Below are 57,671 nucleotides of genomic sequence, written 5' to 3'. Positions count from 1 at the left end.
TACAAATGGTGATTATTACAGGTATGTCTGGGGCTGGAAAAACAGTTGCCATTCAAAGCTTTGAGGACTTAGGTTATTTCTGTGTGGACAACTTGCCTCCAACTTTGTTACCGAAATTTTTGGAGCTAATGAAAGAGTCAGGCTCGAAAATGAACAAAGTGGCACTTGTTATGGACCTTCGAGGAAGAGAATTTTTTGATAGCTTGTTTGAATCACTTGATGATTTAGCAGAGAATGCATGGTTAACACCGCATATTTTATTTTTGGATGCAAAAGACTCAACACTTGTAACGCGATACAAGGAAACAAGACGTTCCCATCCATTGGCATCAAAGGGTCTTCCTTTAGAAGGTATCGGTCTTGAACGAGAGCTTCTGGAAGAGTTAAAAGGTAGAGCACAGCTTATCTATGATACATCAGAGCTGAAGCCCAGAGAACTGAGAGAAAAGATTCTAAAACAGTTCTCCACAAGTGTCGAGCAGACATTTACAGTAAATGTTACATCATTCGGATTTAAATACGGAATTCCTATTGATGCAGATCTTGTCTTTGATGTACGCTTTTTACCTAACCCGCATTACATTGATCATATGAGACCGAAAACTGGTTTGCAGGAAGAAGTTTCTTCCTATGTTCTAAAGTGGAATGAAACACAGAAGTTTTTAGAAAAGCTCCAGGATTTGCTTACGTTTATGCTGCCTTACTATAAACGTGAGGGGAAAAGTCAACTTGTTGTAGCGATTGGATGTACAGGAGGACAACATCGCTCAGTAACATTAGCTGAATACATTGCCGATTACTATAAAAATGATTATCACACTCAAGTTTCACATCGGGACATTGAGAAAAGAAAGCATCACTAAGTAATGGCTGAAACCTTACCAAAAGTAGTCATCATTGGCGGCGGTACAGGATTATCGGTATTATTAAGAGGATTAAAGAAATTTCCTGTTGATATTACTGCCATTGTAACGGTTGCCGATGATGGCGGGAGCTCTGGTAGGCTCCGAAATGAGTTAAATATCCCACCTCCTGGAGATATTCGCAATGTATTAGCGGCATTATCAGATGTTGAGCCCCTTGTTGAAGAGCTGTTTCAGCATCGTTTTAATAAAGGAAACAATTTAATTGGTCATTCCTTAGGAAACTTAATCCTGGCAGCAATGACCAACATTACCGGTGACTTTGTTCATGCAATCAGGGAAATGAGCACCGTGTTAAATGTGCGAGGAAAAGTCTTACCAGCCGCAAACACAAGTGTGATTTTAAATGCGGAAATGGAAGACGGAACCATTGTCTCCGGAGAATCAAAGATTCCATTTTCAGGAAAGAAGATCAAGCGGGTTTTTCTAAGCCCGAGTAGTATTGAGCCGCTTCCGGAAACGGTTGAGGTTATTCAAGACGCTGATTTAATTATCATCGGACCAGGCAGCTTGTACACGAGTATTTTACCGAATTTGCTTGTTCCTAAAATTGGGGAAGAGGTTCGCAAAGCCAAAGCAAAAAAAGTGTACATTTGCAATGTCATGACACAAGCAGGAGAAACATTGGATTTTTCCGCCAGCGATCATGTGAAAGCTTTATATGATCATATGCAGGAAGCATTTATTGATACAATACTTGTCAATAAAGAAGAAATTCCTGCAAACATTAAATCTCTTTATGAGGAAGAACTTGCAAAGCCCGTCCATTATGATATTGAAAAACTGAAATCATTGGGCCTTGAAGTGTTAACAGACAAAATTGTATGTTATGAAAACAATGTGATTAGACATGATACAAATAAGGTAGCGAAGCTATTATATGGAATTCTGCAACAAGAGATGACATGAGTTCCTGGTAAAGAATGGGGGTGCAGAATTGTCATTTGCATCTGAGACGAAAAAAGAATTAACCAACTTAGAACTAAAGCCATGCTGTTTGAAAGCAGAGCTATCAGCACTTATTCGAATGAATGGATCCCTTTCATTTTCTAATCGTATGCTTATTTTAGATATCCAAACTGAAAATGCAGCGATTGCGAGAAGAATTTATACTCTTCTAAAAAAACAATACGAAATCTCAGTAGAACTGCTTGTTCGGAAAAAGATGCGCTTAAAGAAAAACAATGTTTATATAGTGCGTCTTGTTCAACGGGCTAAGGAGATTTTAGAAGATCTCAATATACTTGATGAAGGGTTTACATTTTATAGAAGTATTTCTGAAAACCTGGTGAAGAAGAAGTGTTGCAAACGCTCTTATATAAGAGGTGCCTTTCTTGCCGGAGGATCTGTCAATAATCCGGAAACTTCATCCTATCATCTTGAAATTTTCTCACAATATAAGGAACATAATGATTCCCTCTGTGAGTTAATGAATACATTTGAATTAAACAGCAAAACGCTTGAACGTAAAAAAGGGTTTATCACCTACTTAAAGGAAGCCGAGAAGATCACAGAGTTTTTAAATATTATCGGCGCCCATCAGGCATTGCTTCGATTTGAGGATGTTCGAATTGTCCGGGATATGAGGAATTCTGTTAACCGTTTAGTTAACTGTGAAACAGCCAATCTAAACAAAACAATAGGAGCCGCCCTTAGACAAGTCGAAAATATCCGCTATATCGATGATAAAATCGGGTTAGATGCATTACCAGATAAATTGCGGGAAATCGCGAAACTTCGAGTTGAGTACCAAGATGTTACGTTAAAAGAGCTTGGAGAAATGGTATCAAGCGGTACAATTAGCAAATCAGGCATTAATCATCGTTTAAGAAAGCTAGACGAAATAGCTGAACAACTTAGATCAGGCCAGCCGTTATCTATAAAATAATAAAAAGAGAAGAGGAGATTTCAATGGTTGAAAAGCAAGTTGAAGTAAATCTAAAAACAGGTTTACAAGCGCGTCCAGCAGCGTTATTCGTTCAAGAGGCAAATCGTTTTGCATCAGATATATTTTTGGAGAAAGATGGAAAAAAGGTAAACGCAAAGAGCATCATGGGGTTAATGAGTTTAGCTGTTAGCTCCGGAGCAGAAATCAATCTCATTGCGGAAGGCAGCGATGAGCAGGAAGCTGTGGCAGCACTTGAGAAGTTTGTTCAACAGGAAAGTTAATGAAAAGACACACCGAAAGGTTTTTAGACGGTGTGTCTTTCTTTTTGACAGGTAAGAAAGTATAAAATTTTATACATAGTGTTAGTGTCCAGCCAGCGCCTAGCCCCGAAGCACAGGACGTGCAAGTGCAGTCGGTGCGACAGGACGTCGCGATTTTAGACTGCCTCTAGGGTCTAGCCAATTTAGAATTGAAGGCAAAGAACGTCTTCTATTCTAAATCTTCTTTTATGCTGATCGGGGCTGTTCAAGGCGCTTGCGCTTTTCTTAAAAATAAAAAAGCTAAAACCATTCGGCTTTAGCTTTTCCTTAACATTATTTCCCTAACGTATTACGATCCAATACTTTATCAATTAAACCGTACTCAAGCGCACGTTCAGCTGTCATAAAGTTATCACGCTCTGTATCGCGCTCGATCACATCTAATGATTGACCAGTACGATCAGATAGTATTTTGTTCAACTTATCACGAAGGAACAAGATACGTTTTGCAGCAATTTCGATTTCAGTTGCCTGACCTTGAGCACCACCAAGTGGTTGGTGAATCATAACTTCAGAGTTAGGAAGAGCATAACGTTTTCCTTTGTCTCCGGCTGCAAGTAAGAATGCACCCATTGAAGCTGCCATACCGATACAAATTGTAGAAACACTAGGTTTAATAAATTGCATCGTATCATAAATGGCCATACCAGCCGTAATAGATCCACCCGGACTGTTAATGTAGATCGAGATATCTTTTTCCGGATCTTCTGCTTCCAGGAAAAGCAGCTGAGAAACGATAGAGTTTGCCACATTATCGTCAATTGCACTACCAAGCATAATGATGCGGTCTTTTAAAAGACGGGAGTAGATGTCATAAGCACGCTCACCACGGTTTGTTTGTTCAATAACTGTAGGGATTAAATTCATTTTCGTATTCCTCCTTTAATATAAGAAAGATTTTTCGTCCTAAAGGAAAAGTTGGATACTATGTAATCCTTTAAGACTTAACACATAGACATAAAACAAAATGTAAAACTTTATGTATCTCCATCATACAACTAAGGTCAATAAAGGTCAAACGAAAAGACCAAAGCAGCACAATGAATTTTTTAATATGGATATCCATGTGTTCCTCTTACTATCCTATGTATGGTAATAGCATAACATGTAATCATGTTTCCCACATTTTTCTGATTTCAAACTACATGAAATGCATGCTTCGTGAACAAATAGAATGTTTATTAATTGGTTTGAAGCCTTTTCCAGTTAAATATCTGAAAAGACAGTTGAAATTAAGTGGAAGTTGCCGTATAATTTTTCGTACTGACATATTATTGTGCGCTCGTAGCTCAGTTGGATAGAGCGGTGGTTTCCGGTACCACGTCTGTCGGGGGTTCGAATCCCTTCGAGCGCGTTATAAAGAAAAACCTCTCAATTTTAATTGAGAGGTTTTTCTTGCGTACGAAGGTATACTAAGCTGCTTCATGACTGATACTGAAGCTGAGGAGGTGTACCTAATGCGCGAGAACCTATACATCCAAAACGCAAAAGCAGTTATTTTATCATCCTTAATAAATGGACATATACCGTCTGCAGAAGAGTGTCATCTCACAATAGAAGAGTTTGGGAGAATTTGCGAAGAACTATATAGTGAAGGGCACTTATTAAGGACAAACTTAGGAAATGTCCTTAATGCAGAAGTATCAAATAAGGGATTTAGCTATCTTCATACTATTACAGAAGCCTAAAAACCATACAATACGGTTTTTAGGCTTTCTATTTCCTTTCTAAAAAATAAAGTGACATCATGTCACTTTTTCTATTGACTTATGACACCGTGTCATTATATAATTTCTCTTGTGGTCGATTGTGACACAGTGTCACCTTGTTGGAGAGGAAGTATAAAAATGCCAAAACAAACATTTTTCCAAATATCAAAAGAAAAACAGGATACATTAATTCAAGCTGCTAAAGAGGAGTTTTCCAGAGTTCCGCTACATGAAGCATCTATCGCTAATATTATTAAAAGTGCTGGAATTCCCAGAGGTAGCTTTTATCAATATTTTGAGGATAAAGAAGATTTATTTTATTATCTAACAAACCAGTTGATTCAAAGAAATAATGAACGATTTATCACGATATTAAAGGACAAAAACGGAGATATATTTGAGGCATTCATTGAATTGTTTCAATTAGTGATTAAGAACCAAAGAAAGCAGGAGTATAAAAACTTTTTTAAAAATGTGTTTCTCAATATGAATTACAAGTTGGAAAACAAACTGGCAGATCATATGTACGAAAACAAGAAAAAGCAGTATCAAAACATCCTTTCTTTAATCAATCAGGACCAGTTGAATATTAGAAATGAAGAAGAACTGAAGCAGGTTGTTAAAATACTAAGATCAATCACTTCACAAAATTTTGTTCATGTGTTTGGTCAGGATTTAACGAATGAAGAAGCGTTAAGAACCTATATGACACAAATTGAGTTACTGAAAAGAGGACTTTATAAGAAAGAATACTAAAAGTATTACGATAGGAAAGAAGGTTTTATAATGGAAGAAACATTACAACAAAAGAAACCGCCATATTTAATGATAGCCATTTTATTTATTGGAGCATTTGTTTCATTTTTAAATAACTCACTTTTAAATGTGGCATTACCGTCTATGATGGTGGATTTGGGAATTAAGGATTATTCAACCATCCAATGGCTTGCAACTGGTTATATGCTTGTCAGTGGTGTATTAATTCCGGCGTCGGCCTTTTTACTTACAAGATTTTCCAACCGCAGTTTGTTTATCACATCGATGATCATCTTTACGTTAGGTACAGCATTAGCAGCATTTTCACCTAACTTCAGTTTATTACTTACAGGACGTATGATTCAAGCAGCAGGTTCTTCTGTAATGGGACCTTTATTAATGAATGTTATGCTTGTCAGCTTCCCGCGTGAAAAGCGTGGTGCAGCAATGGGTGTTTTTGGTTTAGTTATGATTACAGCTCCGGCAATTGGACCAACTTTATCAGGTTATATTGTTGAACACTATGACTGGCGTTTACTATTTGAAATGATATTACCATTAGCTATTATTACACTATTATTAGCGTTCTTTAAATTCCAAAATGTAATGGAACAAAACAAGGAAGCTAAGCTTGATTACTTCTCAGTTGTTTTATCTTCAATTGGTTTTGGGGGTCTATTATATGGTTTCAGTTCTGCAAGTTCAGATGGCTGGACAGATCCAATCGTTTTAACGACTCTGATCGCTGGTGTGATTGCTTTAGTTATATTCGTTGTTCGCCAACTGAAAATGGAGAAACCGTTATTGGATTTACGCGTTTATAAATATCCAATGTTTGCACTTGGCTCAGTTATTATGATTGTAAATGCAGTAGCCATGTTTTCCGGAATGATTTTAACACCTGCTTATGTGCAAAATGTTAGAGGAATTTCACCTCTTGATTCAGGATTGATGATGTTACCTGGTGCGATCATTATGGGATTAATGTCGCCAATTACAGGTAAGTTATTTGATAAATTTGGACCGCGTGTTCTTGCAGTATTGGGCTTATCGGTAACAGCGGTTTCCACGTACATGTTGGCAAATGTACAGCTTGACACTAGTTATGGACATATCATTTTCATTTACTCCCTTCGTATGTTTGGGATGTCAATGGTTATGATGCCAATTATGACAAATGGGTTAAATCAATTACCAACCGTATTAAACCCACATGGAACAGCTGTTAATAATACCGTTCAACAAGTGTCAGGTTCTATTGGTACGGCTATTCTTGTAACGATTATGAACTCTGTAACAACATCAGAAGCAGAAAACTTAATGTCCGGTGTAGATCCAACAACATTAACTGCATCTAGTCAGGCATTATTAATGCAGAAATCTTTATTAGCGGGAATTCAATATTCATTCTACGTTGCTTTAGGGATAAATATTGTGGCATTGGTACTTTCTATCTTTGTAAAACGTGTAGATACGAGCAAAGAAGCTGTTCAGAAATTAAATAATGAGGCTAAACCACAGATGAAGCCTAAGACGATATAATATGTAGAGCTGATTCCTTTAAGGGGATCGGCTCTTTTCTTTTTGAGGTATACGGGGTGGCGCAATGTGTCGGATTTTGTCTAATAGTAAATAAAATTTGAAAATCGAAAATATATATATCCAAAGTCGAAAATAAAATATGAAAATCGTAAATAAATTCCCGGAATCGAAAATAAAATAAGATTTGCCAGCAACAATGCGTATGTATTCCAGCACAATACATAAACTTGGTAAAAGAAAATACTTGTGTAATAGAATCATTGATTAGTAAAATAGTATCTGTAAGCGCTTTCTGTTGACGATCAGAACATTTTTCAACCTTATTGTGTAGACTATTATTGGGAGGAAACTAAAATGAAAATGGATTTAGTGCAACAACAGGGGTTAAAACTTAATATGACTCAAGAACTGCAACAAGCCATCTCACTTTTGCAATATTCCTCGGCAGATTTGCTTTCATATGTGCGAGAGCTTACGCTAGAAAATCCTCTAATTGAAGTAAAGGAGAGCAGGCAGTCACCTTTTCGACAGTCACGATCTTCCTCAAACAAACAATCCTTCATTGAAAATACCGTAAAAGAAAAAACAAATCTTCGTGATCATCTGCGCCATCAGTTGATTGATTTTTCATTATCAAAGCAAGACCGGGCTTGTCTTGAACTGCTTATTAATGCATTGGATTCAAACGGGTATATAAAAGACTCACTTGAAGACCTGGCACTTATCATGAATGTAGACGAAGAGGTAATTGAGAGTAAATTGTATTTTCTTCAAAGTTTAGAGCCGGCAGGAATCGGTGCCCGTTCTCTACAGGAGTGCATTTTATTGCAACTAAGACGACTGAAAACCAGGAATCAGCTGGCGGAAACAATTATCTCTGACCATTTTCGTTTATTTGCTGAAAAGTCTTGGAAGGAACTTTCCAAGATCTTAAAAATAAAAATAACTCAAATACAAGAAATTCATGAAATCATTAAACAGCTGGAACCTAGGCCTGGGTTAAAGTATGGAGTGGATGAGAGCACATATGTGACACCTGATATGATGATAAAAGAAGTAAATGGTACCTGGCATATCATATACAATGATAAAATCATACCGCAACTAATGGTTCATGATCCTTCTGTGGCGAGCGGCTCGTTTCCAATTGATAAAGAAGCGAAAAGCTATTACGCGAAGAATGCCATTCAAGGTAAATGGCTGATACGGGCAATTGAACAAAGAAAAGAAACAATGATCAATGTAATGAATGAAATTCTAAAAAGACAAAGTGACTTTTTTAATAAAGGGAAAAGTGCATTAAAGCCCTTAACATTAAAGGATATTGCAGATACGTTAGACATCCATGAATCAACTGTCAGTCGTACGGTGAAAGACAAGTTTGTGCAAACTCCACATGGACTAATGAATATGAAGTCTTTTTTCTCAACAAAGTTATCAGAAGATCAAGGAGATGTTTCTGCTTCTTCAGTGAAATTGAGGCTTAAGGAAGTGATCGTTTCAGAGAATAAGAAAAAGCCATTGTCAGATCAAAAAATAGCCAATACCCTTAAAACGTTGTATGATATTGATATTTCCAGAAGAACGGTAACAAAGTATCGTGAGCAATTGAATATTCCAACATCTTCAATAAGGAAAGAATATTAATAACGAAATGGAAGTGCTTATCAGCTGTGAAGAAAGTAATCTTTTATTCAAAAGAGAATTGTTCATTATGTGATAAAGGATTGGCCATTATTCATGAACTACAAGAAGAGTTTGATTTTGAATATAAAGTAGTCGATATTTATCAAGATGATGAGCTTTTGGAGAAGTTTCAAATTATGATTCCAGTCATTGAAATAGAAGAAGAAGTGGTCACATACGGAATTTTGGATAAAGATTCCATAAGAAAGCGATTACTTTAAAAAGTCAGTAAACATTTCTTGAATATGCCATTTTCCCCTGTTAAAATAAAAATATGGCAAGGGAGATTTTTTTTTGAGATGGTGGGACATAATACGTCACAGAGGGACCATTTTAGTCCATATCGACTCAGAGAGGGATAGCAAAAATGAAATCACTTATCACAGTACAAAAAAAATTATTGCCTGACCTGTTGCAGGTTATGCAAAAACGCTATCAAATCCTACAGTACATACGATTGATGCAGCCGATTGGACGCAGAAGTCTCTCAATTAGCCTGGGCATTAGTGAAAGAGTTCTAAGAAACGAAGTTCAGTTTCTGAAGGATCAAAATCTGATTGACATTCAAACTTCAGGTATGACCTTGACAGATGAGGGAACGTCTTTACTAATTCACCTCGAAGAAATGATGAAAGATGTTTTAGGATTGTCTTCTTTGGAAAATACATTAAAGGAGAAATTCAATTTAAACAGAGTCATCGTTGTCTCAGGTGATAGTGATCAATCTCCATGGGTTAAAAAAGAAATGGGAAGAGCATGTGTAACATGTATAAAGGAGCGTTTAACGGGCAATAATATCGTCGCTGTTACCGGTGGAACAACACTTGCAGCAGTTGCCGAAATGATGACACCCGACAGTAAAATTCGTGATACTTTATTCGTCCCGGCACGTGGAGGATTAGGGGAAACAGTTGAAAATCAAGCGAACACAATTTGCGCCAAAATGGCCGAGCGTGCAAGCGGAAATTATCGACTACTGTACGCACCTGATCAACAACTTAGTAAAGATGCCTACCAGGCCATTATTGAAGAACCGTCGATTAAAGAAACTTTAACAATCTTGAAATCAGCCAGTATGGTCGTTCATGGAATAGGGGACGCTAAAACAATGGCGGAACGTCGAAAAACTCCGGAGGAACATTTTCGGAAGATTATCGAAGGAAAGGCTGTTGCCGAAGCATTTGGCTACTATTTTGACCAGCAAGGTGAGATTGTACATAAGGTTCAGACGGTCGGTATTCAATTAGATGACATCGAGGAAATTCCATCTGTTATCGCTGTAGCAGGCGGAGCCTCAAAAGCAAAGGCGATTAAAGCCTATATGAAACAAACGCTGGATTCTGTTCTTATAACAGATGAAGCGGCAGCAAATGAGTTAATAAGGGATTAACACTCCCTGATTATAAAAAGTTCTTCTCTTTTAAGAGTAGAACCATTTCTTATGAAAGTGTCCAAGGTAAGCCCTCGGACAAATTAAAGGAGGAAATTAATCATGGCAGTAAAAATCGGTATTAATGGTTTTGGTCGTATTGGACGTAATGTATTCCGTGCAGCTTTAAAAAATCCTAACGTTGACGTAGTAGCAGTTAACGACTTAACAGATGCTAACATGTTAGCTCATCTTTTAAAATATGATTCTGTACACGGAAAATTAGATGCAGAAGTTTCTGTTGACGGTAACAACCTTGTTGTTGACGGAAAAACAATCGAAGTTTCAGCTGAGCGTGACCCAGCGAAATTATCTTGGGGTGCTCAAGGTGTTGAAATCGTTGTTGAATCTACTGGTTTCTTCACAAAACGTGCAGATGCTGCGAAACACTTAGAAGCAGGCGCTAAAAAAGTTATCATCTCTGCTCCAGCAAGCGACGAAGATATCACAATCGTTATGGGTGTTAACGAAGACAAATACGATGCTGCTAGCCACGATGTAATCTCTAACGCATCTTGTACAACTAACTGCTTAGCTCCATTTGCTAAAGTATTAAACGATAAATTCGGTATTAAACGTGGAATGATGACAACTGTTCACTCATACACAAATGACCAACAAATCTTAGACTTACCACATAAAGACTACCGTCGTGCTCGTGCGGCAGCTGAAAACATCATCCCAACTTCAACTGGTGCTGCGAAAGCTGTTTCTCTAGTATTACCTGAATTAAAAGGTAAATTAAATGGTGGTGCTATGCGTGTTCCAACTCCTAACGTTTCTTTAGTTGACTTAGTTGCTGAGTTAGAGAAAGAAGTAACTGTTGACGAAGTAAACGCAGCATTAAAAGAAGCTGCTGAAGGCGATCTTAAAGGTATCTTAGGATACAGCGAAGAGCCATTAGTATCTGGTGACTACAATGGTAACATCAACTCTTCTACAATTGATGCATTATCAACAATGGTAATGGAAGGCCAAATGGTAAAAGTAATCTCTTGGTATGACAACGAAAGTGGTTACTCTAACCGCGTAGTTGACCTTGCTGACTACCTAGCTTCTAAAGGTCTTTAATTCTTAAGAGTTATCGAACTATATAGCTACAAACCAATGGGGAAAGGGGATCATCCCCTTTCCCTGTTTTTGTTATCAGAAAGTATAAGATTTTATTGATGATAATATAAAACTAAGGCTTTCGCCATTGGGACTTGACGATAAGCCAAGTTTTGCTAATGGAATTGTGAAATCAATCGGCTATACCTGACCTCTCGCTTATAGCGGGGGATAGCAAGAGGTTTCAAATCGCATGATAAGTTGTACAATGAGCTAGTTTAAATAGGGAGGGCTTTTCATGAACAAAAAGTCAGTTAAAGACATTGATGTAAAAGGAAAAGTCGTCTTTTGTCGCGTTGATTTTAACGTACCGATGAAGGATGGACAAGTTACAGATGAAACACGTATTCGTGCAGCTTTACCAACAATTCAATACTTAAGTGAGCAGGGTGCAAAAGTTGTACTAGCTAGTCACTTAGGTCGTCCAAAAGGTGAAGTAGTTGAAGAGTTACGCTTAAATGCTGTAGCAGAAAAACTACAAGAGCTTTCTGGTAAAAATGTTGTAAAAACAGATGAAGCTTATGGCGATGCTGTAAAAGCTGAAATTGCAAAATTAGAAGAAGGCGGACTTCTTTTACTGGAAAACGTACGTTTCTATGCTGGTGAAGAGAAAAATGATCCAGAATTAGCAAAAGCATTTGCAGACCTTGCTGATGTTTATGTGAACGATGCGTTCGGAGCAGCTCACCGTGCACATGCTTCTACTGAAGGGATTGCAAAACATATCCCAGCAGTTGCTGGTTTCTTAATGGAAAAAGAGCTTGAAGTATTAGGTAAAGCACTTTCTAATCCAGATCGTCCATTCACTGCGATCATTGGTGGAGCAAAAGTTAAAGATAAAATCGGTGTAATCGATAACTTGCTTGATAAAGTTGACAACTTAATCATCGGTGGCGGATTAGCTTACACATTTATCAAAGCTTTAGGCCATGATGTTGGTAAGTCACTTTTAGAAGAAGACAAAATTGATTTAGCGAAATCATACCTTGAAACAGCAAAAGAAAAAGGTGTAAATTTCTACATGCCTGTAGATGTCGTTGTTGCGGATGACTTCTCGAACGATGCAAACACGCAAGTTGTATCAATCGACAGCATTCCAAGCGATTGGGAAGGCCTTGATGCAGGTCCAAAAACACGTGAAATCTACGCTGACGTTATCAAAAACTCTAAGCTTGTGATCTGGAACGGACCAATGGGTGTATTCGAATTAGATACATTCGCGGGTGGTACAAAAGCAGTTGCAGAAGCATTAGCTGAGGCAAATGATACATATTCCGTTATCGGAGGAGGAGATTCAGCTGCCGCTGTCGAAAAGTTCAATTTGGCTGACAAAATGAGCCACATTTCAACTGGCGGTGGAGCATCTCTTGAATTTATGGAAGGTAAAGAGCTTCCAGGTGTAGTTGCATTAAACGATAAATAAGAAAAGCGGAATCGACCGCTTAGCGACGTATGAACTGGAGGCCTCCGTATGAGATAAAGGAAACACGAAGAGCGTTAGCGATTCGATGTTGACTTATCGTAAGGAGGAGGGTGAAGTTCACTAGTCGCTGGTCGATGTAGCTAGACACGAGAACTAAGTACAGAGACGTGTCGTGAAAAGTAACAACTGCAAGTTAGTTGTGAAATCTTGATTTGAGGATGGTGTAGGAAAATGAGAAAACCAATTATCGCAGGTAACTGGAAAATGAACAAAGTCTCTTCTGAAGCTAGAAGCTTTGTTGAAGAAGTAAAAAGCCTGGTACCTAACGCAGAAAATGTGGACTCAGTAGTTTGTGCTCCAGCTCTATTTTTAGAAAGCCTTGTAGGTTTAACAGAAGGCAGTGACCTAAAAGTAGGTGCACAAAACATGCACTTTGAAGAAAACGGAGCGTTCACTGGCGAAGTTAGCCCGGTTGCACTTAAAGATTTAGGTGTTAGCTATTGTATCTTAGGACACTCTGAGCGCAGAGAAATGTTCGCTGAAACTGATGAAACAGTTAACAAAAAGACTTTAGCTGCATTCAAACATGGTTTAACACCAATCGTTTGCTGTGGTGAAACATTAGAAGAGCGTGAAGCAGGTAAAACAAATGATCTAGTGGGAGACCAAGTAAAGAAAGCTTTACAAGGATTAACAGAAGATCAAGTAAAAGAAACGGTTATTGCGTATGAGCCAATTTGGGCAATCGGAACTGGCAAATCTTCATCTGCAGAAGATGCAAATGAAGTATGTGCACACATCCGTCAAGTAGTTGCAGAGCAATTTTCTTCTGACGTTGCACAAGCAGTTCGCATTCAATACGGCGGCAGTGTAAAACCGGCTAACATCAAAGAATATATGGCACAGCCTGATATCGATGGTGCATTAGTTGGTGGAGCTAGCTTAGAAGCACAATCTTTCCTTCAACTTTTGGAGGGTAGCAGTAATGAGTAAAGCACCAGTTGCACTAATCATTCTTGACGGATTTGCATGCCGCCAGGAAACACAAGGGAATGCTGTTGCGCAAGCGAAAAAGCCGAATTTTGATCGCTATTGGAATCAGTACCCACACGCTCAACTGACAGCTTCCGGTGAAGCGGTTGGTCTACCTGAAGGGCAAATGGGGAACTCTGAGGTTGGTCACTTAAACATTGGTGCTGGACGCATAGTGTACCAAAGCTTAACTCGTGTAAATGTTGCGATCCGTGAAGGTGAATTTGAGAAAAATGAGACATTCACAGAAGCAATCAATCATGTAAAGAAAAATGGCACAAGCCTTCACCTATTCGGTCTTCTATCCGATGGGGGAGTTCATAGCCATATTCATCACTTATATGCACTTCTACAGCTTGCTGCTAAAGAAGGCGTTGAAAAAGTATACATCCATGGTTTCCTAGATGGTCGTGATGTTGGTCCGAAAACGGCAAAAGTTTACTTGGATGAACTTCAAGCAAAAATCAAAGAATACGGTGTCGGGGAAATTGCAACATTGTCTGGACGCTACTATTCAATGGACCGCGATAAGCGTTGGGATCGTGTGGAAAAGTCTTACCGTGCTATGGTGTACGGTGAAGGTCCTACTTACAGCACACCTGATGAGCTTGTTGAAGATTCTTATAACAATGGAATTTTTGATGAATTCGTCATTCCATCTGTTATGACAAAAGAAGACGGTTCACCTGTAGCTACTATTCAAGACAATGATGCGGTAATTTTCTATAATTTCCGCCCTGACCGTGCGATTCAAATTTCAAACACGTTTACAAATGAAGATTTCCGTTCATTTGATCGTGGAGAAAAACATCCTCAACACCTTCACTTTGTGTGCTTAACACACTTCAGTGAAACAGTTGACGGATATGTGGCATTCAAGCCAACAAACCTTGATAATACGATCGGTGAAGTATTATCACAAAACAACCTAACACAGCTTCGAATTGCGGAAACTGAAAAATATCCACACGTTACATTCTTTATGAGTGGTGGACGTGAAGCGGAATTCCCTGGCGAAGAAAGAATCTTAATTGATTCTCCAAAAGTAGCAACTTATGACTTAAAGCCTGAAATGAGTGCCTACGAAGTAACGGACGCGTTACTAGGCGAAATTGCAGCTGACAAATTTGATGCGATTCTTTTGAACTTTGCTAATCCTGATATGGTTGGGCACTCCGGAATGCTCGAACCAACAATTAAAGCAATCGAAACGGTTGACGAGTGCCTTGGGAAGATTGTTGATGCGATTATCGCTAAAGGCGGTAAAGCGATTATCACAGCTGACCATGGTAACTCAGACGAAGTTGTTACATTGCAAGGTGAGCCTATGACAGCTCACACGACAAATCCAGTACCAGTAATTGTTACTGAAAATGGAGTAACTCTTCGTGACGGTGGTATTTTAGGAGATCTGGCACCAACGATGCTTGATCTACTAAACGTTGAAAAACCGGTTGAAATGACTGGAACAACTTTAATTAAAAAGTAAGACCTCTAGCAAAGAAGGGAACCCCAAAGTCGGCCGCAGAGGGGAACCCGGAATGAAGTGATTGAACAAACTATAAATTTTTTATAAAAAGGAGATTAAACAATATGCCATACATTGTAGACGTATATGCTCGTGAAGTATTAGACTCTCGCGGTAACCCAACAGTAGAAGTAGAAGTACACACAGAATCAGGCGCTATGGGACGCGCATTAGTACCAAGTGGTGCTTCAACTGGTGAATATGAAGCAGTTGAGCTTCGTGACGGTGACAAAGAACGCTACCTAGGAAAAGGTGTTCTACAAGCTGTTAAAAACGTAAACGAATTAATCGCTCCAGAATTACTTGGTTTTGAAGTAACTGAGCAAATCGCAATTGACCAAGCTTTAATCGAGCTTGACGGTACTGATAACAAAGGTAAATTAGGTGCGAACGCAATCCTTGGTGTATCTATGGCTGCTGCTCGTGCTGCTGCAGATTACCTTCAAGTTCCTTTATACCAATACCTTGGCGGTTTCAGCGCGAAAACTCTTCCAGTACCAATGATGAACATCGTTAACGGTGGAGAGCACGCTGATAACAACGTAGACATTCAAGAATTCATGGTTATGCCTGTAGGTGCTGAAAACTTCCGTGAAGCACTACGTATGGGTGCTGAAATTTTCCACAGCCTAAAATCAGTTCTTTCTGGTAAAGGTCTTAACACAGCTGTAGGTGACGAAGGCGGATTCGCTCCAAACCTAGGTTCAAACGAAGAAGCTCTTCAAACTATCATCGAAGCAATCGAAAAAGCTGGTTACAAACCAGGTGAGCAAGTAATGCTTGCTATGGATGCTGCATCTTCTGAGTTCTACAACAAAGAAGACGGTAAATACCATCTTTCTGGTGAAGGTGTTGTTAAAACTTCTGCTGAAATGGTTGACTGGTACGAAGAAATGGCTTCTAAATACCCAATCATCTCGATCGAAGACGGTTTAGATGAAAACGACTGGGAAGGTCACAAACTATTAACTGAGCGCCTTGGTGGAAAAGTTCAACTTGTTGGTGACGATCTATTCGTTACAAACACGAAAAAGCTTGCTGAAGGTATCGAAAAAGGAATTGGTAACTCAATCCTTATCAAAGTTAACCAAATCGGTACACTTACTGAAACATTCGAAGCAATCGAAATGGCGAAACGCGCTGGTTACACAGCAGTTATCTCTCACCGTTCTGGTGAAACTGAAGATACAACAATTGCTGACATCGCAGTTGCAACTAACGCTGGTCAAATCAAAACAGGTGCTCCATCACGTACAGACCGTGTTGCGAAGTACAACCAACTTCTACGTATCGAAGATCAATTACAAGACGCTTCAAGATACGATGGAATCAAAACTTTCTACAACTTAAAGAAATAATAAGTTGAGTGTGGGAACTGCCGCGGGGTGCGGCAGTTCTTTTTTGTTTGTGGAGGGAGGGGCGAATTTTGGCAGGAATTGTCTAATCGGAGATAAAAGTCACAAAATCGTTGATAAATCATTAGAATCGAAGATATAGTTTCGTAATCGAAGATAGAATCTAAATAATCGAAGCTAAAAATAAATAAGTGAAGGATTTTAACAGTTCGTAGAGAAATATATAACAAAACCAAATATGGAGTTGAAAAAATGATACTGAAAGAGCGTGAAATCACCCGTATAATCCTCCAATTAGAAGGATTACTTTTCAGACTACCCCACCAGCATTCTAAATTATCTCTCATTACTGAAGAAGTAAACAAAAGACGAGCCGGATTTAAAGGTGAGAAAGCAATTGATTACTCACTAAGTTTTTTAGATGAAAAAGACTACTACATCTTCCACGATCTAAGACTCAAAACAAAAAAGCATTTCTTTCAATTAGATACATTGATTCTTACAAAAAAATAGCCATTATTCTTGAAGTCAAAAATTTCTCAGGAACAATCTATTTCGACCCGGAATTTAAACAACTAATACAATCTAAAGATGGTGTAGAAAAAGGATACACTTACCCAATTACACAATTAGAACGACAAGAAATACAGTTAAGAGAATGGCTTTTTATAAACAAACTAAATTTGCCTAACATCACTTCAATTGTTGTCATTAGTAATTCCTACACCATTATTCGTACCTCCTCTGAAGACAAAGATCTTCAAAAGAAAGTCATCCATAAAGAAGAACTTCCCACGCAGATTAATCAACTATTCCAAACATCAAAAAGTAAATGCCTTGAAGAGAGAGAACTTAAAAAGATCACTCGAAACTTGCTTAAACGGCATACTAAGGGAGAGACCTCTATTTTAAAACGATATCAAATCAAAGAAGAGGAAATCTTAAAAGGTGTAATTTGCAAGGAGTGCAGGTATCTTCCGTTAATAAGAGTGAAGGGTAATTGGTATTGTCCAAACTGTACAAAAAAAGACAAAAAAGCTCATATCCAAGCTTTGAATGATTATAAGTTACTGTTTAAAGCCACAATAACAAATTCAGAGTTAAGGGACTTTCTGGTATTAAACTCAGCACCAACAGCCAATAGATTATTACATTCGATGAACCTTCGATATACAGGGGACAATAAAAGTAGAGTGTATCATCTAGATGATACAGTGGATTTGTCTAATATGTCTAATCGTTGATAAAACTGAAAAATCGAAGATATATTTTGATAATCGAAGATAAAATCATAGAATCGAAGGTACTACTAAAATAATCGTAGATATATTCAGGAAATGACCTTTTGATGACCAAAAACGGCTAATTTGCTCAAACGCTTATTGTATCCCACCCCCACTTATGGTACATTTAAACTATCTATTTGTGCGCATTCTCAGGAGGTGTCAATTCATGCATACAGCATTAATTATTCTACTTGTTCTTGTATCGATTGCTTTGATTACAGTTGTGTTATTACAATCTGGTAAAAGCGCAGGATTATCAGGTGCGATCTCTGGTGGTGCCGAGCAGCTTTTTGGTAAGCAAAAGGCTCGTGGTTTGGATTTAGTTTTACACCGCGCAACGATTGTGTTATCCGTATTATTCTTTGTTTTGACAGTTTTAGTGGCGTATATCGTACAATAATGATAAAGAGTAAGGGTCTGTAGAAACAGGCTCTTTTTTTATTAGGTGTCAACCTGTGCGCAGTTTGTTTAAAATAGTATACATACAGGAAGTAATACTCACTGCCCCATTGGGTTAAACTAAATAAAAGTAGTAGAAGGAGTTACAAAGAAATGAAAAGAGTTTTACCGAAACCATTTACTTTTGAAGGTGGAGACAAAGCCGTGTTGTTATTACACGGATTCACAGGGAATACAGCAGATGTAAGGATGCTTGCGCGATTCTTAAGTGAGCGTGGGTACACTTGTCATGCTCCGCAATATAAAGGTCACGGAGTACCGCCGGAAGAGCTTGTCCACACGGGTCCAGAGGATTGGTGGAAGGATGTGGAAGCAGGGTATGAGCATCTGAAACAAATGGGATTTGAAGACATTGCAGTTGGCGGCTTGTCTCTGGGCGGTGTGTTCTCTCTTAAATTAGGTTATACAATGCCGGTAAAGGGTATTATCCCAATGTGTGCCCCAATGTATATTAAAAGTGAAGAAGTCATGTATCAAGGTGTACTTGAGTATGCTAGAAATTATAAGAAGTTTGAAGGGAAATCTCCTGAGGAAATTGAAGAAGAGATGAAGACTTTCGAAAAAACGCCAATGAATACTTTAAAAGCGTTGCAGGAGTTAATCTCAGATGTGCGAAATAATGTAGATATGATTTACTCGCCGACCTTTGTTGTACAGGCTAGACATGATCATATGATCAACACAGATAGTGCAAACATTATTTATAATGAAGTGGAAAATGATCATAAACAATTAAAATGGTACGAGGAATCCGGACATGTGATTACTCTTGATAAAGAGCGAGATCAGGTGCATGAGGATGTGTACCAATTTTTAGAAAGCCTTGATTGGTAAACTATAATAAGGAGGATGATCAAATGGAACAAGACATCCAAATACATATTGATAAATTGCTTTCTTTTATGAAAGAAGAAGCATATAAGCCATTAACGGTTCAGGAGCTTGAAGAAGCGTTTGGGATTGAAGATTCGACTGTGTTCAAAGACTTTGTAAAAGCATTGGTTGTGATGGAAGACGAAGGACTTGTTGTTCGTACGAGAAGCAATCGCTACGGCTTACCGGAAAAAATGAATCTCATAAAAGGGAAATTAATTGGTCATGCAAAAGGGTTTGCTTTTGTCGATCCGGAAGATACAAGTTTAGATGATATCTTTATCCCGCCTACTGAGTTAAAAACGGCGATGCATGGTGATATCGTTCTTATAAGAGTTAGCCCAAAAACAGGTGGAACAAGACAAGAAGGAACGATTATCCGCATTATTGAGCGCGGTGTAAAAGAGGTTGTTGGAACATATACAGAAAGCAAGAACTTCGGATTTGTTATACCGGATGATAAAAAAATTGCAAATGATATTTTCATTCCGAAACAGGCATCAAATGGAGCTGTTGAGGGACACAAGGTTGTTGTCAAACTCACAACATATCCTGAAGGACGCATGAGTGCTGAAGGAGAAATCATTGAGATTTTAGGTCATAAGAATGATCCTGGTGTTGATATTTTATCCATCATCCATAAGCACGGGCTTCCAGGTCCATTCCCGGTTGAAGCATTGGAGCAAGCAAATGACGTACCAGAAACGATAAAAGAAGAAGATCTTAAGGACCGTCGAGATCTTCGTAATGAAACAATCGTCACCATTGATGGAGCAGATGCGAAGGACTTGGATGATGCGGTAACCGTTAAAAAGCTCGAAAACGGTAACTATAAACTCGGAGTTCATATTGCTGATGTAAGTCATTATGTGACGGAACAATCACCAATTGATCGCGAAGCATCTGATCGTGGAACAAGTGTATATTTGGTTGACCGGGTGATTCCGATGATTCCTCACCGTCTTTCAAATGGAATTTGTTCCTTAAATCCGAAGGTGGATCGTCTTACATTATCATGTGAAATGGAAGTCGATGAAAATGGTACTGTTGTAAATCATGAAATTTTCCAAAGTGTCATTAAAACAACAGAGCGAATGACATACACAGATGTAAATAAAATATTGGAAGATCGTGATGAACAGCTTCTCAAAAAATACGAGTCATTAGTGCCGATGTTTGAACTGATGGGTGAGCTTGCACAAGTGCTGCGAACAAAACGGATGACGCGTGGTGCCATTGACTTTGATTTTAAAGAGGCAAAAGTACTTGTTGATAAAGAGGGAACTCCAACAGAAGTTGTTTTGCGTGAGCGTTCTGTAGCAGAGCGTTTAATTGAGGAATTCATGCTTTTAGCAAATGAAACAGTTGCTGAGCATTTTCACTGGATGAATGTCCCGTTCATTTATCGTATCCATGAAGATCCTAATGCTGAAAAATTACAGCGTTTCTTAGAGTTTATTACAAACTTCGGCTATACAGTGAAAGGGTCAGGAAACGATATTCATCCAAGAGCCCTGCAAAATATTCTAGAGGAAGTAGCAGGTACACCTGAAGAAACAGTCATTTCAACAGTGATGCTACGTTCCATGAAGCAAGCAAAATATGATCCGGAAAGCCTTGGACACTTTGGACTTGCAACAGAGTATTACACTCATTTCACATCACCAATTCGCCGTTATCCTGACTTAATTGTTCATCGATTAATCCGGACATATTTAATAGAAGGAAAAGTCGACGAAGAGACTCGTTCAAGTTGGGCGGAAAGTCTACCTGTGATTGCTGAACATTCTTCCAATATGGAACGAAGAGCGGTTGAAGCAGAACGCGAAACAGATGAACTGAAAAAAGCAGAATACATGCTTGATAAAATTGGTGAAGAATACGACGGTATTATAAGCTCTGTCACAAACTTCGGGATGTTTGTGGAGCTACCGAATACAATTGAAGGTCTAGTTCATGTTAGTTATTTAACAGATGACTATTATCGGTATGATGAGCGCCATTATGCCATGATTGGTGAACGTACGGGAACTGTTTATCGCATTGGTGATGAAATCACTGTACGTGTTGTGAATGTCAACAAAGACGAACGCTCCATTGACTTTGAAATTGTAGGAATGAAGGGAACGAGAAGACGACCTGCTAAAGAAACCCCAAAAGTGATTGTAGCAGGCAAAAGAAAAGACTCTGGTTCACGCGGAGGCAATGAAAAGAAACGTGAAAGTGACAAAGATGGTGAATGGTCAACCCGTCCGCCACGTAAAAAGAAGAAAAAGCATTTTGAAAATGCACCAAAAGCTAAGCGGAAAAAGAAAAAACGCTAAAAAGGAAAGGGGCTTGCTGAGAGAGCTTGCCCCTTTGGCATCTTTTTAATTATTTGTATCAAAGGTAACTGCCCGTAAAGGTCCGATATGATCAACTAATCATCAGTTAGAATGAAAATATTACTGATGGAAGTTTCACTTTATTGAGTTACTGTCCATTATTTGCTAAAATAGTACGTATCGCAAGAATCGAGGGGAGGGAATACAATGCCTAAAGGAATGGGAAAAGCATTAGCACAAAATAAAAAAGCTAATCATGATTACGCCATTGAAGAAACATTTGAAGCCGGCATTGTCCTTCAAGGTACGGAAATTAAATCAATTCGTAATGGTCGTGTTAACCTAAAGGACTCTTACGCACGTATTGAACGCGGTGAAGTTTTCCTGCTGAATATGCATGTTAGTCCGTATGAACAAGGAAACAGATATAACCATGATCCATTAAGAACAAGAAAACTATTATTAAAGAAACGTGAAATTGCCAAATTAATCGGAGCTACAAAAGAAGAAGGCTATGCACTTGTACCATTAAAGATGTATATCAAAAATGGCTATGCAAAAGTGTTGATTGGTCTCGGTAAAGGTAAAAAGAAATACGACAAACGTGAAGATCTGAAGAAGAAGGAAGCAAAACGTGATATTGAACGTGCCTTTAGAGAGCGCCAGAAAATGTAGTGGCAAAACCTTACAATTGCATTTTCATGTCAGTCTGATATAATAGGTTTTGTAAGGCAGTCAACTTACTTTAACAACTTCATAAGCAAATAAGCTTGATCTTTTATTACTTCCCGTATTCCCTAGCTGGTATATACGGCTTATCATGGGGACGTTACGGATTCGACAGGGATAGTTCGAGCTTAGGTTGCGGGCCGAAGGGATCGTCTTCGTTAAAACGTCAACGCCAATAATAACTGGCAAATCTAACAATAACTTAGCTTTAGCAGCTTAATAACTGCTTAGCTGTTCCTCCCTCCATCGTCCATGTGGTAGGGTAAGGGACTCACTCTTAGTGGACTACGCCTGATTCCTCCGTCTGGGGATGATGGAAGAGACCAATCAGACTAGCTGCTCTGACGCCTGTCGATAGGCATAGGAGTTAGCGAAACCGCAAATATATCGACTACGCTCGTAGACGCTTAAGTGCCGTTATGTCTGGACGAGGGTTCGACTCCCTCCGTCTCCACCAAAATACATAGTTTGGTGGTTTAATACGATAATATTCACGGATTTGCCAAATGAGGTAAGTCCGTTTTTACATCTTATAATAAAAATAAAAACTTATATCGACTGTGATTAAGGCAATGCCGAGCGGTATGTGGAGCAATCCAACAGCCGTGTATCGACTTATAGGCTGCCATCTTGGTAGTACTAGGATACGAAAAACTGCCTGGAATTCAGGTAAAACTACTTTTCGTATAAGACGCCGAAGGACCTGTATAAAGGTTCAAGATATAGTCAGTGCCATGACGAAAGCATGGAATAGCACGTCCCACCGTCTCCACCAAATACATATTTGGTGGTTTTTATTTTGCCTTTTTATAAATTTAAATTTCAAATAAAGCTTTTTCAAAAGCTAACTTTTGCTCTAAACGGTCCTTACTATATTTACCGTTTCTGAGTGTAACGTTGTCGTAGTGCTCAATAATCCATAATGAACGTTTTCTTTTTGTGGGCACTCTTAAATACGGTAAAACTTGTACAAGTATGTCTATAACCTTTTCCTTTTTCTTTATATTTAGAGTAAAAGAATCCTTACGCTTTTCTTATGTATTCTAGTTAATGTGATCGAACGAAATCGATAATACCGGCTAAATATGCAGCCTCCCAAGTTTCCATATCTTAAATCTTTATTAGCTGCAGGAGACTTTAATCATTTAATGATAATAGTATTTAGAATTAAATAATTATCCAATGGGAATCCTAAGCATAAACACGGGAAAGGGAGATTAGGTATGACTAGGGATAAAGATTTAAATCCAATGAATGTGATGAAACCACTAAAAATAAATCAAAAAATATCGGATGAAACCCAACCTTTAACGACTTTTGAAATGGGGAAACTTTGGGCTACCTATATGGGAAACAGTATGTCCATTCAAATTTTACATTATTTTCTTCAACACTGTGAGGAAGAAGATATAAGGTTGCTCCTGGAGAATGGTTTAGCCTTATCAAAGGATTTTAAGCAAAGGGTAGAAGATATTTTTAAAATAGAAAATTTCCCTATACCTATTGGATTTACTGAGGCTGATGTGAACCTTGGTGCCCCCCGTTTATATGCTGATGAATTTTATCCTCATTATTTAAAATATGCTGCTAAGGTTGGTATGAGCCTTTACTCGGTAGCAGTTCCTTTAGTAATGAGGGAGGATATAAGGGAGTTTTTTATTTATTGTAATGAATGTACTACTGTCTTTTTAGGTCAAATTAATAATGTTTTAATGGAAAAGAAATTTATTGCAAACCCTCCTATTATTCCGACTCCAGTAGGAATTGATAAAATTGAAAAACAAAGTTACTTAAATGGATTTTTGGGAGATGTCAGACCATTACAGGCACTTGAAATCATACATCTTTGGGATAACATTGAGAATAACACAACAAGTAAAGCCTTATTATTGGGATTCTGTCAGACTGTGAAAGATGAAATAATAAAGGCATTGTTTAATAGAGGGTTAGATATGACTGAAAAAGCTGTAAAGCAATATAAGGAAAAATTACACATTGGTCATATTCAATCACCGGCGTTTCTAGACCATTTGGTAACAACATCTACATACCCTCCTTTTTCTGATAGAATCATGCTTTATCATAAAGTGGACATGTTTGCAATGAAGATAAGATCATTCGGAAATTCATTGGCAGTAACGGCAAGAAGAGATCTAAATATGTTGTATGCAAGGACGCTTGTAAACATTGGCTTATTTGTTGATGATGGTATGAATATCTTAATTGATAAAGGGTGGTTGGAATCACCACCACAAGCGAAAGATAGAGGTTAGTGTTACAAGTGGGACAGCTTTAAAGAAGCTGTTAAAGATTGTTTTATCTACGGCATCATCCAATAATTGTGAGAAAAAGGATGCGTATCATGCCTATTAATTCGTTTGAAAACTATCCGATGAGCTGGAGGCCATCGATTGATAAAACGGAAAAGCCTATATATAAAGCACTTGCAAGACAATTGGAACAGGATATAGTAAACGAAGTGTTATTGCCTGGAACAAAGCTTCCTTCACAGAGAGACCTGGCTGATTATTTGGATTTAAATGTAAGTACAAGATATTGAAATAACCATCTTCGAAACACCGAAGCATAATTGGGGAATAAGGGGATTACCTGCCGATGAGATAACATTGAATGATAAAGTGGATATTTAGCTGCATGGCAAAAAAGAAAGACCGCTAACCAGGCGGTCTCTTCGATCATTATTGAACCAACTTGACAAGCATATGAGCAAGCTTGTGCTGTTCCTCTTCATTTCCAACCTTCCATAATTCCTGAAGCAACTTTTCTTCACGATTACGTGCTGATTCATGGTCAGCAAGGTAATCGGCAACTTTTTGGGCTGTTTTAGCCAGTTGCTCCTCGTTCATTCCAAGTTTTTCCCCTTTTGACACTTTGTCACCTAAGTAACTTTTAAATGTTTCAAAACTTGTAAGAACCTCGTCCTTTTTTTCTGCACCTATAGACTGCAATTTCTCTTCCACTTTTTCTTCTGCGTGATTATGTGATTCAAAAGCCATTAAAAATCTCTCCTTTCAATAGTCTTTGATTTCCCTATTCAATGCCCGTATTTAAACCGTTTCAAACATTGAAAGATGTTTTATATATCCGAGAACAAAAAGCATACTGAACCATTTTATTGAGGTAATAATTGAGCTACTTTTATATTGAGTTCAGTATAAGATTCCCTTATGAGTAAAATACTAACTAGAAATATCGCTGAAAGGATCTGCCATGAAAATCAAACCAATTAAAATGGGTACAAATAAAATAAGCACAAACGATAGGTTAACATCAGCAGAAATGGGCAAGCTTTGGGCTACATACATGGGAAACAGCATGTCAAAAGGCATTTTAACTTACTTCCTTCAAAATGTTGAAGATAAGGATATTAAAACGTTATTAGAAAATGCATTGGGATTATGTGAAGAATTCATGAAAACAACGAAAGAAATGATGGAAAAGGAGAGTTATCCGATTCCGATTGGCTTTACTGAAGAGGACGTCAATTTAGGTGCTCCGCGTTTATTCCGGGATGAATACTATGTTCATTATTTGAAATACACAGCAAAAGCAGGAATGAGTATTTATAATGCGGGAATTCCTCTTGTTTATAGGAAGGATGTAAATGAATTTTTTAAACATATTATGTATTCGACTATGAAATTAGTTGACGAAATTAAAGATATTTTAATGGATAAAGGATTAATCATGAAACCGCCTTTCATACCAGTTCCTGATAAGCCGGGTCTTGCCCATGACAACTTTTTAACGGGTTTCTTTGGACAAAGACGACCATTACATGCACTGGAAATTGCCCATTTTTACGATAATATTGAAAATAATGTTACAAGTAAAGCATTAATCATGGCTTTTGCTCAAGTTGCCAAGGATGAAAAGATTCGAAAATTGTTTGAATGGGGCAGAGATATGACGTCAGCTAATGTAGAAAATTATATGAAAAAGCTTTATCAAGAAAATTTGCCCGCACCGTCTTTTCTTGATGATCTGGTCACAACATCTACTTATGCTCCTTTCTCAGACAAACTTATGCTATTTCATAAAATGGATATGTTTTCCATGAAAATTAGAGCGTTTGGGAATTCAGTGGCTGTAAACGGAAGACATGATGTAGGGCTCTTGTATACGAGGTCATTTATGAAAATCTCAAAATTCGTTGAATCTGCAGCAGATATTATGATTGAAAAAGGCTGGATGGAAATCCCGCCAACAGCAGCAGATAGAGGATAATTAGCTGCCTGCTTCTGCTAATTATCCTTTAACCTTGTTTTTGAAGTAGACGTATTTAAAGCTAACGCTACGATCATGATTAAAATAAAAACTGTACCGACCCATTGGAATAGGCCAAAGGGTTCTTTCAGCCAAAAAACTGTAGTACAAACAGCGGCAAGTGGCTCTATGCTTCCAAGCAGACTTGATTCTTTAGGAACTAAACTTTGCAGGCTTTCTATATAAAACCAGAAAGCAATCATCGTACCAAAGATAATAACAAAGACTAAATAGAAATACGCTTCAAACGTTAATAGTTTTAGATCTATTTGCCAGGGCGGATGGATAAAGCTTAAGGAAAGACCGCCAATGATCATTGCCCAGCCAACAATGACAAGGGAATCATATTGCTTCAGCAATGGAACAGCGTAAAGTGTGTAAAAGGCTAAAGCTACTCCAGATAAAACACCCCATACAATAGCTGGTGTTGGCACAGAAAGTTGTGAGATTGAGCCGTTTGTTAATAAGAAAAAGCATCCTACAAGGGCTAGTAATACGGTTACCAAATCATTTCGTGTTAGAACCATATGTTTACGAAATATGGAGTAGATGATGATCATGACCGGTGCCAAATACTGCAATAATGTTGCTACTGCAGCATTTCCATGTTGGATGGATACCATGTATGTGTATTGAACCGAAAGCATTCCAAGTATCCCGAAAATCAATAATTGAACAGCGATCCTTTTGGTTTTCCAAACACCCAGTACTTGTGACCGTTCTTTTGTAAAAAACTGAATGCTTAATAGCAAAAAACCAGCAAGAAGTAATCGGGTTGTTACAAGCCAATCAACGTCAATTGCATAAAAATCAAATAGCTTCTTAGAGACTGTGCCGCCAATTCCCCAACATACTGCACCTGTTAAAACAAGTACAATCCCTTTTTTTCTATTCATATCATCTTTCTCCCTAATATATAAAAATTGTGTGATAATATTTATATAATAAAGGGGAAAATCCAGTAAGAATACATAAATTGAATGGAAAAATATAAGGATATTGAGGTGTTAATATGCAAATAAAAGATTTCAAAATTGATCATCGTTTAAAAGAATTAACTGAACATCGCACAGTTTTGTTACCTATTGCATGTTATGAAACAACAATATCGAATAATATAAATGGATTTATCCCTCTTCATTGGCACGAAGAATTTCAGTTTATTGTCGTGATAAAAGGTGAAGCAATGTTCCAAATAAATGATGAACGTGTTGTTATTCGAGAAAGCGAGGGGCTATTTATAAACAGTGGATGCGTTCATATGGCAAAAGATATGAAAGAATCAGGTTGTGTCTATATCTGTTTAAATGTTTCTCCACGTTTTGTTTTATCGCACGAACTTTATCCAACCCTTGTAGCCCCATTTATCCAGGCAACGAATATCCCTTATTTACACTTGGTTAAAACTGAAGGTTGGGCGGAAAATATGATTAACTCCATTTTAAAAATCAATCAACTGGTAAAAGAAAAAAACCCATACTATGAAATTGATATCAGCATCCATTTAACGTTAATTTGGAAGAATCTCATTATAAATGGTGTTACATTAGAATATGAACAAACGGAAATGAGAAAAAATGAACGAATGAAAGTAATGCTAAACTGGATTCATCACCATTATGCTGATAAAATTTTTTTGGATGATATAGCACGTGCCGGTCAATTAAGCCGTTCTGAATGCTGTCGATATTTCAAATGCTTGGTAAAGAAAACACCTTTAGAATATGTAACGGATTATCGAATTCAAAAAAGTTTACTATTACTGCAACAATCTGATCTCACTGTCACAGAAGTGGCCTATCAAGTTGGATTTAATAGCACAAGCTATTTCATTGATAAATTCAGAAAGGTGATGAATATGACACCTTTGGCCTACAAAAAGATGATTGTTTAATAAAGATAAAATGATAGTTTTGGAGGGGATAAAATGTTTACATATAAAATTAATGATGAGTTATCTTTGAAATTAGTGGAAGTAAGAGATGCAGAGTGTGTCTTTGAGTTAACAAATCATTCAAGGATCTACCTAAGAGAATGGCTTCCTTGGCTGGATACAACCACAAAACTCGAAGATACAATTTCGTTTATTAAAGACAGTTTAACAGGTTTCGCTGAAAATAGATGCCTAAACACGGCTATTTTATTTAAAGGGAAAATGGTTGGAGTCGCAGGTTATAATCAGATTAATTGGTCCAATAAAACAGCGTATATTGGATATTGGCTAGGGGAAGAGTTTCAAGGTAAAGGAATAATGACAAAGGTGGCAAAAGCATTAACTGATTATGCTTTTAACGAATTGAATCTTAATAAAGTTGAAATTAGGGCTGCAGCAGAAAATAAGAAAAGCAGAAGCATTCCTGAAAGATTAAATTTTGTTAATGAAGGATGTATCAGACAAGCGGAATGGTTATATGATCACTATGTTGACCATGTTGTATATGGCGTATTAGCTGAGGAGTGGAAGAAGGATAAGTGAATGTTGTTCTGCTTATAACGTACAAAGTGTATTCGAATAAGAATGCGCTTTTTTTGTACTTTAAGAAAGTTTACCTATACTAAAGGATTAAAGGATAAGAAAAGACATCGACTTCCTCCATTCTTGGCGGTAAGACGTGTTTTTCTAAATAATCCTACCTTTAGGCTTGAATAACCAGGAATATTTACCTAAAATAATAGATAGTATACAGGGTAGGAGCATGATAGGACATGATCTCAAATGAAGAAATGATCATCTTTATGAAACAAATCAAACTGCTAATTAATGAATATAATAAATGTCGTGATCTAAAGATCAAAGAGCAAATTTATGAAGAAATCATTGTTCTTAGTGAATTAATTGATACGTAATCTTCTATTACCAACCTCCTCACTCCTTCTCCTTATTGTTCCCCCCTGTCCCCGTGTTTTTCCCTTATTGAGGAAGCGGAGGATCAAAGATATTCCATAATAAAAATATAAAGAAAATAGCTAAAATCCATGCAACCCAAGGTTTCCAGTTATGGATGGCTAATATAGAATAGGTTATGATATTAAAGATAAAAGACCAAAGAAGTGTCCATCCATGCTGATGAATGATGCTTTCATTCATATAAGCGATTAATTCAATACATTCAAAAATCACAGCCCAAAGTAGTATCCAGCCTATTCTTTTGAAGGTTGATTGAGGAAATCGTCCTAAATAAACAACGATAACACAAGGATAAATCAAAAATGCAATGGCAATAGCAATGATTGAATGGGTAGGAAGCAAAACATGGTCGATCCAAACAGGTTGAAATTCCCATACTCTATAATGGTAAAGTAATGCTCCGTAAAGCAGATCACCTATAATCCAAAACAATAGAGTTGAATAAAATTCACTCAGACGTCTCCATTTACCAAAGAATAAACTAACAATCATAAAAAACACAACAAACGATGTTTGCATAAACTCTCCTTATAACTTATTGTGTATTTTAGTATTACCTTTTTAAAATTACCTTACACTTATTAAGTAAAAGTGATAAATCACATACACAAGTAGAAGGTTGCCCATTTGAGGAAAATAAAAAAGGACATAGGAGAAAAACAAATGATCATTCAACCAAATACATTTATATTCAATATTGGAATGGCGGCCATTTTATCGATCATTATTGGGTTAGAACGCCAATTAAAGAAAAAGCCATTAGGATTAAAAACATGTTTAGTTATCGGGATCGTTAGCTGTCTGCTCACAACCGTTTCGATTGAGTCATCGGAAAAATTCGCAGAGGCCTATATTCGACCGATGGATCCTCTACGTTTAGCTGCCCAAATTGTCTCAGGTATCGGATTCTTAGGTGCCGGGGTGATTTTAAGACGAAACAATGATATGATATCAGGTTTAACAACAGCCGCAATGGTATGGGGAGCCGGAGGAATCGGGATCTCATGTGGTGCGGGATTTTGGTTCGAAGCTACCATAGCTACAGTTCTCATATTAGTCAGTGTAGAAATCATCCCATTTATCTTTAAATTTATAGGCCCAAAAACATTAAGAGAGCGGGAATTAAAGGTAAAAATTACGGTTGATGATGAAGAGAAAATGACCGATATCTTAAAGGAACTGAAGCAAAAGGATATGAAGGCAAAGAAAGTAAGAGTTAAAGACATCAAACAAGGAGAGCTTCAACAGCTTGAATTGGTACTTGTTGTGAATGAAAAACTGTATATTACAGAAGTGTACTATACATTAAAGCAGATTAAGCATATCATTCATGTTGAAATGGAGTCACTTTGACGGTAGAATAAAGTTTGTACACTAATAGAATCGTGTTAATTTGAACTGGAAAATTGTAGCTAGGGTTCCGCTATGTATTTAGGTCTGTGACCGAGGGCAACATCTTTTACACATGTAAAAGGCACCTATTGACATAAAAGGTCCGAGGGGAAAGGTTCAGCGTATTTGTGATGCGCTGTAATCTTTCCTGCTCGGGCCTTTTTTATACGAACAGAAGTTAAGATTTAGTGATGATAGGATAAGAAAAACCAAGGCTTCCGCCACCAGGGCCTTGCGAAGCTGCGTTTTCTAATTTTAAGGAGGTTTATATGGTATGAAAAAGATTGATGAAATAAAAGCAGGTGTAGCGGTCATTATTTTTAATGAGAAAAAGCAGGTTTTATTACAGAAAAGAGCAGATGTGAAGTTATGGGGAATTCCTTCAGGTCATATAGAGATAGGGGAAACTGTTACTGAAGCAGCGATTAGAGAAATAAAAGAAGAAACCAATTTAAATATAAAAATTAAAAAGCTGATCGGTGTTTATTCTGACCCGCATTCACAGGTCTTTTCTTATCCAAATGGTCAAGTTGTCCATTTTATTACGACTTGTTTTCTGGCTGAAGTGATAGGTGGAGAACTTAAATGTAACGAGGAGGAATCGCTGGAATTCAAGTTTTTTGACTATCAAAACCTGCCTCATGACTTGTTAAACATGCATCCAATGTGGTTAGAGGATGCTCTTGAAGATTCAGAGAAAGCATTTATTCGGTAAATATTTTTGGATCATCATATTAAAATGATACATATCCATGAAATCAACAACATTTCTTTCTTGTTAAAACCTTGATTGGCATGTCGCCTCTCGAGGTTTCTTTGTTTGCCAATATAATTAATTTTGAATAAAGCTAATTATTATATGAAAATATAACTAATTTTCCCATTACTTTCATTCAACTTCTTTTGTTAACATGTCGATTGTAAACGTTTACAAAATTATGTTTCGGAAATTGGTGAAAAGGTAGATACTGATAGCTTATAAACATATCATGAGTGGAGGAGAATGTACATTGTGGAAAACAAGTAAATGGATGTTATCGCTTATTTTACTAGTTGGATTCGTGATGCCTACGATAGGATTCGCCGAAGAACATAAATCAACACCAGAATATGATATTATGCAATATGCTAATGAGATGCAGCCGGGATGGAACTTAGGGAATACGTTTGACGGATTTGATACAGGCAAAGTTGTCCTTGATGAAACAGCTTGGGGTAATCCGCGTGTAACAAAAGAGCTGATAACAGAAATTAAGGATCAAGGCTTTAACAGCATCCGGATCCCGATTACATTTGATACCAGATTAGGACAAGCTCCAGAATATACAATCAATCCAAAATTTTTAAGCAGAGTTGATCAAGTTGTCAACTGGGCGCTGGATGCTGATTTAAAAGTGATGATTAACATTCACCATGATTCTTGGAGTTGGGTGGCAGATGGTATGTCATCAGATCATGAAAATACAGTAACAACATTTAATGCGATATGGACACAGCTTTCGGAACATTATAAAGGCTATTCAACGGATTTAATGTTTGAAAGTCTTAATGAACCACAATTTTGGGGTTCTGGTGGTGATGTTGAAAGCCAGGCATTTTTAAATGAACTTAATGATTCGTTTTATCAAATCGTACGAGGATCCGAAGGGTTAAATGACATTCGTCCGCTTGTTATTCCAACATTGCATACAAATTTTGAAGAACAAAAACATGTTGATAACCTGTATGATTGGATCTCTCAAACAAATGATCCTTATTTGATCTCGACGGTCCATTATTATAGCTTCTGGCCGTTTAGTGTAAATTTAGACGGATATACGACGTTTGAAGAAACATCAATGAAACATATTTCTGAGAATTTTGATCGTGTTTATAATAAGTTTGTTTTGAATGATATACCTGTTGTTATTGGTGAATTCGGGCTACTGGGCTTTGACGAAAACACCGGTACAATTCAACAGGGGGAAAAACTGAAATTTTTCGAGTATATGATTAACTATGCAGAAGAAAAATGCCTTATTCATATGCTATGGGATAATGGTCAACATTTTAATAGGTCAACGTTGGAATGGAATGATCCACAGCTGTATAACATGATGGCAGCTAGTTGGGAAGGACGCTCTTCAACAGCAGACACTGATTTTGTATTTTTGAAGAAGGGTGAAGAAATTACTGATGTCACAAGGATTTTGAATTTAAACGGAAATGAATTCGTTGCTCTCAAGATAGGGGGAGAAAATCTAGTTGAGGGAGAAGACTATGTTTTAGAAGGTAATCATTTAACACTAAAAGCAAGTTTGCTATCCCAATTGATGTCAACAGAACTAGGGGGAATGTCTGTATTAACGGCAACATTTAATACTGGTGCGGATTGGACCTTTACTGTGTATCACTACGATTCACCAGTCCTTTCAGACTCTCAAGGAACAATCAGTGATTTTACGATACCTTTACAGTATAATGGAAATCTTCTTAAAACAATGGAAGCTACATATGTGGATGACGGAAGCCCTGCTGGTCCGCAAAACTGGACGGCGTTCAAGCAATTCGGTTATGTGTTTGCACCTAATTATCAGGATAACGTTTTAACATTTCCTTATGGAAACGAGCGCTTCTTCAAAGAAATAAATGATCAACGCGAGGTGGAGTTAACCTTCCATTTCTGGAGTGGTGAAACGGTAAAATATAGAGTAACAAAAGATGGAGAGCAGGTAGTTGGTAAATCAATAAAATCGACATTACCTGAAGATGATCATGAGTCAGAAAAACCAGAGGAGAATGACGATACTCCTGGGGAAAATGACGATAATGATTCAGAAGCTCCAGCGGAAAATAATGATGATGAGTCAGAGACTCCTAAAGAGGACAACCCTGGTAAAGATGAGGGTAAAACTGATGCTGATGATGGAAGCAAAGAAACAAATGAAGGAGAAAATCACGTAACACCCGTTAATAATAACAATGAAACTAATTTAGGAAACACCCAAGGCAAAGCCGGCGAAAAACTACCTGAAACTGCAACAGGAAATTATAACTTATTCATAACAGGAATCATCATACTGGTAGTTGGAGGCTGTATAGATTACTTTGTAAGAAAACAAAAAGTTCAAATATAGAAAAAATGGTTACCAATTTGTTGGTAACCTTTTTGCATGTTTGAATTTTCACAAGCCATTAATCAACAATCACCAACCCTAACATGGCAGAAAATTGAATAGCTTGAAATGAGGACACTTTGCATCCCTTTAGGTCTGATATAGAAACAGTTAAGGTTTCGAAAGTAGACGTACTAATGTCTATCCCTTTAAGTGGAGTTCTTTCAAAGTTAGCAAGATTGATATTGCATGAAGTAAATTTAACTTTTTTAAACTTACACTCATAAAAATCAGAATTTTCTAGAGCTGTATCGTGAAATTCTACTTTTTCTAATTTTGAATTTCCAAAAGCAGAGAGATTAAGTAAAGAATTTTTGAAAGAGACATTTCCAAGACTTGACTCTGTTATATCTGTTCCGAGTAATTTGCAGTTTAAAAATTCTGCTCTATGTATCGAAGAACGATTTAATTTGGCATTCGAGAAATCACAGTTATCAAAAACCACATCTGTAAAATCCGCACCTGAAAAGTCAGTATTTTGGAACTTGCAATTTTTCAAAACCATTTTATAAAAGCGAACTCTAGGTAATACTTCATTATCAAATACAGCATCATGTATTTGGCATAATTCTAATTCAGGATCTTCTTCATAGAAAATATCATTGAAATTTTTTAGGGGCAAATCATGTTGTATGGTAGGCGAATCAATCTTCATAAAGTTAAGTTCCCTCGCTATCTATTTTTGAATGTAAGTAAATCTAATCTTCTTATTATGTTACTATAGGTGATCTTTCGTTAAAAAATAAGCCTTTATTTTTGTTAAATGTTATGTACAAGACCATCTTCAAGGAAAGGCAAACTCTTATATGAGTGAGACTTTCCTTTTTTGTTTTAGTAGAAATCTTTCCGAAAAAAGCACTGGTTTTTTTCACGCTTTATAAACCATGTAATAGAAAATAACATCAATAAAGACGGCTAAGTCTTAGTAGTGATATTTTTAACACAAGAAATTAAAAAGCAATATCACAACTGGTAAGACCGGTCATACCAGTTGTGGGTAGAAGGTAGATTTCAAAGAGCAGCCTGGCTAGATTTCTAACATCGCAAAGGATCATTAGCCAACCAGCAAATACCTATAAAAGGAGTGTCACACATGACTCAATTAGGGCAGGAAATTGTTCAGTTTCAACAGGTTGATAAAATTTTTAATAATGACTTAACGGCTTTAAGTAACTTTACTTTATCAATACGAGAAGGAGAGTTTGTTTGTTTTTTAGGACCTTCCGGCTGTGGAAAATCAACTGCGCTAAGGATGGTAGCCGGGTTAGGTGAAGCAACATCTGGTTCTGTAAAGGTTTTTGGGGAATCTCCAAATGAAATGATAAAAAAAGATAATGAGGTCGCCTTTGTTTTCCAGGATGCGAATTTACTGCCATGGCGGACAGTACTTGATAATGTTCTTCTTCCTCTTGAATTACTGGGTGGAAATAAAGTCGAACAAAGATTAGAAGCTGAGCGAGTACTTGAATTGGTTGGTTTAAAAGAGTATGTAAAGTCGTATCCCCGTCAGTTATCAGGCGGTATGAAGATGCGAGTTTCGATAGCCCGCGCCTTAGTGGCGAAGCCAAAGCTTCTTCTAATGGATGAGCCATTTGCAGCACTGGATGATATGACGAGACAAACATTGCAGATGGAGCTTTTGGATATTTGGAAAAAGGAAAACATGACCATTCTTTTTGTCACCCACAATGTCTATGAAGCTGTATTTCTATCTACTCGAATCGCTGTCATGTCAGCCCGTCCTGGAAGATTATCATCCCTACTTGAGGTTGATTTACCTTTTCCGAGAGAGCTGAGTATGAGAACGAATCCTCTTTTTACAAACTATGTAGATTTGGCATCAGAGAAGCTGGAAAGTAGTGATAAAAAAAGGGAGCTGATCTAAATGTCTACGCCTTCTGTTGAGATAACGAAAAGTCAGAGAGTGTTAACGAAAAAAGTAGCTAGAAAGCAAAATGTCTATTGGAATAAGTTTAAGCAATTTTATTTAGGTCCAATCATCGCCTTTATTTTATTTATTGCTGCTTGGCAGTCAATTCCTATCCTATTAGGATTAAAACCTTTCATTCTACCTAAGCCTACTGATGTTGTTCAAGCGGCAATTCTTGATTGGCACTTACTCTGGCCCGCGGTGCAAATTACCGTAGTGGAATCTATTATTGGTTTTATTGTAAGTGCAGTTGTGGGAATCCTCGTTTCGGTTTTGCTGGCTAGTTCAAAAATTTTAGAACGAAGTATTTACCCTTACGCTATTATTTTACAGACGATTCCGGTCGTTGCAGTTGCCCCAATTGTTGTTATTTGGTTTGGTGCCGGATTTAATTCGATTATTGTCATTTCCTTTTTAATTGGGTTTTTTCCTGTAATCTCGAACACTCTAATCGGATTAAATTCCGTAGATAAAAATATGGATGATTTATTTACTTTATATAACGCTTCAAAGTGGCAGCGCATGTGGAAATTAAGAATTCCGTCAGCATTACCATATATGATGGCGGGTTTGAAGATCTCCTGTACTCTGTCAATCGTTGGAGCCATTGTAGGGGAATACATAGCGGGGATTGGAGGGGGAAAAGGGGGATTGGGATATTCCATCACGGTTGCTGCAGTGCAAGTCAAAACAGCTTATTTATTTGCTTGTGGAATAACAGCGGCCATCTTAGGAATAGGCTTCTATCTCCTTATTAGTCTACTAGCTAATTTTATGCTGAAATCTTGGCACGAGTCCGCAGTGAAGAGTGAAAAATAACGGAAAAGGGGTAATCCGATGGATAAAAAACGATATACGAAATTAGGTATGATTTTATTAAGTGTATTTTTGATTTTCGCCGTAGCTGCATGTGGCAACCAAGAGACTAACAGTTCTACCGAATCTGGCGAAACGGACAAAAGAGATTCTGCAGGTGAAGTAGAATCAGTAAAGCTTGTGTTAAACTGGTTTGCTCAGGCTGGGCATGGAGGAATTTATGCAGCGGCTGAACAAGGTTTCTTTAAGGAAAAAGGGGTAGATGTCACGATTGAGCCAGGTGGCCCACAAGTTTCATCGATTCAGATGGTTGCCTCTGGAAGTGCAGAGTTTGGACTGGTTCATGGTGATCAACTCGTTATTGCGAGAAATCAGGGTGTAGAACTAGTGGCACTTGCTGCCATTTATCAAAGCAGTCCACAAGCGTTAATGTTCCATAAAGGACATGAAGTAGATGATTTTAGTGAAATGAATGGTCGAACAGCTTTTATTCAACCTGGTATCGCTTATTGGGAATATTTCAAGAGTATCTATAAGTTGGATGATGTAAATGAACTAGCCTTTACCGGCGATCATACAAACTTTATGCAGAATAAAGAGTCGATCAACCAGGTTTATGTTACGGGAGAACCATTCTTTATGGAACAGCAAGGTATTGAGACAGAGGAAAAATTGATCTCTGATTCTGGGTATGATCCTTATCAATATGTTTTGTATGTAACGAAAGATTATCTAGAAGAAAATGAAGAAACAGTAAAAAACTTTGTAGCAGCATTTATTGAAGGGTGGGAGCATTTTAAAGCAACGCCTGATGAGACATTAAAGACGATTCAAGAAGAAAATCCTGATAAATCAATGGAATCTTTAGAATATGAAATGAATGCTGCAAAAGACTTTTTGTATACCGGAGACGCTGAAGAGTATGGATTTGGGTACATGACAGAAGAAAGATGGTCGACATTAATTGATCAGTTAATAGAAGCGGGTGTGTTAAGTCAAGAAGTGGAAGCAACAGATGTGTTCACAACAGAGTACTTACCATATTAATTGGATGAGTGTCAACTAATGTTGGCACTCACATTTACTTCAAATACAGGAGGTCTTTTAATGGTAAATGTAGTGAAGAACGTACGATTTGATGGTCAATTATGGAATTTGTCTATAAAAGATGGTGTGATAGAAAAAATAGAACATGCTAACTCGGACTACTCTACAACCTCTACCGATTTTGATGCAAAAGGCTTTTTATATGTACCTGCTTTGGCAGACATGCATGTTCACTTAGATAAGCATTTTCTTGGTGAACCATGGCGTCCGCTCCAACCTTTTACCACGTTGCCTAAACAGTTGAAATTTGAAAAAGAGATGCTGGCATCCATGCAGAGTTCATTAGAAGAACGTGTCAGCTTGATGACCGAGTTAATGGTAAAGCAAGGGACAACCAAAATAAGAACACATGTTGATGTTGATCCAGTCATCGGCTTAATGCATCTTGAAGCTGTTGTACAGTTACGAGAGCAATTAAGAGGCATCATGGATATTGAAATCGTAGCCTTTCCACAGCAAGGATTACTGAAATCAAATTCTCTAGGTGTTATGAAGGATGCGCTAAGAAACGGAGCAGATCTTGTGGGAGGAGTTGATCCTGCTGGTCTTGACCGTAAAGTAGAGGCAAGCTTAGAGGCGATGTTTGAGCTGAGTGCTGAATTTGATGCAGGAGTGGATTTGCATTTGCATGATCCGGGACATTTAGGATTATATACGATAGATCTTTTTGCTGACTATACCATGCAAGCGAAAAAGCAGGGAAGGACTGCGGTTAGTCATGCCTATTGTTTAGGAATGCTAGCGGATGATGAAATCAACCAAACCTTGAGTGCGCTAAGCGAAGCAGATGTAGCAATTATATCGAGTGTACCAATCGATCGCCCTGCACCTCGAGCACAATCGCTACTGAATGCAGGGGTAAAATTCCTTATTGGCAATGACAATGTGAGGGATGCCTGGTCTCCATTCGGTAACGGAGACTTGTTACAAAGAGGCTCCAGATTAGCTGAAAAAAGTGGATGGATAACAGATGAGCAATTACTAACTGCGTATTCTTTTATAACAAATCGTTCCTTAACTCCACAACTAGGTGAAAAAGCGGACTTTATGTTAGTGAATGCTGAAAATCTGCAACATGCAATTGCTGCTCATCCAAAACGGGAAGCTGTATTTTCAAATGGGCAGCTTCTAACAAATATAGAGAATGAGAAAATCTTGGATGGAACGATAAGCTAAAATTAATCTACAAGGAGAAATTCGTATGAGTGTAGTTAGTGAAACCGTTCAGAAATTTCTGATCGATTATATTAGGAAAAAAGAGCTCAATAAAGGCGATAAGCTTCCATCAGAAAGAGAGTTGGTACACCTATTGGAGGTTGGAAGATCTTCTATTAGGGAAGCCCTCCAAACTCTTGCAGAAAGAGGCATTATTGAAAAACAGGCCGGAAAAGGTGTGTATGTAAAGACTACGCTTCACCATGATCAATTGAAAAACATTACAACATGGTTACCTTCCTTGGATATTAAACAGTCTTTGGATTTACTGGAGTTTCGAAAAGGAATTGAAGTGAAAATTGCTTATTTAGCAGCGAAAAGAAGAGACTTACAAAGCATTGAGATCCTGGAAAAATCAATTGATGATCTAACCGTTTGTGTGGAAAATGAAACGTCCATTATTGTTCCTGATTTATTGTTTCATGGCACATTAGCAACTGCTACACAAAATGATGTCATTGTGAATGTCTATAAATCAGTTGTTGAAAATTTTAAAAAAGTGCGAATGGAAATGGCCGTTAACGATGATAAGGATCATGCGTTATATTTTCACAGAGAAATCCTAAAGGCAGTAAAAGAAAAAGATTCGGAAAGAAGCGGCAAGTTCATGCAGTTGCATTTAGAAGATGTACAGCAAAATTATCGTGTCATGCTTTCCGAATTAGGAGAGTCCAGCAATCTTGTATAAGGGGGCTAAGCATGTTAGATATATTAATCTGTCAAGTGTTAATTCCACATAGCAACGAAGAAATGGATGTTGGGGTTGAAAATGGATTTATTACTTACTTATCTATAGCGAATAATCAAAGACCACAAGCAAAACAAATTATTGAAGGGAATGGTCATGTCCTATTGCCTGGACTTATTGAACCGCATATTCATTTAGATAAAGCGTATTTACTTGATCATATGAAGCAGGAAGCATCAACACTCGATGAGGCGATTCGGTTAACAGGGAATTTAAAAAAAGATTTTACCAAAGAGGATATTCAACAACGTTCGATCAAGGTGCTGGAAAAATGTATTTCGTATGGTGTCACTTCTTTAAGATGTCACGTAGAGGTAGATCCTATCGTAGGTCTGATTGGAGTGGAAACCTTATTACAGCTTAGAGAACAATATCGTGATCGAATAGATTTACAACTCGTCACTTTTCCGCAAGAGGGAATTTTTAAGATGAAAGGTACAGCCGAACTGATGGAGGAGTCGCTTAAAATGGGCGTAGATGTTATTGGCGGAATTCCGTATAATGACATCTATTCAATCGAGCATTTAGACTTTGTGTTTGAATTAGCATATAAATATGATAAACCAATTGATATTCATGTCGATTTTTCAGATGATCCAAATCAGCTGGCAATTAAAGATATCATTTCTCGAACTCTTGCCTATCAAATGGAAGGAAGAGTGTCGGTGGGGCATTTAACTTCACTAGGATCTATGCCATACGACGATGCGAAAAAAATCGCTTCAGACATTGCTAAAGCAGATATTCATGTCATGGCACTCCCTGCAACAGATTTATTTCTCAATGGTCGAGGTGATAAGGAAAAAGTAAGGAGAGGTGTGACACCTGTAAGGCTCCTATTGGAAGCAGGTGTGAATGTAACCGTTGGAACGAATAATATTCAAAATCCGTTTACTCCTTTTGGAACTGGAGATCCATTAGACGCAGCATTATTGCTGGCGCATGTTGCTCATATGGGAACATTGAAGGACGCTGAGATATTGTTAGATATGACAACGGTGAATGCTGCCAGGGCATTAGGCATTCCTGCACACGGAATAAAGCTTAATCATCCTGCAGACTTCATTTTATTTCATACAAAAAATCGACGAAATGTTTTACTGGAACGACCTCAAAGGCTGGGCGTTTGGAAAAAAGGTAAACAAGTGGTGGATAAGATAAACTCGTGTGTTAAAGCATGAAGAAGAGATCCTCTTTGAAGACCTTTATTGAAACAGATCCATCGTCCTAAATCCTTTGAATTAAGGGTTTGGGACATTTTCAATGTTGTATTTCTACACTAATGAATCTTCCACAATCGGGATCTTTCCTTGGGTTACTTAATAGAATTATTTAATTTGCATAAATGTCTTCATTAGGCTATTAACACCGAGTTTTTCCTATTGTGCAAGTATTAAACCCGCGTAGAACATTCCTTGTTCTATTATTTTTTGTATGATAAGATGAACATGTTCATAAAATGAATGCGTTCATGATGAATGAAGTTTTATTTAGAGAAAAATCTATTTGGGGAGGAATGTGAAGGTACATGAATTATTCTAAAGTAGAAAAATCTATATTTTGGCCATCTATTATTTTAATTGCATTGGTCACGGTCTTGCTTGTTATTTTTAAGGAATCGGCAGGTCCTGTCTTATCCGACATCCTAACTTCGATTACATTCAAATTAGATTGGGCGTTTGAGTTTTTAACAATTGGGTTGTTTATCTTGTTAGTGTGGTTAATGTTTGGACGATTTAGTCAGGTTAAGCTGGGAGGAGTAAATGATCAACCGGAATTTTCTAAGTTCAGTTGGGGAGGCATGTTGTTCACAACAAGTATGGGAACCAGTATTATGTTCTGGTCCATTGTTGAGCCGCTTTATTACTATACTGGTCCGCCGTTTGGGATAGAAGGAAAAACCAACGAGGCTGCAGAATATGCGGTAACTTACGGATTATTTCATTGGGGGATATCGGCATGGGCGCTTTATGCTTTACCTGCTGTAGTCATGGCGTACAGCTTTTACGTTCTGAAAAACCCTTCTTTGAAAATCAGTTCTGCCTGTCGAGGTGTGCTTGGAAAATACGCAGATGGCTTTATTGGAAAGACCGTTGATGTACTTGTCATTTGGAGTATGATTGGTGGACTAGGAACATCATTAGGACTTGGAGTTCCAATGATTTCTGCTGTCTTGGGAAATCTACTAGGATTAGAACCATCATTAGGTCTAAATATTGCCATTATTATCATTTGGACAATTATTTTCAGTGCCAGTGCGTATTTCGGTTTGTATAAAGGAATTAGAAGGTTGAGTGACTTTAATGTTTACATGGCTTTCGGACTTGCCGTTTTTGTTATTATCGTTGGACCGACATTATTTATCTTATCTTATTTTACAAACAGCTTTGGATTGATGCTTGACCATTTCTGGCAGATGAGTCTTTACACAGATCCGATCAATCAAGGGGGATTCCCACAAGCTTGGACTGTCTTTTACTGGGCATGGTTTGCAGCTACAGCACCATTTGCCGGGATTTTCATTGCTCGTATATCAAAAGGACGTACCATTCGCGAACTTGTTTTCCATGTACTTCTTTGGGGCTCTGTTGGCAGCTGGCTCTATTTTGGTGTATTTGGAGGTTATGCGATGGATCTTGAATTATCAGGAAAAGAACTATTAACTGAAATTCAGGCAACATCAGGTGATCCTTCAATTATCGTCGCGGTTCTTCAATCATTACCAATGCCAATGATTGTTTCAATCTTTTTTGTTATTCTGGGATTCATCTTTTTAGCAACATCTCTTGACTCAGCTAGTTATGTAATCGCTAGTGTGGCGACGAAAGAGCTTGGAGGAGAAGCACAGCCCGCTCGTTGGCATCGTTTGTTATGGGGTGTTCTTTTATCAGCGCTGGCCATAAGCTTAACGATGACAGGTGGACTTAATGTGGTGCAAACATCTTCTGTACTGGTCAGCGTACCTGTTTTAGTTATGTACATCTTAATGTCCATTTCATTAGTAAAATGGCTGAAAAATAATGAACACAAACATGTATATGTGAAAAAACAGCAACCAAATAAATAATTGGAGGACGTAAATAAATGAGTAAAGAGAGAAAAGAACTTCAACGTACACGGATGTGGAAATACTTTCTTGATGCAGCCGCGGAAGTAATTGAAGAAGAAGGAATTGAACATATGACGATACGAAAAATTGCCGACCGTGCAGGGTATACAGCATCGACTGCGTACAATTACTTTAAGGATCTTTCTCATTTGAAGTTTTTCGCAGCCATGCGGTTTACGTCTGATTATGTAAAAGAACTGCCACATTACATGGATCAAGGGGAAAATACAGTGGAAAAATGGCTGTACTCTTGGGAGTGTTTTTGTAAACATTCCTTCGAACAGCCGGAAATTTATTCAGTTATCTTCATGGATAATCTTGGTTCATCTCTACAATCAATGTTTGATGATTATTATGCGATACATCAACATGAATTAACGGGACTCCCTGAAGATCTTCAATCAATTCTGATGGAATATGACTTTTCTAAACGTAGTGTACTTTATATACAAGGTGCAGTTGAAGAAGGTTTTCTAAAAGAGGAAAATGTCCAAATGATTGCAGACATCACGCTTATGGTTTGGAAAGGTATGATGAATACCTATATGAACAAACGACGTGGTTATACAAAGGATGAGGCAGTTAAACGGACGCTTCGATTAGTGACAGAATGCGTGTTGAATGTTGTGGAGAGTGACAGACGAGCTGAAATTATGTTTGATAGATAAAAAATGGTGATGAGAAAGGATGGAAGGTTTGGTTTTTAATATAAGAGATTCAGGTAAACGCAGAATTAAAACAGAATTTCAAAGAGATGTGAAAAAAATTGAAAATATATGGATTCCCATGTCAGACGGAGCAAAGCTATCTGCATGCATGTGGCTACCAGTGGATGCAGAAGAAAACCCTGTTCCTGCAATTTTGGAATATTTGCCATATAGAAAAAATGATTTTACAGCAATCCGTGATTCTGTACGTCATCCCTATTTTGCTGGTCATGGATATGCAAGCATTCGTGTGGATATCCGTGGAGCCGGAGATTCGGATGGAATCCTATTAGACGAATATTTAAAACAAGAACAAGATGACGCACTTGATATATTGAGTTGGATTGCTGAGCAGCCTTGGTCCACGGGTTCTGTCGGTATGATTGGTAAGTCGTGGGGGGGCTTTAATGGTCTGCAGGTTGCGGCCCGGAACCATCCCGCACTAAAGACAATTATAACCCTTTGTTCAACAGATGACCGCTATGCAGATGATGTTCATTATCGTGGTGGAAATCTTCTTGCTTCTGATATGCTTTGGTGGGCTTCAACTATGTTTGCTTACAATGCAAGACCACAGGATCCAGATGTAGTTGGTGCTAGTTGGAAAAAGAACTGGCTCGATCGCTTAGAAAATACACCACCTTTTGTGGAAGAATGGGTCCGTAATCAGCGTCGGAACGATTACTGGAAACATGGTTCGATATGTGAGAATTACACCGATATTCAAATTCCGGTGTTTGCGGTTAGCGGCTGGCAAGATGGTTATACAGATTCCGTTTTCCGTCTTTTAGAGCACCTTCCGAAAGAGAGTAAGGGGCTCATTGGACCTTGGGCACACGAATATCCTGAAGTGGCAACCCCGGAACCGGCGATTGGTTTTTTACAAGAGGTCTTGCGCTGGTATGATTATTGGTTGAAGGGAATTGACACTGGCATCATGGATGAGCCTAAGTTGATTTCATATATTCAGAAAAGCGAACTTCCGGCTATAAGCTATGATCATCGTCCAGGAAAATGGGTAGCAGATCCCGCATGGCCTTCACCACATGTAAAAGGGCAAAAGTGGTGGCTTTCAGATAAGCAGCAACTCATGACTGAAACGCCACAAGAGTCAGTGGATGAAGTGATCATTCCGAGTGTACAGGAACATGGATTATATTCAGGCGTTTTTTGTCCGTTTGGACAACCGGGGGATTTACCGGCAGACCAAAGACTGGAAAATGGGAAATCAGTTGTGTTCACATCATCTCCATTGGAAGAAAAAATTGAGATTCTGGGACATCCTGTGTTTTATGCAGAACTATCAGCCAATCAAGAGGATGCTTTAGTAGCAGTTCGGTTAATGGATAAGGCACCTACTGGAGAATCTACTTTAATTAGCTGGGGGATGCTTAATTTAACACATCGTAATTCCCATGAACATCCTGAAAAATTGGAGCCAGGTAAGAAATATAAGATAAAAGTAAAATTGGATTCACTAGGACAGGAAATTCCAGCCGGACATCGTGTTGAAGTAGCAGTCTCGCCAACATATTGGCCATCAGCGTGGCCGTCACCAAAACAGGTAGATTTAACCCTGTATATGGGTGAAAGTACATGCATGGAACTGCCGGTTCGCACCCCACAAGCTAAAGACAAGGATTGCGGACAATTTAATACTCCTGAAACGGCACTAGTTATGGACAGGGAAATTATCAGAAAAGAAAAGCGCACACGAGAAGTTATTCATAATATGATTGATGGTGTGTGGAAACTGCAAGATTTTTCAGATGAAGGGGAAAGACGATTACCTTCAAATGGTATACAATATGGAAGTAAAAATAAAAATACATGGACCATCAAAGAGAACGATCCATTATCAGCTCACGTTCAATGTGAATGGGAATTAACACTGGGCAGAGACAATTGGAAAACTAGACTTGAAACAAACAGTGAGATGTGGTGTGACGATACAAATTTCTACCTCGTTAATACTCTAACTGCTTATGAAGAGGGAAAAAAAATCTTCAATAAAACATGGAAATCCGAAATTAGCCGTGACCATGTATGATGATATATTAATTAAGCCTCCTAATAAATTTTATCGTATTAACAAAATTAAAAGATATGTTCTCTAATCATAGGCTTGTATTTGCCTGGAAAGTATGTAGCCGTTGCTAAATTTTGTCAGAAGAATTATAGAAGCTGCTTATTACTGAGAATAAGATCATCCGACATTTTGAGCTAATTTAATCCTATTATTTTTAGTAAGAAAACTGATTGATGATCCGTTTCGGCTTTCAACGAGTACATTTGTCCTTCTTTTAGGATCGAGGAATTGAAGGACACACTCGTTCGAGGCAATGTACAAAAATTGATTAACAGTAAACACACATACCCTGAAAAGGACGATAAAATTATTTTGTGATAACTCTTGTTTTTTTATTTCTGTCATTGTTATAATACTGTTGAATCAAATAGCTAAAATTTTCACGCTGTGGATTTTTAAAGAATATTTCTTTTTTCGCCACACAATTATCAGTAGATAATTGTGTGGCTTTTTATTTGTGTAAAAAATAAATCAACATAAGGGGGAGCTAAGATGAAAGCATGGTTTTATGTCATGTGCGTATTTCTTGGAGGTTGCAGCTTCGGAGTTCTTTCCACGTTTGTAAAACTGGCATATGAAGCAGGGTTTACTATGTTCGAAGTAACGGGAAGCCAGGCAATAATTGGGACCATTATGATTTGGATTCTTGCTTTGTTTGTTAAGAAGCAGAAGATAACTAAAAAACAGATCATAAAGTTGGCAATAAGTGGTTTTCCAATGGGGTTAACAGGTATCTTTTATTATTATTCTTTAGAGACATTAGATGCATCACTAGCCATCATCTTTTTATTTCAATTTATATGGATCGGTGCTATTGCTGATTGGATTATTCTAAAAAGGAAACCTTCCGTCCAAAAGATCTTATCCATTATGATCGTGTTAATCGGTTCTATTATGGCCGCAGGTATCTTGACTTCCGGAGAAAAAACAATTGATTTGTCAGGTGCAATGTGGGGTGTCCTTGCAGCTCTATCTTATTCACTCTTTCTCTTAACAAGTGGTTTGGTTGAAAAAGAAGTACCGGCTATTCAACGAAGTGCCATTCTTTCGACCGGATCTATGATCATTGTGTTATTTATTGCCAATCCATTTTCATGGATGAATACTGATACGATGATAAATATAGCCCCATATGGAGTTTTATTAGGCTTATTCGGAGTTGTTATTCCTCCAATATTATTTGCCGTAGGGATGCCAAAAGTAGGTCCTGGAACAGGCTCGATTTTAACAGCTTCCGAATTACCGGTGGTTGTTCTACTCTCAATGTTTGTCTTATCAGAACAAGTTCAATGGATACAATGGGTAGGTGTACTTGTCATTTTATTGGGGATCATTCTAGGGAATCGTTCATTTTTATCGAATCCTTTTAGGGAAAAGACTGTTTTATTAAAAGGAAATAAAAAGAATTTTACATCTTGAAAAAATGGGCACAAACCTCTCAAATGGTTTGGCCCTATTTTAATTTGCAAATAAAATTCTGAAAAGAGAGAAAAAATTATGGTAAAATGTGATGAATTGGAAGTATCTACTGTTTTTTGGGGGGGAAATATGAAATCAGTAAACGTGTTTCATTATGATGCCTTTAGCAAGGAACCTAATAAAGGAAATCCGGCGGGTGTTGTGCTCAATGGAGAGGATTTAACCGATGAACAGATGCAGGAAATTGCATTCAAAGTAGGGTTTAATGAGACTGCTTTTCCAGTTAAATCAGCGATCGCGGATAGTAGAATCCGTTATTTTACACCTGGACATGAAATGAATCTATGTGGACATGCTACAATCGCAACTGTATATGCGTTAAGTTCAAGAGGGATGTTAGGGGATAAAAGGAATATCACCATTGAAACCAAAGCCGGTGTATTACCGATAAAGATTGAAACTACTGCAGATGATGATCTATACATAACAATGAATCAGGCCTCACCACAGTTTAAGGAATTCAATGGTTCAATAGAGGAATTAGCCCATTCAATAGGAATATCGCGGGAAGATATTGATCCCAAATTACCCATTCTATACGGTAGTACAGGAACTTGGACATTACTAATTCCAATCTCGAATCTTACTGCGTTTGGAAAAATGAAACCTAATAATAAGCTATTCCCCACTATATTAAAGGAAATGCCAAAATCATCTATCCATCCTTTTTGTTTGGAAACGATCGACTTAAAAGCTGATATGCATGCCCGCCATTTCTCTTCTCCATTTTCCGGGACAATTGAGGATGCTGTAACAGGAACAGCTTCTGGGGTGATGGGAGCATATTATGCCAGGTATATAAATGCCAAACAAGAAAATCCATTACATCTTATCGTTGAACAAGGTCATGAAATGGGGAAAGACGGTAGGGTTAATGTACAGGTAACAAAGACAGAAAATGATGTTGATATACAAATTTCCGGAAGTGCTGTTTATGTTAAGGATATTCAAATGACTGTAAAAGAGTAGCATTCATCATTATTAATGATGTTAATCCTAAAGTTACATGACATCAGGCGTGAACAATTTTTGTTCACGCCTGTCAGCATTAGACCAAAATTGTATAATTTATCCCCCTTTTTGTGGATAAATATGCTAAAATTATTGAGTCAAACAGGAGAGAATATAGTAATATCATCGTCAATTCCTGTTTTGTTCCTACGGAAAAAGGGAATTAGTGGACAAAGTATTAAAAATGATGACTTATAATAAGACTCTTTATAAAGGGGTCAATAGGCTGTTTTCATCGAAATTATTGTTTTTGAATCCTAATTTTAAAATGTTTGTGGAGCGTAAAGGATTGACCTGTTTTCACGTTAAAACAAGAAAGCAGTAGAGTTGCGAAAAACAACTTTTAAACAAGAAAACCGAATAGTAACTAACTGAATAGTAATTATTAGCAATCCTATCTTAGAGTACCGGTCACTTAATCGGGAAGCCTATAGGTATAGAAAAATTTATATATAATTCTTTATGATAGCAAGGAGAGAGGTAGATGGAGTCAATTTGGTTAGAATATGCTTGGGCTCTGTTAATACTGATCGGGTTGGAAGGATTATTATCCGCTGACAACGCTCTGGTATTAGCAGTAATCGCCAAGCATTTACCTGAAGATCAGAAAAAAAGGGCAATAAATTACGGAATTTTAATGGCATTTGTATTTAGATTTGGTGCACTATTTGCCATTTCATTTATTGCAAACGTCTGGCAAATACAGGCGATTGGAGCAGCATATCTTCTTTACCTGGGATTAAAGCATGTTATTCAAGCTAAATTCGGGAAAGAAAATGAAAATATTCGTGAGGAAAAAGAAAAGGAATCACGTGGAAAAGGTTTCTGGCCAACTGTAGGGAAGATTGGATTAGCTGACCTTGCTTTTGCGATTGATTCAATTCTGGCTGCTGTTGCTCTTGCACTAGGTCTTCCAGATTCACCACTTGGAAACTTCGGTGGAATGGATGGAGGACAATTCATTGTTGTTCTTCTTGGTGGTATTGCAGGTCTTGTCTTGATTAAATTTGCTGCAACATGGTTTGTGGCACTTCTTGCCAAACGTCCGGCATTGGAAACAACAGCATATGCGATTGTTGCGTGGGTAGGTGTTAAATTGGCTGTTATTACCCTTGCTCATGAGGATATCGGGATCCTAGATCATCATTTCCCTCACAGCACAGGATGGACTCTGGTCTTCTACGGAGTTTTAGTGGCAATTGCCCTAATCGGTTGGTTTGCACCTTCCAAGAAACCATTGGAAGAAAAGGGTTCTTAATAAGATAAATGAATTCAAAGGGTGGGTTAATTCATTGAAATTAACCCATCCTTTTTTATAGACTAAAAAATATAAAATATATACTTAGTTTGGTGTCCAGTTCCAGCGCCTAGCCCCTCGAGGGCATAAGCCACTATGAATCGAAGACAAAGAACGTCTTCGATTCATTTGCGTCTTATTTGCCCTAGGCTGATCAAGGCGCTTACGCATTTCTTATAAAAAACAAGCCCGTTTCAAAAGAAAAATGGTAAAATAATACCTAGGTATTAGACAGACTGAAAGGGTGGGTGAAAGAAATTAAAAATATCAAACGTATCTTATTTATGCTTCTTGGCTTTATTTCTTTAGCAATCGGTATAGCGGGAACTGTTTTACCTGTTCTACCAGGAGGTCCTTTTTATCTGTTTGCCCTCTTTTGCTTCACCAAAAGCTCTAAATCAGTTGAAACTTGGTTTAAGAGTACTTCTATATATGAAAAATATGTTTTGTCCTTTTTACAGAAGAAAGGGATGACCCGCAAAGAGAAAATTCGCATCAATATCATTGCTGATTTCTTTATCCTCATTTCTGTTATTTATATTGATATACTTCTTTTGAAAATCACATTTATTGTCCTTGCTCTTTATAAACATTATTATTTCATCTATAAAATCAAGACCATTCGTCCTGTTGACACAAAACATGATAAAGCGCGAACTCTATAGTTCGTGCTTATTTGCATTTTGTAAAGATTCCATCTTTATATAGGGATATCTCTCTATTTTTTCATTCGATATTGAAAATGATTATCATTACCATTTATACTATTAGAAAGAAAGAAAAAGGAGGAAAATGGAATGTTTATACAAATGAAGACAGTAATTGTTACGGAGGGAAATGCAGAGAAAATGGTGGAGCGTTTTTCAGGAGAAGGAATCATTGAACAGCAACAGGGATTTATTGATTTAAGTGTTTTGAAAAAGAAACAAAGAAGAGGGGACGAAGAAGTTGTCATTATGATTCGCTGGGAATCTGAAAGTGATTGGAAAGCTTGGGAGACGAGTGACATTCATCTGGCCGGACACCGGGAAAAGCGCGGAAAGCCATCACCATCCTATATTATTGAAAGCTCTCAGGATGTGTATCACGTTTTGAGCACAAAAGAATATAGAGAGCCTTCTCATATCCAATAATATCTTAAAAAAGTGATCGCCCAACACTCTATTGTTTTGGGCGATTGATGATTCAACGAGCCATCCCTGTCCCCTTTCTTGTCATTAACATAAAGATCAAATAAGGGGCACCAATCACTGAAATCACAATCCCTACAGGAATATCAGCAGGTGCTAATAAATTTTTTCCAATCATATCGGCTACAAGTAATAACAAGGCACCAATAAGTGCTGAAACAGGTAAAACGGAAAAATAATTTGCACCGCAAAGTCGTCTTGCAAGGTGGGGCGCTAATAAGCCGATAAATGAAATACCACCGCCAACTGCAACACATGCTCCAGCCAATGCAGCAGATAAACATAAAAGAATTCGCCGTTCTGACTCTACGTTTACACCTAATACAACAGGAACAGCCTCCGTGAATTGGAGAAGATTCATGGATCTTGCCTTAAAAAAAGCAAGAGGAGATAAAATGACAATCCAAGGGAGCAATGCCCAAACATATGGCCACTGTGTTCCCCATATGCTTCCGGTTAACCAGATGGTTGCTTGTTGAAAGTCTTTCGGATCCATTTTTAATTGAAGAATAATTAATAGTGCGCCACATAAAGCATTAAAGCCAAGTCCCATGAGAAGTAATCGTCCAGGCTCGATACCGCCTTTCCATGAAAAACTATAGATAAGCAATGCAATAGTAATGGCACCAATAAACGCAAAGACCGGTAATAGACCTGGTGAAGACAAAATGGTATTCTTGTTTTCGCCAATCAGAAAGATACAAAATACCACGGTTAGCCCGGCACCTGCATTAATACCTAATATTCCCGGGTCAGCTAAAGAATTGCGGGAAAGACCCTGTAAGATAGCTCCTGATAGAGCGAGCCCGGCACCTATTAATAGTGCGATAAGCATTCTCGGTAAACGAAGTTGGTATAGGACAAGTTCTTGTTGAGGAGTTCCATTTCCGGCAAATGTAGTGACTACTTCTTTTAGATGAATGGGGAGACTCCCTGTTGAAAGACTCAATACGAATATGCTGAAAATGAACAATATAATCGTGATCAACCAAACTTTTGAGCGAAGGACTGCTTCTTTCCAATCCATTACATATACCCTCTTTTCGTACGTGATAAATAAAGGAAAAACGGTACACCAACTAATGCTGTAATCGCACTTACCGGTGTTTCAAATGGAGGATTAATCATTCGGGCGCCAATATCTGCAACAATTAGGAGCAAGGCACCTGCAATGGCACTTAATGGAATCACGACCTGGTAATTCGATCCTAGTAGGAGTCGAATGATATGTGGAATCACAAGTCCAATAAACCCTATCGCTCCAGCAATTGAGACCGCAACACCAGATAATAGGACAACGGTGATGATCCCGATCCAACGTATGTTGGCAAGAGATTGTCCAAGCCCTGTTGCTACTTCTTCTCCCATTGACAGGATCGTTAAAGAACGACTAATAAAAAGTGAAAGAATGAGACCAATCAAAACGGTTGGAACCAAAATCATGACATGTAGCCATTTTGTACCTGACAAACCTCCGGCAATCCAAAAACTAAGATCTTGTGATACTTGAAAATATAAAGCAATACCAGTCGAAAGGGCACTAAAAAGTGTACTTAGAGCTGCACCTGCTAATGTAAGTGTCACAGGGGAAATTCGGTCCTTAGCTATAACGGAAAAAACAAAGACAAGACAGGCTCCTATTGCAGAACCGGCAAAAGACCATAACAGCAAATTCCAATAGGAACCTGAACCCACAAAAGCTAGCGACACGGCAATTGCCAAGCCGGCCCCGTGTGTAATGCCAATAATGGATGGATCTGCGAGAGGATTACGAGTAAGCCCTTGCATAATGGCACCTGCCACCGCTAAAGCAGCCCCCACCAAAGCAGCGGTCAAAGCACGTGGAATTCGAACCTCTCGTATAAGTTGGTGTTCAATATGACTGTTTTGGAACGAAAAAAGAGAATCAGCTATAACCGAAGGAGAAATCCAAACAGCGCCAAGCCCAATTGAAACAAGTAAAAAAAGAAAAACGCACAATAATCCTGCTACACCGACAAGCTTCGCTTTTTTACGCATAGAAGAATCTGTTTGCAGTTGTACCACAGTGGGGGTAATCGGTTTATCCATTCTATCCATCCCTTCGTTACATGAAAATGATCTTCATTTTCAATTAGAACATAATTGCTTATAAATCTACTATTGAAAAAGGTTTTTTGTCAATTCTTTTTCAACATTCTGTTTAAGAATCAAACGAATGAAAGGTGAATGTTATGACTACTGTAAAGCCGTTGAATGAATGTTGCTTTAGGGTTTCTACTCTAAAAATAAGGGAAGGAGTTGTTGAAAGATTAAGCCTATTAAACCAAACAAACACTCTTATATATATTGCAGCAGGTATCGGTCAGATTTCTAATAAAACCGATCAGCGAAAGGTGACAGAGGGAAAAAGCTATATCCTGACAGAGGAATATAACATCACATCTTTATCCGGGCAGCTTCTCACTGTTTATACTTTGTCATGGAATAAAAGAAGAAATGATTTCACCTTGCCACCATCCCTTCCACTAGCTGATCAAGCTCCGGCAAAAGTTGTACCACTCTGGGAGGAAGCAATGGAATGTCAAAACAGAACGTCCATTTCTGATCTGTGTAAATTTCAGGCAATTGTATGGAATCTTCTATCTCTACTAACAGATCAAACAGAGGTAGATCGAATTGAAGAATCAAAAGCATTTATAAAAAATCGTTTGACAAATCCTTATACAGTAACAGCTCTTGCAGAGAAAGCCAAAATGACACCAAGTTCTTTTACAAGAGCTTTTAAGAAACAAGTAGGCATGTCTCCAAAGGAATACTTAATTACAGAGCGGATGAAAGCAGCGAAAACACTCATGCTGCAAAATAAGGGAATAACAGCAAAAGAAGTTGCCTTAAAGGTAGGGCTGCAAGATGAGTTTTATTTTAGTCGGATTTTCAAACAAAAGGTAGGACAACCACCAACGATCTATATGAAAAGAACAAAGGAACGAGTAGCTGTCGTGAGTCAACTCTTTTTACAAGATCACTTGCTTTCATTAGGAATTCAACCTGTTGCAGCGCCTGCTTATCCAACGGAATATCCAGCTACTAAAGGGATTCCCGGTTATTTGAAATCAGAGTTACACGGGACAAGACTACTAAATGCAGAAAAGTTGTTTCAACCAGAGGAAATTCTTTTCACACAACCGGATATCATTATTAAAACCCCATTGCATAATGGAGAAATTCAGTCAGTCCTTCTATCACATCAACAAAAAATCGAGCATATTTCTTTGCAAACAAATTGGAATGACTATCTCAGAGAAATCGCCCGGTTGTTTCATGTAGAAAGCTTGGTAGATGGAATTGAACATGAAATAACTTGTCTGGAAACAAAAGTGAAAGATGAATTATGCCCTTTAACAAGGAAAGGAAATTGGGCAGTCATATGGATTCGACAGGAAGAAATACGTCTATATGGGCGCCAGCATCATGCATGTCTTGACTTGTTTTATCAAAAACTGGGCTTTGAGCCACATCCGGATGTACCGGATACAGGATATCAGGTTGTGACGGTGGAAGAGCTGGCAAACTTGGACTGTGACAAGCTTCTTATTCTCTGGAGTCGTGAAAAAGATGTGTGGCGAGTTGTTCAGTCAAATGAATGGAAAGCGTTGAGGGCGGTCCAGTCAAAGGAAGTATATTACCCTAAAAGTCAGGAATGGGATCCGTGGGGGCCATTGGGCAGAAAGCATATGCTTGTTCAGTTTGCATCAGAGCTTCAACATTCAAAACTTATTGTCTGATTTGTCCATGAAAAAAGACAAAAATGTCCATGTTCCTTGTAATTGATAATTGTTATCATTATTAATGAAATTCATTATCATTTAGGAGGAAGTAACCATGGTGAAACAAATAGCTTCATGGAGTATGGTGCTATTGCTTTTAGTATTAGCAGCATGCTCAGGTGGAGAGAAAACAGCTTCGACGGGAGAAGCAAATAAAGAGGAAGATACAAAACTTGAGGAACAGCAGGAAACCGCTGCTGAAACTCGTACAGTTGAACATTTATATGGTGAAGCAGAAGTACCGGTGAACCCGGAGAAAATTGTTCTTCTATCACACGTATCATGGGAAGGTTCACTCGTTTCAGTTGGGGTAAAACCACATGCAGTCATGGCCTATGACAATGAATTCCCGCCACATTTAACAGAAGAATTAGAGGGAGTAACAGCTCTTCCTTATGCGGATGAAATTGATCCAGAGGAAATTGTAAAGTTAAATCCGGACTTATTAATTATTAGTGATCGATACAAGCCTCTTTATGATCAATTAGCTGAAACAATTCCGACTGTGGTTGTAGAAGTTGGGGGAGATTGGAAGGAAGATCATCTAAAAGTTGCTGAAGCAGCCGGGAAATTAGAAGAAGGGCAGAAGGTTATTGACCAAATGGAAAAAGAAGCCGAAGAAATCGGTCAGCGTATTAAAGAAAAAGTCGGCGATGAAACATTTATGGCAGTAGCGATTAATAAGAAAGATATTCGTGTATTTGGAACGACAAATCATGCAACAAATTCATTGCTTTTTGATGATTTGAAATTAACACCAGCAGAAAATCTTCCGGAAGATTTCGGTGAGAATATATCAATTGAAGGATTAGTTAAATACAACCCTGATCATATACTAGATGTAACGTATTTTAATAGTGGTGACTATTATGATTCCGTTACAGAAGGTGAAGTATGGAATAACCTGGAGGCTGTGAAAAATAAAAACGTTCATACCCTTACAACTACATGGGGTTTCTGGGATCCGATCGAACGCCAAAAAGGATTGAAGGAAATTGAGACATTATTATTAGGTGAATAATGACTTGAATGTAAAAGATAAATACGAAACTGTTAGTAGTCAAATAGTCTTCTGTAAAGGAAGACTATTTTCCTCCTCATCATTGAGAATGATTATCAATTAGTAGGACTAAAGACTCTAAAAAGAGGTGTAATAATGGATTTAACCGCCAAACAGATTGCAGTAGAAGCAACATTACAAGCATTTCTTAATTGTTATTTGCGTGAAGTTGATAATGGATTCTGGATAGAAACAGAGAAATGGAAGAAAGAAAATAGTTCCTCCTGTATTCTTAACGGTCGCGAGATAGTTGAACTGCATTTACATATGCAAGGTGATAAATATGCATTTGAGGTACTTTATCAATCTCAAGTTGGAAAACATCAGATTGGCACATCACTTAAATATTGTCCAAACGAAAACAGGTGGAAAACAGAAGACAGATTAAACATCATGATGAACCTTATTCAAGAACTTCATCTAATAGCAAGGGCGAATGGCTGCTATGAACTTGCATCACATTATGATGAACTCATTCTTCGGGTCATAGAAAGCTATCAAACGATGACTCACTATATTGAAGAAAGAAAAGATGATTTGCCTCTTTTGTCTGAAGGAGATTCAACATTTATTGAGAATGAACAGTCGCTTTTATTTGGACATTGGCTTCACCCTACTCCTAAAAGCAGGCAAGGAATGTCAAGCTGGCAGCAACAAAGCTTTGCACCTGAATTAAAAGGGAAGTTCCAGCTGCATTACTTTCAAGTTGATCGGGATCTTATCACAGAATCATCAAGCATGTCAGAATGTGCAAGTAACATCATCCTTCAATCCGTAGTGAAGGATCTGCCATCTTTCACAATTGAAGGGGAAACTTGTTTAATTCCCATGCATCCACTTCAAGCTCAATGGCTGCTGCAGCAGGATGAAGTGAAAAAGGCAATGGAAACAGGAACGATAAAAGAACTTGGCGTGTTGGGACCTAACTTTACCGCAACATCTTCAATAAGAACGGTTTACTGTGAGAAGGAAGACTGGATGTTTAAATTCTCGATTCCTGTAAAGGTAACCAATTCGTTAAGAGTTAATAAAAAGCACGAACTTAAGGCAGGAGTTGTCATGTCGAGTCTTCTTAAAAAGCTTCCATTCTTGGAAAAGTATCCTACTTTTTCAATTATCGAAGATCCTGCTTATATGACTGTGGATTTTCCGCTTAAAAAAGAATCAGGATTTGAAGTGATTATGAGATCGAACCTTTTCAAGGAAGGAAAAACCAAAGGAATCAGTTCAATTGCCTCCATTGTGCAAGATCCTTTTCCTAATCAAAAATCACGACTGAGTAACATGGTTACGATGAATGCACATAGAGAAGGCAGGTCAGTGGAAGAAGTGAGTTTCGACTGGTTTGATAAATATTGGTCTTGTTCAATTGAACCGTTGATCCGACTTTATGATGAACATGGAATTGCGTTGGAAGCACACCAACAAAATAGTGTACTCGATGTATCAACAGGTTATCCGGAACATTACTATTATCGTGATAATCAGGGCTACTATCTCTCATCATCACGTCAAAAAGAACTTCTTTTCATGGAACCTGGTCTTTTCGAAACGTCAGAGTTATTTTATGACGATAACATGATTCAAGAAAGATTTACTTACTACTTAGTTGTCAATCAACTATTTTCTGTGATTTATCGCTTTGGAGCAGATCAACTCTTAACAGAAACAGACCTGATAAACATGACAGTCCAAAAATTACATGCACTAAAAAAGGATCTAACAGGGCAAGGAAAAAGGTTTGTCTACAAATTACTTCATGAAGAAAACCTGTCACATAAAGCAAACTTATTAACGAGATTTCATAATGTAGACGAATTAACAGCTGAGCTAGAGCAGGCCATTTACACTCAAATCGCCAATCCACTATTCGTGCATCACAAGGAGGAAAAAGATGCAAAAATCCTATCATATACCTTCTAACAAGATATCTAATCGAGTAAAGAAGCAGTTGGTTGAAGCGATGATGTATGAAGGGTTAATCGATTAT

The 57,671-nt window shown here is 37.8% G+C and carries 54 protein-coding genes, 1 tRNA gene, 1 other RNA gene and 2 pseudogenes (2 of these 58 cut by a window edge); 51 read left to right on the top strand and 7 right to left on the bottom strand.

All coding sequences use genetic code 11. From position 1 onward, the window contains the following. The 4 genes in view from rapZ to LC095_RS14490 are tightly spaced (at most 28 nt apart) and all read left to right on the top strand, a layout consistent with a single transcriptional unit that may run on beyond the window. Positions 1-863, top strand: partial view of an RNase adapter RapZ gene (gene rapZ / locus LC095_RS14505; protein ID WP_226528819.1) — the 3' portion only. 40 nt of this gene lie to the left of the window's left edge; only the last 863 of its 903 coding nucleotides appear in the window; its start codon lies beyond the left edge, outside the window; its stop codon occupies positions 861-863. Between the two features lie 3 nt (positions 864-866). Further along, positions 867-1,832: a gluconeogenesis factor YvcK family protein gene (locus LC095_RS14500; protein WP_226528818.1), complete on the top strand. Its 966-nt coding sequence runs from the start codon at positions 867-869 to the stop codon at positions 1,830-1,832. Between the two features lie 28 nt (positions 1,833-1,860). Next, positions 1,861-2,811 (top strand): DNA-binding protein WhiA, encoded by a 951-nt coding sequence (whiA, locus tag LC095_RS14495; protein WP_226528817.1) that lies wholly within the window; start codon positions 1,861-1,863, stop codon positions 2,809-2,811. A 23-nt stretch (positions 2,812-2,834) separates the two neighbouring features. Then, the gene (locus LC095_RS14490; RefSeq protein ID WP_226528816.1) at positions 2,835-3,092 is read left to right on the top strand and encodes an HPr family phosphocarrier protein; all 258 of its coding nucleotides are present in this window, start codon (positions 2,835-2,837) and stop codon (positions 3,090-3,092) included. A 312-nt stretch (positions 3,093-3,404) separates the two neighbouring features. Here the strand turns inward: LC095_RS14490 and clpP are convergent, their stop codons facing one another. Continuing rightward, on the bottom strand, positions 3,405-3,998 hold the full coding sequence (gene clpP / locus LC095_RS14485) for an ATP-dependent Clp endopeptidase proteolytic subunit ClpP (RefSeq protein ID WP_078431657.1): 594 nt from the start codon (positions 3,996-3,998) through the stop codon (positions 3,405-3,407). Positions 3,999-4,409: 411 nt separating this feature from the next. On the opposite strand from clpP, the gene LC095_RS14480 reads away from it, so the two are divergent. The 22 genes and pseudogenes from LC095_RS14480 to LC095_RS26825 all read left to right on the top strand — a co-directional run. Next, positions 4,410-4,485, top strand: a tRNA-Arg gene (locus LC095_RS14480). 103 nt (positions 4,486-4,588) lie between these two features. Then, complete coding sequence (locus LC095_RS14475; RefSeq protein WP_226528815.1) at positions 4,589-4,819, top strand: hypothetical protein; 231 nt, start codon at positions 4,589-4,591, stop codon at positions 4,817-4,819. A 159-nt stretch (positions 4,820-4,978) separates the two neighbouring features. Beyond that, complete coding sequence (locus LC095_RS14470) at positions 4,979-5,596, top strand: TetR/AcrR family transcriptional regulator (protein WP_226528814.1); 618 nt, start codon at positions 4,979-4,981, stop codon at positions 5,594-5,596. A gap of 30 nt (positions 5,597-5,626) precedes the next feature. Continuing rightward, entirely contained in the window at positions 5,627-7,138 is a 1,512-nt protein-coding gene (locus LC095_RS14465; protein WP_226528813.1) for a DHA2 family efflux MFS transporter permease subunit, read from the top strand. Between the two features lie 354 nt (positions 7,139-7,492). Next, positions 7,493-8,785 (top strand): RNA polymerase factor sigma-54, encoded by a 1,293-nt coding sequence (gene rpoN / locus LC095_RS14460; RefSeq protein ID WP_226528812.1) that lies wholly within the window; start codon positions 7,493-7,495, stop codon positions 8,783-8,785. A gap of 26 nt (positions 8,786-8,811) precedes the next feature. Continuing rightward, a complete protein-coding gene (locus LC095_RS14455) occupies positions 8,812-9,045 on the top strand; it encodes a glutaredoxin family protein (RefSeq protein WP_226528811.1) in 234 nt (77 codons plus the stop codon). 146 nt (positions 9,046-9,191) lie between these two features. After that, complete coding sequence (locus LC095_RS14450) at positions 9,192-10,214, top strand: sugar-binding transcriptional regulator (protein WP_226528810.1); 1,023 nt, start codon at positions 9,192-9,194, stop codon at positions 10,212-10,214. Positions 10,215-10,316: 102 nt separating this feature from the next. Then, positions 10,317-11,324 (top strand): type I glyceraldehyde-3-phosphate dehydrogenase, encoded by a 1,008-nt coding sequence (gene gap / locus LC095_RS14445; protein WP_226528809.1) that lies wholly within the window; start codon positions 10,317-10,319, stop codon positions 11,322-11,324. A gap of 277 nt (positions 11,325-11,601) precedes the next feature. Further along, positions 11,602-12,786, top strand: coding sequence for a phosphoglycerate kinase (locus LC095_RS14440; RefSeq protein WP_026559623.1), 1,185 nt, complete (start codon positions 11,602-11,604; stop codon positions 12,784-12,786). Between the two features lie 231 nt (positions 12,787-13,017). Beyond that, complete coding sequence (tpiA, locus tag LC095_RS14435; RefSeq protein WP_226528808.1) at positions 13,018-13,779, top strand: triose-phosphate isomerase; 762 nt, start codon at positions 13,018-13,020, stop codon at positions 13,777-13,779. Further along, positions 13,772-15,307, top strand: a complete 1,536-nt coding sequence (gpmI, locus tag LC095_RS14430) for a 2,3-bisphosphoglycerate-independent phosphoglycerate mutase (protein ID WP_226528807.1) — start codon at positions 13,772-13,774, stop codon at positions 15,305-15,307. Before tpiA ends, gpmI begins: the two co-directional genes overlap by 8 nt. A gap of 104 nt (positions 15,308-15,411) precedes the next feature. Then, on the top strand, positions 15,412-16,704 hold the full coding sequence (eno, locus tag LC095_RS14425; protein WP_226528806.1) for a phosphopyruvate hydratase: 1,293 nt from the start codon (positions 15,412-15,414) through the stop codon (positions 16,702-16,704). 249 nt (positions 16,705-16,953) lie between these two features. Then, positions 16,954-17,214, top strand: a complete 261-nt coding sequence (locus tag LC095_RS26830; protein WP_264196046.1) for a nuclease-related domain-containing protein — start codon at positions 16,954-16,956, stop codon at positions 17,212-17,214. Then, the gene (locus LC095_RS14420; protein WP_319005798.1) at positions 17,184-17,945 is read left to right on the top strand and encodes a nuclease-related domain-containing protein; all 762 of its coding nucleotides are present in this window, start codon (positions 17,184-17,186) and stop codon (positions 17,943-17,945) included. The genes LC095_RS26830 and LC095_RS14420 overlap by 31 nt, the downstream gene beginning before the upstream one ends. A 208-nt stretch (positions 17,946-18,153) precedes the next feature. Further along, positions 18,154-18,387, top strand: coding sequence for a preprotein translocase subunit SecG (gene secG / locus LC095_RS14415; protein WP_026559619.1), 234 nt, complete (start codon positions 18,154-18,156; stop codon positions 18,385-18,387). Positions 18,388-18,539: 152 nt separating this feature from the next. After that, entirely contained in the window at positions 18,540-19,280 is a 741-nt protein-coding gene (locus LC095_RS14410; protein ID WP_226528805.1) for an alpha/beta hydrolase, read from the top strand. A gap of 23 nt (positions 19,281-19,303) precedes the next feature. Further along, entirely contained in the window at positions 19,304-21,643 is a 2,340-nt protein-coding gene (rnr, locus tag LC095_RS14405) for a ribonuclease R (protein WP_226528804.1), read from the top strand. A 207-nt stretch (positions 21,644-21,850) separates the two neighbouring features. After that, a complete protein-coding gene (gene smpB, locus LC095_RS14400) occupies positions 21,851-22,318 on the top strand; it encodes an SsrA-binding protein SmpB (RefSeq protein WP_026559616.1) in 468 nt (155 codons plus the stop codon). A 147-nt stretch (positions 22,319-22,465) separates the two neighbouring features. Next, positions 22,466-22,829, top strand: a transfer-messenger RNA (tmRNA) gene (ssrA, locus tag LC095_RS14395). A gap of 766 nt (positions 22,830-23,595) precedes the next feature. Next, the gene (locus LC095_RS14390; protein WP_226528803.1) at positions 23,596-24,645 is read left to right on the top strand and encodes a DUF3231 family protein; all 1,050 of its coding nucleotides are present in this window, start codon (positions 23,596-23,598) and stop codon (positions 24,643-24,645) included. A gap of 89 nt (positions 24,646-24,734) precedes the next feature. Further along, positions 24,735-24,923, top strand: a pseudogene (locus LC095_RS14385) (GntR family transcriptional regulator); the annotation flags it as partial. Then, positions 24,922-25,023, top strand: a pseudogene (locus LC095_RS26825) (tautomerase family protein); the annotation flags it as partial. The pseudogenes LC095_RS14385 and LC095_RS26825, both read left to right, overlap by 2 nt. A gap of 48 nt (positions 25,024-25,071) precedes the next feature. Here LC095_RS26825 and LC095_RS14380 read toward each other — a convergent pair. Then, positions 25,072-25,389 carry a DUF3243 domain-containing protein gene (locus LC095_RS14380; RefSeq protein WP_226528802.1) on the bottom strand — a complete coding sequence of 106 codons (318 nt, stop codon included), beginning with the start codon at positions 25,387-25,389 and terminating at the stop codon, positions 25,072-25,074. A gap of 214 nt (positions 25,390-25,603) precedes the next feature. Between LC095_RS14380 and LC095_RS14375 the strand changes: the two genes are divergently transcribed. After that, positions 25,604-26,620: a DUF3231 family protein gene (locus LC095_RS14375; protein ID WP_226528801.1), complete on the top strand. Its 1,017-nt coding sequence runs from the start codon at positions 25,604-25,606 to the stop codon at positions 26,618-26,620. Positions 26,621-26,637: 17 nt separating this feature from the next. Here LC095_RS14375 and LC095_RS14370 read toward each other — a convergent pair whose 3' ends face one another. After that, complete coding sequence (locus LC095_RS14370; RefSeq protein WP_226528800.1) at positions 26,638-27,555, bottom strand: EamA family transporter; 918 nt, start codon at positions 27,553-27,555, stop codon at positions 26,638-26,640. Positions 27,556-27,671: 116 nt separating this feature from the next. Between LC095_RS14370 and LC095_RS14365 the strand changes: the two genes are divergently transcribed. From LC095_RS14365 to LC095_RS14355, 3 genes are all read left to right on the top strand, one after another. Continuing rightward, complete coding sequence (locus LC095_RS14365) at positions 27,672-28,553, top strand: helix-turn-helix domain-containing protein (RefSeq protein ID WP_226528799.1); 882 nt, start codon at positions 27,672-27,674, stop codon at positions 28,551-28,553. Positions 28,554-28,586: 33 nt separating this feature from the next. Further along, positions 28,587-29,135, top strand: a complete 549-nt coding sequence (locus tag LC095_RS14360) for a GNAT family N-acetyltransferase (RefSeq protein WP_226528798.1) — start codon at positions 28,587-28,589, stop codon at positions 29,133-29,135. A gap of 230 nt (positions 29,136-29,365) precedes the next feature. Then, on the top strand, positions 29,366-29,506 hold the full coding sequence (locus tag LC095_RS14355) for a hypothetical protein (protein ID WP_226528797.1): 141 nt from the start codon (positions 29,366-29,368) through the stop codon (positions 29,504-29,506). Positions 29,507-29,570: 64 nt separating this feature from the next. Here the strand turns inward: LC095_RS14355 and LC095_RS14350 are convergent, their stop codons facing one another. Beyond that, entirely contained in the window at positions 29,571-30,086 is a 516-nt protein-coding gene (locus tag LC095_RS14350) for a CBO0543 family protein (RefSeq protein ID WP_226528796.1), read from the bottom strand. Between the two features lie 144 nt (positions 30,087-30,230). On the opposite strand from LC095_RS14350, the gene LC095_RS14345 reads away from it, so the two are divergent. The 3 genes from LC095_RS14345 to LC095_RS14335 all read left to right on the top strand — a co-directional run bounded on the left by LC095_RS14345 (position 30,231) and on the right by LC095_RS14335 (position 34,075). After that, positions 30,231-30,920 (top strand): MgtC/SapB family protein, encoded by a 690-nt coding sequence (locus LC095_RS14345; protein ID WP_226528795.1) that lies wholly within the window; start codon positions 30,231-30,233, stop codon positions 30,918-30,920. Between the two features lie 313 nt (positions 30,921-31,233). Then, complete coding sequence (locus LC095_RS14340) at positions 31,234-31,674, top strand: NUDIX domain-containing protein (protein ID WP_226528794.1); 441 nt, start codon at positions 31,234-31,236, stop codon at positions 31,672-31,674. Between the two features lie 295 nt (positions 31,675-31,969). Further along, positions 31,970-34,075 carry a cellulase family glycosylhydrolase gene (locus LC095_RS14335; RefSeq protein WP_226528793.1) on the top strand — a complete coding sequence of 702 codons (2,106 nt, stop codon included), beginning with the start codon at positions 31,970-31,972 and terminating at the stop codon, positions 34,073-34,075. 58 nt (positions 34,076-34,133) lie between these two features. Here LC095_RS14335 and LC095_RS14330 read toward each other — a convergent pair whose 3' ends face one another. Next, entirely contained in the window at positions 34,134-34,769 is a 636-nt protein-coding gene (locus LC095_RS14330; protein ID WP_226528792.1) for a pentapeptide repeat-containing protein, read from the bottom strand. A gap of 438 nt (positions 34,770-35,207) precedes the next feature. Here LC095_RS14330 and LC095_RS14325 point away from each other — a divergent pair, with 438 nt between their 5' ends. The 14 genes from LC095_RS14325 to LC095_RS14260 all read left to right on the top strand — a co-directional run bounded on the left by LC095_RS14325 (position 35,208) and on the right by LC095_RS14260 (position 50,755). After that, positions 35,208-35,999 (top strand): ABC transporter ATP-binding protein, encoded by a 792-nt coding sequence (locus LC095_RS14325; RefSeq protein ID WP_226528791.1) that lies wholly within the window; start codon positions 35,208-35,210, stop codon positions 35,997-35,999. Further along, the gene (locus LC095_RS14320) at positions 36,000-36,863 is read left to right on the top strand and encodes an ABC transporter permease (RefSeq protein WP_226528790.1); all 864 of its coding nucleotides are present in this window, start codon (positions 36,000-36,002) and stop codon (positions 36,861-36,863) included. It abuts the gene before it with no gap. 18 nt (positions 36,864-36,881) lie between these two features. Next, complete coding sequence (locus LC095_RS14315) at positions 36,882-37,907, top strand: ABC transporter substrate-binding protein (protein ID WP_226528789.1); 1,026 nt, start codon at positions 36,882-36,884, stop codon at positions 37,905-37,907. Between the two features lie 60 nt (positions 37,908-37,967). Beyond that, positions 37,968-39,143, top strand: coding sequence for an amidohydrolase family protein (locus LC095_RS14310; RefSeq protein ID WP_226528788.1), 1,176 nt, complete (start codon positions 37,968-37,970; stop codon positions 39,141-39,143). Positions 39,144-39,168: 25 nt separating this feature from the next. After that, positions 39,169-39,870 carry a FadR/GntR family transcriptional regulator gene (locus LC095_RS14305; protein ID WP_226528787.1) on the top strand — a complete coding sequence of 234 codons (702 nt, stop codon included), beginning with the start codon at positions 39,169-39,171 and terminating at the stop codon, positions 39,868-39,870. Positions 39,871-39,881: 11 nt separating this feature from the next. Beyond that, entirely contained in the window at positions 39,882-41,111 is a 1,230-nt protein-coding gene (locus LC095_RS14300) for an amidohydrolase family protein (protein ID WP_226528786.1), read from the top strand. Positions 41,112-41,458: 347 nt separating this feature from the next. Beyond that, positions 41,459-42,997 carry a BCCT family transporter gene (locus tag LC095_RS14295; protein WP_226528785.1) on the top strand — a complete coding sequence of 513 codons (1,539 nt, stop codon included), beginning with the start codon at positions 41,459-41,461 and terminating at the stop codon, positions 42,995-42,997. Positions 42,998-43,014: 17 nt separating this feature from the next. Beyond that, positions 43,015-43,707 (top strand): TetR/AcrR family transcriptional regulator, encoded by a 693-nt coding sequence (locus tag LC095_RS14290; RefSeq protein ID WP_226528784.1) that lies wholly within the window; start codon positions 43,015-43,017, stop codon positions 43,705-43,707. Between the two features lie 28 nt (positions 43,708-43,735). After that, the gene (locus LC095_RS14285; RefSeq protein ID WP_226528885.1) at positions 43,736-45,796 is read left to right on the top strand and encodes a CocE/NonD family hydrolase; all 2,061 of its coding nucleotides are present in this window, start codon (positions 43,736-43,738) and stop codon (positions 45,794-45,796) included. Between the two features lie 531 nt (positions 45,797-46,327). Further along, the gene (locus LC095_RS14280; protein ID WP_226528783.1) at positions 46,328-47,254 is read left to right on the top strand and encodes an EamA family transporter; all 927 of its coding nucleotides are present in this window, start codon (positions 46,328-46,330) and stop codon (positions 47,252-47,254) included. Between the two features lie 129 nt (positions 47,255-47,383). Further along, complete coding sequence (locus LC095_RS14275) at positions 47,384-48,283, top strand: PhzF family phenazine biosynthesis protein (RefSeq protein WP_226528782.1); 900 nt, start codon at positions 47,384-47,386, stop codon at positions 48,281-48,283. 526 nt (positions 48,284-48,809) lie between these two features. Next, positions 48,810-49,583: a TerC family protein gene (locus tag LC095_RS14270; protein WP_078431619.1), complete on the top strand. Its 774-nt coding sequence runs from the start codon at positions 48,810-48,812 to the stop codon at positions 49,581-49,583. A gap of 287 nt (positions 49,584-49,870) precedes the next feature. Then, the gene (locus LC095_RS14265; protein ID WP_226528781.1) at positions 49,871-50,287 is read left to right on the top strand and encodes a YbaN family protein; all 417 of its coding nucleotides are present in this window, start codon (positions 49,871-49,873) and stop codon (positions 50,285-50,287) included. A gap of 132 nt (positions 50,288-50,419) precedes the next feature. Further along, positions 50,420-50,755 (top strand): antibiotic biosynthesis monooxygenase family protein, encoded by a 336-nt coding sequence (locus tag LC095_RS14260; RefSeq protein WP_226528780.1) that lies wholly within the window; start codon positions 50,420-50,422, stop codon positions 50,753-50,755. Between the two features lie 52 nt (positions 50,756-50,807). Here LC095_RS14260 and LC095_RS14255 read toward each other — a convergent pair whose 3' ends face one another. Beyond that, positions 50,808-51,839: a FecCD family ABC transporter permease gene (locus LC095_RS14255; RefSeq protein ID WP_226528779.1), complete on the bottom strand. Its 1,032-nt coding sequence runs from the start codon at positions 51,837-51,839 to the stop codon at positions 50,808-50,810. After that, the gene (locus LC095_RS14250; protein WP_413467490.1) at positions 51,839-52,831 is read right to left on the bottom strand and encodes a FecCD family ABC transporter permease; all 993 of its coding nucleotides are present in this window, start codon (positions 52,829-52,831) and stop codon (positions 51,839-51,841) included. The genes LC095_RS14255 and LC095_RS14250 overlap by 1 nt, the downstream gene beginning before the upstream one ends. A gap of 194 nt (positions 52,832-53,025) precedes the next feature. On the opposite strand from LC095_RS14250, the gene LC095_RS14245 reads away from it, so the two are divergent. The 4 genes from LC095_RS14245 to LC095_RS14230 form a co-directional block, all read left to right on the top strand. Beyond that, entirely contained in the window at positions 53,026-54,579 is a 1,554-nt protein-coding gene (locus LC095_RS14245; RefSeq protein ID WP_226528777.1) for a helix-turn-helix domain-containing protein, read from the top strand. A gap of 97 nt (positions 54,580-54,676) precedes the next feature. Next, positions 54,677-55,642, top strand: coding sequence for an ABC transporter substrate-binding protein (locus tag LC095_RS14240; RefSeq protein ID WP_226528776.1), 966 nt, complete (start codon positions 54,677-54,679; stop codon positions 55,640-55,642). Positions 55,643-55,777: 135 nt separating this feature from the next. Next, a complete protein-coding gene (locus LC095_RS14235; RefSeq protein ID WP_226528775.1) occupies positions 55,778-57,604 on the top strand; it encodes an IucA/IucC family protein in 1,827 nt (608 codons plus the stop codon). Continuing rightward, positions 57,576-57,671, top strand: the beginning of a protein-coding gene (locus LC095_RS14230) for an IucA/IucC family protein (RefSeq protein ID WP_226528774.1). Its footprint extends 1,623 nt past the window's final position; only the first 96 of its 1,719 coding nucleotides appear in the window; it begins with the start codon at positions 57,576-57,578; its stop codon lies off the right edge, out of view. The genes LC095_RS14235 and LC095_RS14230 overlap by 29 nt, the downstream gene beginning before the upstream one ends.

Source organism: Metabacillus niabensis, assembly GCF_020524345.1.
GTDB classification, from domain to species: domain Bacteria; phylum Bacillota; class Bacilli; order Bacillales; family Bacillaceae; genus Metabacillus; species Metabacillus niabensis_B.
The sequence above is the reverse complement of the archived record's forward strand: the minus strand, read 5'-3'. Positions and strand labels throughout refer to the sequence as shown.

Excerpts from the sequence above, each read along its gene's own strand:
- LC095_RS14500 (WP_226528818.1), top strand. The coding sequence starts at position 867 with ATGGCTGAAACCTTACCAAAAGTAGTCATCATTGGCGGCGGTACAGGA.
- LC095_RS14490 (WP_226528816.1), top strand. The coding sequence starts at position 2,835 with ATGGTTGAAAAGCAAGTTGAAGTAAATCTAAAAACAGGTTTACAAGCG.
- clpP (WP_078431657.1), bottom strand. The coding sequence starts at position 3,998 with ATGAATTTAATCCCTACAGTTATTGAACAAACAAACCGTGGTGAGCGT.
- LC095_RS14475 (WP_226528815.1), top strand. The coding sequence starts at position 4,589 with ATGCGCGAGAACCTATACATCCAAAACGCAAAAGCAGTTATTTTATCA.
- LC095_RS14470 (WP_226528814.1), top strand. The coding sequence starts at position 4,979 with ATGCCAAAACAAACATTTTTCCAAATATCAAAAGAAAAACAGGATACA.
- LC095_RS14465 (WP_226528813.1), top strand. The coding sequence starts at position 5,627 with ATGGAAGAAACATTACAACAAAAGAAACCGCCATATTTAATGATAGCC.
- rpoN (WP_226528812.1), top strand. The coding sequence starts at position 7,493 with ATGAAAATGGATTTAGTGCAACAACAGGGGTTAAAACTTAATATGACT.
- LC095_RS14450 (WP_226528810.1), top strand. The coding sequence starts at position 9,192 with ATGAAATCACTTATCACAGTACAAAAAAAATTATTGCCTGACCTGTTG.
- gap (WP_226528809.1), top strand. The coding sequence starts at position 10,317 with ATGGCAGTAAAAATCGGTATTAATGGTTTTGGTCGTATTGGACGTAAT.
- LC095_RS14440 (WP_026559623.1), top strand. The coding sequence starts at position 11,602 with ATGAACAAAAAGTCAGTTAAAGACATTGATGTAAAAGGAAAAGTCGTC.
- tpiA (WP_226528808.1), top strand. The coding sequence starts at position 13,018 with ATGAGAAAACCAATTATCGCAGGTAACTGGAAAATGAACAAAGTCTCT.
- gpmI (WP_226528807.1), top strand. The coding sequence starts at position 13,772 with ATGAGTAAAGCACCAGTTGCACTAATCATTCTTGACGGATTTGCATGC.
- eno (WP_226528806.1), top strand. The coding sequence starts at position 15,412 with ATGCCATACATTGTAGACGTATATGCTCGTGAAGTATTAGACTCTCGC.
- LC095_RS26830 (WP_264196046.1), top strand. The coding sequence starts at position 16,954 with ATGATACTGAAAGAGCGTGAAATCACCCGTATAATCCTCCAATTAGAA.
- secG (WP_026559619.1), top strand. The coding sequence starts at position 18,154 with ATGCATACAGCATTAATTATTCTACTTGTTCTTGTATCGATTGCTTTG.
- LC095_RS14410 (WP_226528805.1), top strand. The coding sequence starts at position 18,540 with ATGAAAAGAGTTTTACCGAAACCATTTACTTTTGAAGGTGGAGACAAA.
- rnr (WP_226528804.1), top strand. The coding sequence starts at position 19,304 with ATGGAACAAGACATCCAAATACATATTGATAAATTGCTTTCTTTTATG.
- smpB (WP_026559616.1), top strand. The coding sequence starts at position 21,851 with ATGCCTAAAGGAATGGGAAAAGCATTAGCACAAAATAAAAAAGCTAAT.
- LC095_RS14390 (WP_226528803.1), top strand. The coding sequence starts at position 23,596 with ATGACTAGGGATAAAGATTTAAATCCAATGAATGTGATGAAACCACTA.
- LC095_RS14380 (WP_226528802.1), bottom strand. The coding sequence starts at position 25,389 with ATGGCTTTTGAATCACATAATCACGCAGAAGAAAAAGTGGAAGAGAAA.
- LC095_RS14375 (WP_226528801.1), top strand. The coding sequence starts at position 25,604 with ATGAAAATCAAACCAATTAAAATGGGTACAAATAAAATAAGCACAAAC.
- LC095_RS14370 (WP_226528800.1), bottom strand. The coding sequence starts at position 27,555 with ATGAATAGAAAAAAAGGGATTGTACTTGTTTTAACAGGTGCAGTATGT.
- LC095_RS14365 (WP_226528799.1), top strand. The coding sequence starts at position 27,672 with ATGCAAATAAAAGATTTCAAAATTGATCATCGTTTAAAAGAATTAACT.
- LC095_RS14360 (WP_226528798.1), top strand. The coding sequence starts at position 28,587 with ATGTTTACATATAAAATTAATGATGAGTTATCTTTGAAATTAGTGGAA.
- LC095_RS14355 (WP_226528797.1), top strand. The coding sequence starts at position 29,366 with ATGATCTCAAATGAAGAAATGATCATCTTTATGAAACAAATCAAACTG.
- LC095_RS14350 (WP_226528796.1), bottom strand. The coding sequence starts at position 30,086 with ATGCAAACATCGTTTGTTGTGTTTTTTATGATTGTTAGTTTATTCTTT.
- LC095_RS14345 (WP_226528795.1), top strand. The coding sequence starts at position 30,231 with ATGATCATTCAACCAAATACATTTATATTCAATATTGGAATGGCGGCC.
- LC095_RS14340 (WP_226528794.1), top strand. The coding sequence starts at position 31,234 with ATGAAAAAGATTGATGAAATAAAAGCAGGTGTAGCGGTCATTATTTTT.
- LC095_RS14330 (WP_226528792.1), bottom strand. The coding sequence starts at position 34,769 with ATGAAGATTGATTCGCCTACCATACAACATGATTTGCCCCTAAAAAAT.
- LC095_RS14325 (WP_226528791.1), top strand. The coding sequence starts at position 35,208 with ATGACTCAATTAGGGCAGGAAATTGTTCAGTTTCAACAGGTTGATAAA.
- LC095_RS14320 (WP_226528790.1), top strand. The coding sequence starts at position 36,000 with ATGTCTACGCCTTCTGTTGAGATAACGAAAAGTCAGAGAGTGTTAACG.
- LC095_RS14315 (WP_226528789.1), top strand. The coding sequence starts at position 36,882 with ATGGATAAAAAACGATATACGAAATTAGGTATGATTTTATTAAGTGTA.
- LC095_RS14310 (WP_226528788.1), top strand. The coding sequence starts at position 37,968 with ATGGTAAATGTAGTGAAGAACGTACGATTTGATGGTCAATTATGGAAT.
- LC095_RS14305 (WP_226528787.1), top strand. The coding sequence starts at position 39,169 with ATGAGTGTAGTTAGTGAAACCGTTCAGAAATTTCTGATCGATTATATT.
- LC095_RS14300 (WP_226528786.1), top strand. The coding sequence starts at position 39,882 with ATGTTAGATATATTAATCTGTCAAGTGTTAATTCCACATAGCAACGAA.
- LC095_RS14295 (WP_226528785.1), top strand. The coding sequence starts at position 41,459 with ATGAATTATTCTAAAGTAGAAAAATCTATATTTTGGCCATCTATTATT.
- LC095_RS14290 (WP_226528784.1), top strand. The coding sequence starts at position 43,015 with ATGAGTAAAGAGAGAAAAGAACTTCAACGTACACGGATGTGGAAATAC.
- LC095_RS14280 (WP_226528783.1), top strand. The coding sequence starts at position 46,328 with ATGAAAGCATGGTTTTATGTCATGTGCGTATTTCTTGGAGGTTGCAGC.
- LC095_RS14275 (WP_226528782.1), top strand. The coding sequence starts at position 47,384 with ATGAAATCAGTAAACGTGTTTCATTATGATGCCTTTAGCAAGGAACCT.
- LC095_RS14270 (WP_078431619.1), top strand. The coding sequence starts at position 48,810 with ATGGAGTCAATTTGGTTAGAATATGCTTGGGCTCTGTTAATACTGATC.
- LC095_RS14260 (WP_226528780.1), top strand. The coding sequence starts at position 50,420 with ATGTTTATACAAATGAAGACAGTAATTGTTACGGAGGGAAATGCAGAG.
- LC095_RS14255 (WP_226528779.1), bottom strand. The coding sequence starts at position 51,839 with ATGGATTGGAAAGAAGCAGTCCTTCGCTCAAAAGTTTGGTTGATCACG.
- LC095_RS14250 (WP_413467490.1), bottom strand. The coding sequence starts at position 52,831 with ATGCGTAAAAAAGCGAAGCTTGTCGGTGTAGCAGGATTATTGTGCGTT.
- LC095_RS14245 (WP_226528777.1), top strand. The coding sequence starts at position 53,026 with ATGACTACTGTAAAGCCGTTGAATGAATGTTGCTTTAGGGTTTCTACT.
- LC095_RS14240 (WP_226528776.1), top strand. The coding sequence starts at position 54,677 with ATGGTGAAACAAATAGCTTCATGGAGTATGGTGCTATTGCTTTTAGTA.
- LC095_RS14235 (WP_226528775.1), top strand. The coding sequence starts at position 55,778 with ATGGATTTAACCGCCAAACAGATTGCAGTAGAAGCAACATTACAAGCA.